Below are 53,388 nucleotides of genomic sequence, written 5' to 3'. Positions count from 1 at the left end.
TGCCCAGGCGAAAGCCAATGAAGCGGCGGCGGCTGTTCAGAGTGAGGTTCAAGCGCGAGCCGATGCCGATGGCGCTCTGTCCAAACGTGTCGACACGGCCCAGGCAACGGCAGGTAACGCCAATGCTGCTGTCCAGCAGGTCGCTACAGCGCAGTCCGACATGAAAGGGATGCTCAACGCGCAGTACACCATGCGTGTGCAGATCAACAACCAGATGGGCGTGCACCATTGGGGCGGGTTTGGCATCGGCATCAACGAGCAAAACGGGGTGGTGCAATCGGCCTTCGTGGTCTATTCGGACCAGTTCGTGCTGCTCAACGCCAACGGGGGAGGGCTTTCGTCGCCATTCTCCGTGGTTGGCGGGCAGACGTTCATCTCCGACGCCTACATCCGGAACGCGAGTATTGGCACCGCCAAGATCGCCAACGGTGCCATTGCCAACGCCCAGATCCAAGACGCGGCCATCACCAACTCGAAGATCGGCAACCTGCAGGTGGACACGCTCAAGATCGGTAACGAGGCAGTTACCATCCCCCGGTACGCTGGCTATGCCCCTCGCTTCAACTGCAACGGAAGTTGGCAAACGCCACTGACCATCACGTTCTACATGCCTCAGCCTGGCATGGTTTACATCAACTACTGCGCAACGTTCCTATCGAACGGCACCCAGTTCTACCAGTACCGCCTGGTCCTGGATGGAAACATGATCGCTGAATCCGTCGCGAACTGGTCGGACAGCTCCATCACCCTGGCCTCTGGTCAGTACGTGGGAGCAGGCCAGCACACGGTCGATTTCTCGATCCTCGGCGCGGTAGGCGTGGTGCTCTCTTATCAGAACCTTATGGTGCAAGGAATCATGAGATGACCCAGTCACCCCCTGCCGGTGAGGTAGTGCTCTACAACGAGCGCGGAGAAATCCGTATGCGGGGCTATATGTCCCAGCTCGAGGCGGAGCTCAACGCGAAGCGAACAGGATTTTCCTATCTGTTCGCCCGGGCCAGCGAGCTCGAGCAGTTCGTCAGCGCGGGCAAGATCGTGCCTCGACCCAAGATGGCACTGCAGCTGGTTGGCATGACCCTCAAAGGCGTGCCCGCCAAAGCCGTGCTCAACATTGAGGGCGTGGAGTACACCGCCGACGGCAGCGACATCGAGCTGGGCTTCAGCCTGCCTGGCGAATATGAGGTTGTGATCGACCTGTGGCCTTACCAGAGCGAGGTATTGAGCGTTGAAAATCGAGCACAAAAGTGACCATGCCAAAGCCCGGGCCGCGGATTACCCAGCCATTGAGGAGCAGCTGGACATGCTTTGGCACGCTATGGACCAAGGGACAATGCCCAAGGCCGAGCCGTTCTATTCCACGATTCAACGAGTAAAGCAACAGTACCCCAAAACCTGACAGTCAAATAACCCTCAAGCCCGCCACGCGCGGGCATTTTTTTCACCTGGAGATAACCATGCCCTACGTAGCCATCAACCTGACCAACGATTACGACCCTGACAACAAGACCCGCTTTACCACCCTGGAACAGGCCAGGGAGCGTATCCAAGCCGGCCTGCGCCAGTTCCCCAGCCACCGGTTTGTCACTGCCGAGCTCCTCGAGGAGTTCACCGCCGAAGTCGTGATCACTGGCAGTGAGCCAGCCAAGCCCGATCCGGTACCGGACGAGAGCGCCGAGGCCTGAGCCACACGCTTCACCATACAGCCCGCCCAGCGCGGGCTTTTTTTCGCCTGGAGAAAACCTATGACCACACCCCGCGGTGTCCGCAATAACAACCCAGGTAACATCGATTACAACCCTCGCAACGCCTGGCAGGGGCAGCTGGGCATTGAGGTAGGCGTGGCTAAACCGCGCTTCGCCCGCTTCGACCATCCAGAGAACGGTATCCGCGCCCTGGGCAAGCTGCTGCTCAACTACCGTGGCAAGGATGGGATGCCCGGCGTTGGCCGACCTGGTATCGACACGCCGCTGGAGTTCATCAATCGCTGGGCGCCGGCTAGCGAGAACGACACCAATGCCTACGCGCTGGCCATCGCCAAGCGCCTGGGCGTCGGCGTGCGCGGCCAGATCGACATCTCCAGGCCCCAGATCCTGCGCGAGCTAGTGGTTGGTATCATCGTGCACGAGAACGGCACCAACCCGTATCCGTCGACGCTGATCGATGAGGGCATCCGGCGGGCCCTGGCATGAGCCCCTGGGTCGGTCTGGCGGCTGGCTTGGTCCTAGTGGCCAGCCACTGGGCCGCCTACGAGCACGGCCGGAGTGTAGAGCAGGCGCAAGCCGGCCAAGCCACGGCCCAGCGCGACAGCGGCGACCGTCTTGCCGAGGTGCTTGGTGAGCGCGGCGCCCGTCAGCAGGAACATCAACGCGCCCAGGCGCAGGAGGAGGCGAGAGCCCATGCATATGAAAAACACCAGGCGGCTGATGCTGACGCTGCTGGCGCCGATGCTGCTGGCCAGCGGCTGCGCAACGAAGGCGCCAAGTTCGCCGCCGCCGTCAGTTGCCCCCGCACGGATACCGCCGCTGTCGCCCGAGGCCAGGCAGCCACCCGCGCTGCCATGGTGCTCTCCGACCTGCTCACACGGGCTGATGCTCGAGCGGGAGAGTTGGCGAAGGCTTATGACCAAGCCCGAATAGCGGGAGAGCAGTGCCAGAGTGAATATCAAGCACTTGAAGCGTACTAGCTAGATACGCCTAAACTGATCACTGGTCCGAAGAAAAGAATTGCACATCTTCATAGAAGCATGTGTAGCTAATCTCTAGCTTTAACCTTGTCATTATGTAGTCTCGAAAATCTCCTATTTGCTTATCGTCGAACTCTACCTTGAATAGCTGGACGGAGCCGCTAGTTGGTAATACATAAGGTGGATGGAAAAATTCTGTATAGAATAGCTCGCAATGTGGAATTGATTTGAAGGCTGATTCTATAAGCGCTGTTCCTTGGCCCGCCTGAGGGACGCCGTCTAAATATAAGGTTGACTTAGTGATTTTTGCCGGGCCAAACCCAGTGTTTTTTAAGACTGCAGAGAAGTTACTGCCGTCCTGGCTTACGTCGATAGCTAAGTTCGGCTTGACTGACAGTTTATTGTGGCTCCTGGTCATTCTCGTTTGCCATGCTGCAACTATAAGCGCGCCAATTGACACAGCGAGCGATGTGATCGCGACCCAAGTGGCTGTGCTATCCGAACCAGAATCTATTAGGAAGTAATTAATTTCTGTTAACATTTATACGTTCTCTTTTTGAGAATCCTATCCAAACTATTGAAAAAAGTGAAGATAGGTTAGGCGTCATGGCCTGTACACGGCGGCTCATCCCTGATTGACTTGGGGCTTGGTTAACGTGGGCATGTGCTCCAACGTCTGTTGGTGGCTCCCCTGCAGAAGCGTCACTGGACCTATACTTATGCATCAACAAGGGATTAGCTGATGGACGAAGATGATTTTGCCAAGGCCGTTGAGGCAGGCGAACCGCTCATTGCGCAGTCGATGGAAGCTCTCAAACGGTACTGGGAGGCTAGGGATTACGGTGCGCTAGCCGAGGAGGTAGAGCGTCTGCGGCTCCATTCCGAGTCCTTGGCCCAGGCGGTTTCCGACTACCAGCTTCGCACCGTCGCCAAGCTGATGGGCAGCAAACTGCCCCCTACGCACTAGCGCATCCCGCTTGTCGGCAGTTGCCGGCCCTATCGCAGGCCACTACCATACTGTTCATTTATACAGTATGGAGGCTCCGCCAATGAACACCGCTCTTGACTTCGAAATCGACGACATGCCTCAGCTCAGCCTGGACGATCTGATGCAGGTGCGTGCGCCCTGGACCTACCTGGTCAAGATCGAAGGCGAGAGCATGGAGGGTATCGGCATGTACTCCGGTGACCTGCTGGTCGTTGATCGAAGCGTCAAGGCCAAGCACGGCGATATCGTGATCGCGGCGGTGAACGGCGAACCGGTCTGCAAACGCATGTGCCATGAGCATGGTGTGCTGGTCCTGCGGTCGGAGAACCCCAAGTACCCGTCGCGGTACATCATGGAGGGCGATACGTTCGAGGTGTGGGGTGTGGTCCGGTTCAGCGTCCGGGATCACGACCGTGTAGCAGGATAGGGGTGGGATTCGGCAGAACGCCAGAGGAGGGGCATGCGCTTCGAACGGCCTAGATTATGCCGGATCGGCATCATAGTTGGATGAAAGCTATCGGACCAATTGGCGAACCAACTGATGTGTATCGGTGGGGGAGTGAGGGGAGTTAGGCCCAGCAAAACCTACACATCCCCACCCGCTAAACCCCATGGCATAGCGCATGGTGATGTTTGCTGTGGAGATCAAGTGCTTGTCCTGCGGGGGTTCCAGAGGTGTATTTAGGCCCTCTCGTCAGTTCTGGGCCAATTTTGGGCCATTTCGACTCGGGGCGGCAGCTTCTCCAGCTCCCTCCAGTCCAAGGAGGAGCTGATCCATTTCGCGTAGGTAGAGAGCTACATCTCGACGCTGTAGCCGAGCTGGCTCGCGATGAACGCGGGGTTCATCCCAGACATCAGGCACATGGTTGCGTAGGTGTGGCGGGTGTCGTACTGACGGCGTTCACGGATGTTCAGCGCCTTCAGCGCCGATTTGAAGTGGCGGATTGTAACACTTGGCTCGTTGATCCACAGCCCACCTTTGCTAGGTTGGAACACGAAGGGACTGGTTGGTGCTGACCAGCACTTGGGCTTCGTTTCACTTGAAGATCAGGATTCCCTCAGGTTCCAGTACACGGAAACGCTCGGCAAAGCCTTGGGGGATATCCTCCCGCCATTCACTGGTGAGCACTCTGTACATTGCCCGCATCCAGCGAGCCACGTCGGCCCGGGTCAGATGCGGCGGATCGAACACGACCAAGCGCAAAGCGGCGTCCCCAAGGGCAGACTCCGAAAGTCCATCAGCACATCTGGCTCAACCTTCAGTATCCGGCTGTCGCATCGCTGGTGTTCGTCGTCGCGGATGTCGCCGAACAGGGCGCGCTGGTCTTCCTTGTCGAACCACATCATGCGGCGGGCACTGCATGTGTCGAGCACTTCAACCGCTGCGCTCATCGCGGCCCCCGCAAATCAGGTAGGCCATGTACATCAGGGCTAGGGTCATAGAAGGTGTCCTCCGGCATACCGCAGGGCGTCACGATCTTGTCGAAGCTAATCGCGCGCTTTGATCAGGCCTTGATTGCGGTTGAAATGTTGCGGTGCTCCAACTCGAGGGTAATGGCAACGCATATAATGCGTCAGGATCACCTCGCCCGGCTTCTGGCCGAGCCAAACCCGCCTGGAACGGCATCACGCCGGCCGGGCTATGACTCAGGGAAATGAGACCAATGAAGACCGTTACCAAGGCCGGTATCGCTGGCGCGGTGCTGGCAGTAGTAGGCGCAGCCCACGCCGAGCTGCACGGGGAAGAAGCAGAGATTGCAGCACGGGATGCAGCGGTGCGTCAGTACGCGGCGAAGCTTGAGGCCGATTGGCAGCAGTGCTTGAGAAAGCCGGAGACCAAAACCACCCAGGATTCAGCTCATTGCGCATATGAAATGCGGGAGGCGGCCAAGGACGCGGTGGAAGAGAAGTACCAGAAGGCCCTGGCCACCGCAAAGGGGTATGTCGATGAAGGCTCGCTCCCGAAAAATGTACCGGCCATGATGCCCCAGGCGCAGGCAGCGTGGGAGAAGTTCGTAGAGGCAGATTGCGACGTGGTAGGTGCTCTCGTCACTGGGACCGCGAGTTCTACCTATCAGATAGTGTGCGAGTACAAGCACCAGATACAACGTCTCCACGACTTGGACGAATGGTGATTTTGATGGTGTTTGATAGGCGCAGGTCGTCGTAGTCGGGGCAGTCGCTCGATTTCGAAGCTTCGATGATTTCTCCCAAAGATCTCATGGCTTGACTCCAGCGGCCAGGGCCTCAGCCTCCAGTGGGGTGTACGCCACGCCATCCAACGCGCTGCCTCGTGGTATTTGGCGGGGTTCTGCCACTGGCCCACGTCCTTGACGATCTGCCTCAGCAGCCAGCCTTCTGCTTCGATCCGGTCGGTCATGTCTAGCCCCAGTAGCCAAGGTCTTCGTCAATAGCATCATGCGGATGCCAGGCGCCGAACGTCTTATGCAGAGAGTCGGCCATCTTCCAACTAGCCCACCCTATGACAGCCTTCAAGAAATCTCGAATTTTCCTCACAACTCATACCTCTCATCAATCCAGCGCCCAGGCGCCAGAGCAGGTGGAGGTTCGGGTTGGGTTTCGTGCTGGGAGAGCTGGCGCTGATTGCTGGCCTGCGGCTGGCTGTCGGAAATGCAGCTGATGCCGCCGTAGAATACGTAGCAGGTAACGCCGCGCTCCTCGTCGTGCACACAATTGCCGCCCCTGTCGATGTTCCCGAATGCCTCGACATGAAAGGTTTGCCCGGCGCTTGCGCCTGTGGCCAACAGCAGGAGGCAGAAGGCGAGGCGGGTCATTCGCTCACCTCATCAACGGGCACCACCGTGCCGCCGTTTGTGCGCTGGGCCTACGGATTTCTTGGCCGCCATATCTCGGCACTGATGCGTAAATACACCATTAAAAATGCGTCAGGCATATATACTAGCCGGACAAGTAATTAAGATAATTCAAATTTCAAGAGAGATAGCCACGTGCGCAAAACATACCTAAGCCTGATCGTAGGCGTTGCTGCCACACTTCTGATTCACGGCGCCCTAAAGAGGAAAGAGGAAAATTACGGGGGATCTTGCGATTCAATTGATGATGGAAGGTACGTGCCTGAGGTAACTGGCAAGGCAGCGGCATCATTGTTTGAGGTTAGGCGACGCCTATACGCAGCTGCAATCGCGGTGTTTATTTCATTCGCTTGGAGTATCGCGTGGTGGTTTGAGGGAGACGCTGCGCAATTTTCACGGTCGGGATCTGTTATAACTGTATTTGCCCTTCTTGGCGAATCGCTTTTGGGCGAGGGTGTGAGCAGACTCAACAGGCAGATGCGAAGATCGCATGGCAGTTACTACACGTTGTGGCGCGCTGTTTGCGCCATCGCGGCAGTCTTGGGAACGCTGGTCTGGGGTTACGGTGATCTGTTACATGCCAACCTGATGCCGGAGCCTGTGCCTCAGCCTCAAATTTGCATGCAAACCAATTGAAGCAGAGGCTTCTCTAAGCTGGCTGTTCGCTGGGCACGAGGGGGAACCGAGCCGCTAGTATGGTTTTATGTGGGGCGGGTCAGGCTTTATCGACATAGCGCAGCAGTGAATAGAGAGAAAGGGGGTATAGCGGAGTGTAGTACATTTGTACTCCTATTAGGCTTTCAGCGTATTACCTGCCTTCGCCAGCTCGGCTGTTACACGCTGACGCCAATCCGCGCCGTGCCTTAGGGTGTGCCCGAGAGGCCAGTGAATCACGACGGCCTGCTTGACTTCGGCATTGGGTGCGATCGTGAGCCCCATAATACGTAGAGCCTTGGCGATGTGGTGGCAAGTAAGGTTCGGGCGTCCGAGGATTTCGCGAAGGTCGCTGCTGAGCGCTGGAATGATTGTGGTGTTCCAGTCAGCTAGCTTGGTGTGCAGTTCCAAATTCTCGGCCTGAATACATCTATCCTGGATGTCAGCGTCATCGTGGATCGTCAATGCCAGCTGCAGCTCTGCGATTTCCAGCAGCTGATTGATGTCGGCGCTATCGACATAGGTCCAGCCCAACAATCGGCAGCCCAGCCTGCTCAAGGTTACCTATACCTAAAGGTGAGGTGTTTCCTAGCATGACTAGATCACAAAGTGTTGCGTACTTGGCTGAGCTGAAAAGACCACCGTTGCAGTCGATGATCTTTAGTGATGGTGAGGTCTATCGGTGATCTGCCTGGAAAAATGATACTGATAGTTTCCCCAGTTGCGTTTATATTTACGGTGTTACAATTAGGTCAGATATCTTGGGTCGAATTTGGTCGAAGACTTCGATCGGTGAAGCACTTTTGAGTACGCAGAAGCTTACGTAAAAGGAATGTGCCTGCAGCGAAGTAAAGAGGATATGGAGGCTAGTTATAATTAAACCCACATGGAGGCGTTTTCACCTCCTTCAAAGAATTCGGTTGGATATGGAAGCGTTCATGTTTTGAGTACGGCAGGTGGTGGCTACTGGCTCAGCGCCATGCTTTGCGGCGATTGGCGATTTTTGATGTAATGCCCGACCATTTCACAGGAAGGAACCTTATGAAGCACACCATGATTGGCGCAATTTTCGTCGCCGTTACTGCGCTGTTGCTGAGCGGCTGCTTTGGCTCAACAGAAGAGCAAAAAGCAAAGGCGCAGCAGGAATCCAGCGACAGGCTATGGGACATCCCACCTCCGAAGACACCAGATAAGGGTTTCAAGCCCTGATGGGGGATTTCTAACGCCGCCTATCTCTAGGCGGCGTTTTTCGTTTGGGTGCTGGCGGGCAGCGCCGCAGGGTTAGGCGGCAGCGCGAACTACGAAGCTCAGGATGGCAGTGGCGTCGTCGTTGAAACACTCGGCCAGGTTTTGATACGTCCGATACTTCGAGTTTTTCCAGCTTGCTCCAGTCGGAGCTTGGGTTGAGCCAACGGCATAGGTCGATATCAGCATGTAAACGCTGTGACCCAGCTGTTGGGCTATGAATGCGGGACTTAGAACAGAGGCAGTCGGCGTATGGCCTGGCGAACTGGATAGCACGCAAAGCCTGATCGTTCAGCAGCACACAAGTCCCTTTCTGTCTTCGTTCCTTCCTCTATCTTGCTTAGGGCGACTCTCCTTATGACTTGCTGCATCCTCTTCTGCAGATTGATCCCATCCCATCGGCTGGCATGACGTCTATCGGTACATTAGCTACGTCTTTAATCTTACTGCGCTGCGAGAGGGCGAGAGTCGCAAAGAATGCGCCATCTGACGGAAGTGCAGCGCACACGCCGACCTCGTGGGAATTCATTGCGCGTTGCTCGCTCAAGTTGATCCTCCTTGAGCATCCAAGCCCAAGTCCATGGGCTTTCCAGCAACGGACCGGGGCGGGTCGTTGGGAGACAACGCTACGACGGCATGAGGCCGTACGGTTACGGGTGATGCGTCCAGGGGGATAGGTGGTCATCCTTGGAAGTCTGTGCAGGATTGCCTTAGAGTTTGCGCTTTACTCAAGCCTTCAAAGGAATGACTCCATGGTCACCTGCCATGTTCGTTATGTGATTGATCCCTACCAGCTTCCCGCTTTTGAGGCGTATTCCCGTCACTGGATCGCTCTGGTCGAGCGCATGGGAGGCCAGCACCATGGCTATTTCCTGCCTTCTGAGGGGGCGAGCAATGTCGCCTATTGCCTGTTCAGCTTCGAGAGCCTTGCTGCCTATGAGCAGTATCGACAGCAGGCGGCAGGCGATTCGGCATGTATGGAATTGGTCAAGGAGGCCAGCGACAGGAAATTCATTCTGAGTTACGAGCGAAGCTTCTTGCGCCCAGTGTTCGAGTAGTAAGCAGATTTCCTTGTATCAGCCCAGCTCTGTTCTGGGCTTTTCGCATCTGGGCTGGGCCACGCCGCCTTGTGGTAGATTCCCGGCATCATCAAGGAGGGATCAAATTCGAATCTTGATCGGGGCAATGGGTTTGGCTTTGCTAGCGGGATGCATGGCTCCAACCATGAATGAAGCTCGTCAGGCTGGTCCCTATAAAGTTCTGAGATCGACCAAAACTGACGCCGCGCTGGCGAAGTGTGTCCAGTACGAATGGCAAAATCAGCCGATTTTTGGTGGAACACCTGGCGCCACTCTTCAAGCAGGCCGCGATGTCGGCTATACCGTCTTCACGCAAGTATCAGAGTATTTCGTAGACATCCAGCCAGCACCGAGTGGGTCTGAAGCAAAGTACTACGTGGTGCTGGGGAACTGGATCGCAAAAAAGCGCCTGTCAGCATTGCAAGGCTGTCTGTAGCGGTTCCGTCGAGCGCGCAGATGCCGGGCTGATACGGTCTCGACTTTCAGGAGATAGAAAATATGCGAAACATCATAGTCGGGTCGGGCTTGGCATTGCTGGCGGGGTGTGCGAGCGTTGGCGACACCCGAAGCAATCCGCCACTGCTGGACTTGAAGTCGTCAAGGCCACCCCAGCAGGTTGCCGAGTGCATCCGAGATGCCTGGCAGAACACCACGGTGCTGGGGGTAAGTGTCGGCGGTATCTTGCAGACATCTGGCGACCGCTACGCTGTCTTGGCGCCTGACGCGCAGACGCCTATCCATTTGGTCGATGTGGCATCAGCACCAAGTGGTTCGACTGTCCGTTATCACTTCTATCGCACCTGGCAGTCACCGCTGGAGCGCGTGACAGATGCGGTCAGGTCATGCGCCGGTTGACCTATCCGGGGTGGATAGCTTTTCAATGGTCGCTGACTGCTACCGAGCGCGTGGTGGCCACGCTCAAGGCCACGGTGCCCGCCACTGAGGAGTACAGCATCAATGAATGCTGTGGCGTGCTGCATTCCTTAACCTGAGAACACATAATGCAGCACAGAGGACGCACGACAGGGTGCGGCTCAAGGCACGAAAGGACGGCCAATGACCGAGAAGGAGGAGCTGGAGCTTGAGAAGCTCCAAGCTGAAATTCACAAGCTCACCGCCGAGGCGCGAAAATTGATCGCCGAGGCCAACAAAATGAAGCGCGAGACGCTGTTTTACCCCTTTGTCGCGGTGGGAGGGCTAGTCACCGTCATCGTTACCGCTGCGGCCTTCATTCAAAAGCTCTAGCCTCCCGTCCTGAGAAACAGGCTTGCGCCGAGTGGTCTTGAGCTTTACGCCAATTCGGCCGACACTATCGCCATAGGGTCTAGCAACAGGCGTGACCTGGCATCACAAGCGAGGGCGACCATGAGCCATGATCAAGTTATCAAGCAGATGAAAGAGAACCTGGCACAGCTGGGCAGTGAGGTCCGCGAGGGCACGCAGCACCAAGCGCGCAGCATCTTTCTGTCGGCTGCTGCGGGCGCAGTCTTCGCTTTGGCGACGAGCTGGGTAGCGTTCAAGCTCTTTTCCTGATCGGTCGGGGCCGTTACCGGCAAGCCCCAACCCGATAGCCTGCTTGGTTTTCTCGAGAGCACCCAGGCCTGTCTGGATCGCGCTTCATTCTGCTCCTGTAAACCCTGCTAGAGTCGCTCCGATATCTCTATCAAGTTGAGATCCGGGTCGCGCACATAAACGGATCGGATAGGTCCCGTGGCGCCGGTGCGTTGAACGGGGCCCTCGATAATTGGCCACTGCTGTGCTTCTAGATGGGCCACGACTTTCTCAAGGCTGATCGAGGCGATGAAGCAGAGGTCCAACGCGCCTGAGACTGGCAAGTGAGCCTTGGGTTCGAATTCGTGGCCACGCACGTGTACGTTGATCTTTTGCTCACCGAAGCGCAAAGCCAAGCGCCCGGCACCGAAAATTTCCAGGTTCATGCCCATGACGCGGGTATAGAAATCCTTGCATGCCTCGACATCGATGGTTGTCAAAACGAGGTGATCCAGATGGTTGATCATTTCACTGCCTCCCTGGGTGAGCAGTTGGTTTTCGATGAAGGTTTCGTAATGGTCAATGAGCGCACCAGTAGCACCCCACGGCTGCAGTGCTAGCCGGGCAAGCTCAGGTGCAGCAAGGGGAACGGGCGGCCCTCACCATCGAGAGGGGAGCGGCCTGTTTGGATAAAACCATAATGCAGATAGAACCCGACCGCTTTCGGATTCTGCTCATTCACATCAACGCTAATTTGGCCGCGTGAACTCCGGGCGTGATCCAGTAGCGCGCGGCCGATGCCTTCACCTCGCCGATTGGGTTCGATAAACAGCATTTCTACGTGGCTTACGTTAAGCCCGATGAACCCAAGCGGGCCGTTTACGGCATCCTCTGCCATCCATAATTCGACAGCCGGCAGGTAGCTATCGCGCAGTTGAGCAAACAACGCCTCGATATCGGCTTCCTGTAGGAAATGGTGAGTGGCACGAACGGCGCGCAGCCAAAGGTCGAGCAACTGCGGATGGTCGGTATTAGTAGCCTGGCGAATGATCATGGCATCATCCTTAACGGGTGATAGCGGAAAAAGAGGGGTGGCAGGGAAGATAGTGAGTCTAAGCGTGGCACATCGGTATGGTGGCCGAACGAGCAGCGCCTGGAGCGTGGTTTTGACGAGGCCAATTGTAAGGTATGGCTCATCCACTGTATTTGACCTGACGTGACCTGATGAAAAATTATCGATATCTGCTCATGGCCACTGTCGTGCTTTCGAGCTGCACTGCGCAACCTGTACGGCCGGTTATGGGTGAGGCTCAGTACAAGGGTTTTGCGCTGTCATCCATTACAGGTGAGCAGTGCGCGCTCACTGGGATGCTGGATGTCGACCTGGCCGCCGCCAATAGTGTGATGCTCGAGGCGCGAGCTGCGGCGTTCGAGTATGACCCAGCAAGGATGGAAATTGAGCGTCGGCAAGCCGCTATCGACCTGCAGCGTGGGCATGGCGTGACTGAGCCTGTCTGTCATGCGCTTGCTTATGAGGTATTGAGAGCGCTGGCGGTGCGCAGGATCGAAGATCAGTCAGCGCTGCAGCACAAGCGCATGACCTTGCAGGCAATGAAGCAGGCGCGCGGTGTTCTTCCCTGACCTACTGATAACCGGGACATAGTAGCTGATGGCCGCAATTTTCCGGCACACGTCAATTCATGCGGATACAAGGCGCGGTGAATCAGAACGACGACAGAGACTGCGATCGTTTGAGTGCAGCACAGGTGGTGATAAACGTGCAGGCCATGCTTAGGCGGTTTCAGAGATGGTTTACACCAGCGCGCAAACGATGGGCGGGGGGGGCATTGATCGTTATCGCGTTGGTGGGTATGGCAATGAATCCCGCGAGCAGGTGGCCTTGGGTGTTGGCGACAGGCGTGATATGGCTGCTCGCGGCCTGGTTACCCAGAAGATGACAGATCGTTAGTCGCAACTGCTGGTGCTCGATCCGCTGTCGCTAGCGTGGCTGTCCCCGATAGGGCGCTATTGCTGACGTGATGGCAGTCGTAGTGTAACCGTCCGGCAACCACATCTTCCCCGCACGACTGCTGAAGGCCATGGAGCCCCCTAAGTTTGAGTGGACACCATTTCTGGTCCATCAAGCGGATTTCCTATGCAGCCTCGTTTTCTGGGCTCGTGCAATCGCTAGTTGGTCTGCGATGACTTTGCAGGTTACAACGCCAGCTTCGTACAGGGCTTGTTCGACATTGGCTGTATGGTCCATGCCCGTCGCAAATTCTTTGACCTGTTCGCTTCGAATGTGCCCATCCATAACAATCAGGGGGGAAATCAGATTCGCCCATGGGCCCTCGGTCGTTCGAACTGGCTCCTTGCCAGGTCGTTACGCAGCGGTAAACGGGCAGCGGCGATCATGAGCCTGATCCAGTCAGCACGGCTGAATGGACATGATCCATACGCCTACCTGAAAGACGTCCTTAGTCGTCTGCCAACCCAAAGGGTAAGCGAGTTTCCTGATCTGCTTGCGCATACGTGGGCGCCTGAAGCGAGATGAGCCGCTTCCAATTGCGGCTACATATCTGTAAATTCGCATATGCGTAGAATCGAATATAAAGGTTGGTCATGCTCATTCAGCCGCCTATTTTCTTTAAATGCCTTGGTGACGAAACCCGCGCCCGGATCATGCTCATGCTCGCAGCTGAGGGTGAGCTGTGCGTCTGTGAACTGGTTTGGGCACTCGACGACAGCCAGCCGAAGATCTCACGCCACCTGGCTCAGCTTCGTACCTGCGGGCTGCTGGAGGACCGTCGGCAGGGCCAATGGGTTTACTACCGTCTTCATCCGGAACTGCCTCTATGGGCACTGGATGTACTTCAGGCGACGCTCGAGGCTAACCGCACTTGGCTCGGTGATGACCAAGGTCGCCTTGCTTCCATGGAAGGTCGCCCGGTACGCCAGGTTTCCTGTTGCTAAGTGTTATTGGAGACCCGAGATGTTGCTGGCAGTGTCTATTTTTCTGGTAACGCTGGTACTGGTGATCTGGCAACCCCGAGGGCTTGGCGTGGGTTGGAGTGCGTCTGCCGGAGCGGTGGTCGCGTTGCTAACTGGCGTTGTTGCGCTCAGTGATATCCCGGTGGTCTGGCACATTGTGTGGAACGCAACGGCGACGTTCATTGCGGTGATCATCATCAGCCTCCTGCTGGATGAGGCAGGCTTTTTCGAGTGGGTAGCGCTTCATGTGGCTCGTTGGGGGAGAGGCAGCGGGGCACGCCTGTTTGCACTAATGGTACTCTTGGGTGCAGCTGTCTCGGCCCTGTTTGCTAATGATGGCGCAGCATTGATTCTGACCCCCATTGTCATCGCAATGCTTACGGCGCTGCGCTTTAGCCCGGCAGCAACCTTGGCTTTCGTGATGGCTGCCGGCTTCATTGCCGACACTGCCAGCTTGCCGCTGGTTGTCTCGAACCTTGTGAACATCGTCTCTGCCGATTTTTTCGACATCGGATTTGGTCAGTACGCCTCGATTATGTGGCCGGTGAATCTGGCCAGTGTCGGGGCGACGCTAGGCATGCTTTGGTTGTTTTATCGAAAAGAGGTACCGCTGGCGTACTCACCCGAAGAACTACCGCGACCAGAAGAGGCCATCAAGGATCGCCATACGTTCATTGCTGGCTGGTGGGTGTTGCTGCATCTGCTAGTCGGTTTGTTCGCCCTTGAGCCCCTAGGCATACCGATCAGTGCTGTCGCCGCTGTATGCGCACTGGTGTTGCTGATAATTGCCGCGAAAGGGCATGTGATCTCGACCCGCAAAGTCATGCTCAACGCACCCTGGCAGGTCGTATTGTTTTCACTTGGCATGTATCTGGTGATCTACGGCCTGAAGAATGCAGGGCTGACAGAAGGACTCGGCTCATTGTTCGGCACCTTCGCCGATCATGGTCTGTGGGTTGCGACACTCGGCACCGGTTTCACGGCTGCGCTGCTGTCATCTGTCATGAACAACATGCCCAGCGTGCTGATTGGTGCCTTGTCGATTCAGGACAGTGGCGCGACGGGGCTCGCCCACGAAGCCATGGTGTACGCCAACATCATCGGCTGCGACCTTGGCCCCAAGATAACCCCCATCGGTAGTCTGGCGACGCTGCTGTGGCTGCATGTCCTGGCTCAGAAAAACATCCGCATCACTTGGGGTTACTACTTCAAGGTTGGCTGCGTAATCACTTTCCCCATTCTGCTGCTGACACTGGCAGCCCTTACCGTGCGCTTGAGCATCAGCACGTAGGAGTAACTTATGAAGATGCTGTTCATGTGTACGGCCAATAGCTGTCGCAGCGTCCTGTCCGAAGGACTGTTCAACCATGTTGCGCCGGACGGCTTCACGGCCATCAGTTCGGGCAGCCTCCCCAGCGGCAAACTCAATCCCCGTGCGGTGAGCACGCTGCAAGGACTGGGTGTCGAAACGTCCGCCCTTTATAGCAAGGGATCAGAAGCGTTCGCGGACTCGCCACCCGATATCGTGATCACTGTGTGCGACAAGGCAAGTGGCGAAGCCTGTCCGGTGTATTTTGGCCCGGCCATCAAGAGCCACTGGGGGCTGCCTGACCCATCGGAAGTGGATGGCAGCGACGAGGCTATTCAGGTCGCATTCGACGCAACGGTTGAACACATCAAAAGGCGGTTCGCAGCGTTATTCGCGTTGGATCTGAAGACACTTCAAGGCGACGACCTGAGGCAGGCTTTGGATCGGATTGGAGCATTGTGATGAACGAGTTCGATATCGACTCTGCCGAGGCCTTTCCTGCCCTCGATCTGTTGCTGATGGATCTGCCCACTGCCGATAAGCTTAACCTGGCTGATGCGTCGAACGTCAAACCACGCATCCTTCTGCTCTATGGATCGACCAGAGAGCGTTCGTTCAGTCGTCTCTTGACGCAAGAGGCCGCTAGACTGCTCCAGTATATGGGCGCCGAGACGGTGATTTTCGATCCGTCAGGTTTGCCCTTGCCGGATGACGCGCCAGTCGAACACCCGAAGGTACAAGAGCTGCGTAATCTGGTGCTGTGGTCAGACGGACAGGTATGGTGTTCCCCCGAGCGTCATGGCGCTATGTCCGGGGTATTCAAAGCGCAGATCGATTGGATTCCTTTGACCCTGGGTGCCGTGCGGCCCACCCAAGGCAAAACACTCGCGGTGATGCAGGTGTGCGGCGGGTCTCAGTCATTCAACGCTGTGAACCAGATGCGTGTGTTAGGTCGATGGATGCGCATGCTGACCATCCCGAATCAGTCGTCCGTGCCGAAGGCGTATCTGGAGTTCGACGATGCTGGCCGAATGAAACCTTCGCCGTATTATGACCGCGTGGTCGATGTGATGGAGGAACTGGTGAAGTTCACGCTGCTGGTTCGTGGCCGTGAGGGCTATTTGGTAGATCGATATTCGGAGCGAAAAGAAAGCGCTGAAGCTCTATCGGCCAGGATAAATCAACGCTCCATCTAGGAATCGCTTGGATGGGATGTCAGCCATTACGCAACTTCAATTGCAACGTGTAATGGCTGGTGCGCTTACGTCGTAGCTTCGTATCGAGCAGGTTGTGGCCAGGCGCGTGGTCTCGTCGTTGTCCATGAAGGGCACGGAGGAGGGAGGGCTGATCTGGCTGGAGTCGGTTGAACGGTTGAGTTCAGCGTGCCCTGGCTTATCTGTGCGCTTGAACAAGCGGGTCAAGAAAGCAGGCATGACTAGTCCTTTCTTAAAAGCCTGTTGAGCAGCCCCTCTTGGTGCACATTGTCGTAGCACCCAGGTTGATTAGGTGGCGTGGCGTCACAGGGGATATTTCGTTGATCCCAGCGACTTCCATAGGGGCTGTTGAAATAATGATTGCACCCCGTAAGCAGGGTCACCACCAGCCCGATCAGTAGACCTTTATTCATTGCACATTCAGCCCTCAAATGTCCCACGTAGTACGGTACTGGCAACTGGCAGGGCAGATTAAAGTCGAATCGGATAGGTCCGTTGACTCAGCGGTAAGTTTCGCCCCTTTACGCAGCCAGCGCGCGTCATCTCCCATCGTTCAACGTTCAACGTTCAACGTTCAACGTTCAACGTTCAACGTTCAACGTTCAACGTTCAACGTTCATAATGCCGCTGATAAACACGCTTTCTACAAGAAGCCGACCAAGCGCATGCTCTCGAATTCTGACACCTAGTGAGATGCCTGATCGGCCACCGCCAAAGCATATTAGCCATTGACCCGCACCGCCAGCAAAGCCCGTTCCTTGCGCAACGGCTTGAGCAGGCCTGGCTGCTCTCCGATTTTCATGAACAGATAGTAGTCTCCGCGCTCGCCAAGGAGAATGCGATAGACCTGGGCAGTTCTGTCGGTGCTGGGCGAAGTCAATTTGTCCACGAGCAGTGTGTAAGTGGTGACACCCAAGGTGCTCAAGGCCTGTGCAACTTCGGTATCGATTTTCGCCCGCCATTTCTGCATGACGTGCCGGTGCGCCATGACCGTCAGGGCGATCGCCAACAGTGGCAACACCGCAGCTGCGAAGAAGGTCAGTAACGAATTCATGATTGATGCTCGCGGTAGATGAGCAGTGCGTCCAGGCATCGCTAATGGCGCCCTATTGCGACAGCCCAGCATTATGGCACCGACGTTCCCGCTCGTCTGATCGATGAGGTTCGATGCCATATTTCGCTAGTAGCCCAAGCGGCAGGCGGCTAATGTCCCTCGTAGCGGCCATTAGACTAAAGTATTAGGAGGCGCGATGCGGATACGCGGCAGTGTGTTCTGGTCCTGGGCTGACCCTACGTTGCACCATCGCGCGCACGAAGAGACATTAAGCGACAAGACGTCGATTAATGTACAGGTTCGTCTGTCCCGAAAAGGCCTCGTTCAGCTGTTCATAGGTGTCTATGCCCCTGGCGGCGTGCCTGTCTATGAGGAGGCGTTCGACGACCGCCCAAAGGAGTCCATGTCCCGGGCATTGGCCTGGGGCGTCATGAGGGCCCGCGAAGTGGCTTCTTTCAATTCCCAGAGCATCCCCAAGAGCGGTCATGGAACATGATGGCTGCCGATACGTCTGAACTGCTGAGCGCAACAAATGCCCAACGTTTCACACGTTGAGGAGTTTGAACATGACTGAACAGCAACCTGAACCCAAAAAAGATCAGGTACCGGCTCACGCCACCGAGGAGGAAAAAGCGCGACTCAAGGACAAGAACAAGGATGGCATTCCGCCTGGAGTCGCCTGACAGTTTTTACCGGGCATGAACTTCTGAATGCCACCGCTTATCTGATTCAGGCGCCGGGTCATTCGGCTCAGGTCAGTCGTTATTCAAGCGGAAAGTTGCGTATGTTTTCAGAGGACTTCTACGGTATCTACCTTGTTGTGGAGGCGGTGGTGGCTTTCGTCGTGCTGGCGATCGCTGCTCATTGGAGTCAGGGTACTTGAGGGTGCGAGACGGCACGGGTCAATCCTGTGCCGTCTGCAGCTGCATCTCTGGGGATTTATTTGAGCCAACTACCCGCTCAACCCCTGATCATCTCCAGCCGTTCGCGGCCTGCTTCGGTAATCGCGTTCTCGCCCTCGTCACTGATGCGGTACCGTCCCGATGGCAGCTTGTGAATCGAGAACCGCACCAGCCCGCTGCGGGCAAGCGCTTGTCCGGCTTCATAACTCATTGCATTTTCCAGATCGTAAACCTTGATCTCACCAATCTTGAAACGTGAAAACGCAATGAGTGCTGAATCGATGACGTCTTGGCTGACGGAATGAACGTGTTCCATTTGACTTCCCAGTTCGTGAGTGGCCCGGTCCATGGACATAAGCAACGGACCTTGGCAGTTCGTCGAAAGGCGAACGCTACTACGCTTGGTACGAGACGTGTACTGGGTTTGCATCCACGCTGGATGCAAACCCAGCGACATGACCGCGGCACTGGGAGTGCCCGATGCTTTTCCCCACGACAGCTAACTGAATACTGTAGTAGCAGCCAAGCGCGTAGAGGCGTCATGAGCACTTTGCTTTTGACGCACTCAACCGCAATACTTCGCGTATTCAATCGGAGGAAAGTGCGTGGAAACAAGAAGTGCTGTAGCTGAAATGTTCATTGGCATCCCAACACATTTCTGGGTATTGCCCGTGGCAGGCCTGATCGCGTATTACGGCGTCAAATGGTCAGCCAGGCCTACACCACGCGCGCACTGGATCAAAGGGGCAGCCTACTTGCTGCTGATCGCCCTGGCCTTGATCCCGAACGCACTTTACGCGCTCATGCCGCCTGCCCCCGGTCCTGAGCAGCTCATCGACAACCACCCTATGCCCAACTATGCCGGCCGCTTCTACCTGGACCTGTTCTACGTATTCGGCGGCTGGGCGCTGAGCAAGGTGGTCAAGCTCAGGTTTCATTGAGACGATCTTCGGGGGATGGGATTGTACTCAATGCGTCACTTGTTACGCACGGCAGGGCTAAGTGAGCTCTGCATCTTGGTTGCCACCTCCCGCAGGGCTTCGGTTACCTGTGCAAGGGCTTCAATGTGTGCGTTCACGTCGATCTGATCCGGATGAGCACCCCGCGCCTGCATGAAACGCGCATGGCCGTTCATGGCTTTGCCAAGTTCTTCTAGATGATCTGCGGTTTTGACCAAGTCCGATTTGATGCAGTCAAGTGATTCCATGAACATGTTGACTCGATGGGCGATGCGTTCAACGTTAGCATGTTTGTCAGCCGCTGCGCTTGGCCCGGCTTCCAGCAACGGAAGGGAACGCCTGTGCCCACGCTCTTTCTCCACCTGCCTACGACCCCAATCAGGAGGGTGCTTGATCTTCGGATTGCACCATTAGAACCGATCCCTGAGCGTCAATACCCAGCAAGGCCGGGCCACTATCAACACGCGTTTCGGCAAGCGCTGTATCAGGGGAGCGAAAGATCTGCTGACGCTGCTCGGGGCTCACGAGGGTTATCAGCTTACCGTTCTGGTAAAACAACCGCGTTTGTTTAGACGACTCGTTCATGGGCTCGGCATCCTTGGCTGAAGGGTTCGCGTGCCGGGATTGGCCTGATGACATTGCCACCCTATACCTGCCCTTGCTACTGGCAGAACTGTCAGGCGACAACCTGCACAGCGCCGCCTACTCTATCAAGCGTTCCGGGTTGAAGAAAAAAGAGGCGATCAGAACTGCGGCGATAACCCCGCTGGCGTCAGCCAGGAACAACGACAATGAGTGACTGTTGCCTACTGTTGCGCCCAGGCCTGTAGCAAAATTCACCCCATGCGGGAATGCAGCGACCATCAGCAGCACGCTGGCCAGCAGGCAAGCGAGCAGCTTCATGTACAACCTGCCGAACGCCAGCCCGTAGGTCCAGAACACCAGGATGCACACCACGGCCAGACCGGTCGATGTTGCAAATTGTGCAAGCACTTCTAGCCACCACACCATGTAGGACTCCAGCGAATCGCCCAATTAAATCAGTCAAGCAGTGCCCACATTTGTGTGGCTGTGCATGATTGCTCATCAGAAACAAGACAGGCTGCATTCGTTCCGCACGCCGGTAAAAAAGGGCAACCGTGATGTTTCCGGAATTCGACGATGGTCCATTCCTCCTTGGCCCTTTCACTTGCTAAAATGCCCGCGACTGATCGAGGCCAAAGAAATGCCTAACTTCCTGTATGTCGTGGCGGCGCTGTGTGTAGCACTCGTGGGCTGCGCCTCACCCGGAAAGCCCACTGCAAGCAAGCTCACATCCAAAACGCCCCAGCAATATGCCGCCTGCGTTATGCCGCAATGGCAGGCCTTGGCACCCAATTCAACGCAGAAATCCATCCCCCATGGCGTACGCATGACGGCGCCTAGTGCGGTGACGACCGATGATGTGCTGGAGGTGATCGAGTCGGGGGAGGGTAGCCGCGCGACATTCTATAAAGGCAGCTTTCTGTCGGGCGACAAGCTGAGGGTGGCGGCACGCGAATGCCTTGAGTGACAGGTGCGTCAGGCGGGTTTGCAGGCGGGCGTGATCGCAGGAAAAAGGGCGGTCCTTCGCCTATTCAAGAGCGTGGTAGTTGCGGCGCGCCGTTCATTGAAGCAGTGCAGGCTTGCGTGCGGTTTTGCGGCGTACTACATTGCATACCCAGCGCTTGCCACACCGGTAAGGCGCGCGGATGAACGTCAGGTCAGCGATCAACCTGGCCCCTTGTGCCTTCAGGGCTTGTGCGAGTTGTGCGAGCGTCTCAGCTTCGATAGTCATGATTCACCTCGTCAGTTTCTTGCAGCGTTCACAAGTGTTGACCGGTGCCGATTCGCAGTAATTCAGTTCCATTACGGTTAGTCGCTTTGTCATAAGCACCCCCCGCACGCTGCCTTTTCATTTCCGAGTAGCGGTATGCCCAGCCTGTACACCCTCATGCCATCGCTGGTTGGCACGCTGACCCTTGTCTCTCGGGATCAAAGGCTGATCGCCGTGCTGTGGGAGCAGGAGCGGGAAAACAGAGTGCGTCTTGGTCCGTTGCAGCGTGACGATCACTGCCCCGTTCTGATCGAAACCGCACGTCAACTGACCGAATACTTCGCCGGCTCACGTCAGTGTTTCGATCTGGCCCTGGAATTCTCTGGGACGGCGTTTCAGCGTCGAGTGTGGGACGCATTGCTCTGCATACCCTTTGGTGAAACCCGCACGTATGGTCAGATCGCCCAGCAGATCGGCAACCCCAGTGCCGTGCGGGCGGTAGGCGCTGCCAATGGCCGCAATCCGATTTCGATCATTGCGCCCTGTCATCGTGTGATAGGGACTGGCGGTGGGCTCACCGGCTTTGCCGGTGGCCTGGCCGCCAAACAACTGCTATTGGCCCTCGAAGGCCGGCAAACGTTGCCACTGGACTTGCGGCTTCAGCCCAGCCAGTAGGCGCCAACGCACGACAGTGCAGTCAGAAATGTACCTACCATGAGTGAATACTCCCAGCGCACACGGCGCAATCGTGCCTGAACAGCCCGCAGGTATTGACCTGGGGCAGGCGCATCACGGCGATGGCGCATGCCCTCGGCAATGTCAGCCACCTGGCCATCGATTAGCAATCCGATCACGTAGTAGCTTAGCCCGTAGCTCGCCAGTGCCAGTACCAGGTAAATCACGCGGGCGCATCCAGCGGCATCACGCTGGCAGTGCCAGCCTCGGTGTCCAGCAGCAGCAGGCCTTCGCTGTGGGAGTCCAGGCAAGCCAGCAGGCGACCCTCACTGTCCCACGCCGCAGAACCACCGGCCGCCAGGAACTCGCCGGCGGGTCCAACGCAGTTGGCCATCAGCACGGTCAGGCCCAGTTCGCGCGCCACCTGCGGATAATGCATGTGTCCTTCGCTTACGCCTTTTGCCGTCTTGGCCACACTCACCAGATAGATGTCTGCCCCTCGTTCTTGTGCCGATGCAGCATGTGCCATGAACATCGATTCATAGCAGATGGCGGGCGCAATTCGGTGATGCGCCGCCTGAATCAGCGAGGTGCTCACCCCTGCGTTGAAGTAGGGCAGTTCATCTTCGTGCAGACGCTGTTTTGCATAGGCTTGGCGCGGGGCGCCCGGGGTGAAGATCGGCATGCCGATCTGGATGCCGTTCGGGGTTGGCAACGGCAATCCCGCCGCAACGAGGATGCCCAGGCGGTCACTTGCCGCCTGCAGCGGGTCCAGGCGTGGGGAGCCCAAAGGCAGCGCAGCCTGACGGGCAATGGTAGGTTCGTAACCGGTCAACGACAACTCGGGAAAGACGATCACGGCAGCGCCCAGCCTCGCAGCCTGTTCGATGCAGGCCAGATGACGCCCGACGTTGGCCGCCACATCGCCCTTGAATGAACCCAGTTGTGCAGCGCACAGATTCATGACACTTCCTTCCCTGGCACGTGATCGCCGAGCATACTCCCGACCAGCCGCTTGTGCCATGCTGCCCAGGCAAAGGCCTAGAAAGTCTTTGTCTACTTGCAAAGGAATAAGGTCATGCAGCGTTTCCAGCTTGTCGGTGCCAATGTTCAAGGTCGGGATCTGGCCGTTGGAGACATACACGGCCATTTCGACCGGTTGCAGCAAAGCCTGGACGCCGTCGGTTTCAACAAGGAAAAGGATCGGCTATTCAGCGTCGGCGACCTGGTCGATCGCGGGCCCTTTAGCCGGGCAGCCCTGCATTGGCTGGAGCAGCCATGGTTTTATGCGGTCCAGGGCAACCACGAGTCGCTGGCGATCAACCTGGTCCGTGGCGGCCGGCTGGACCTGGCCATTTACCGTGCAGCAGGGGGTGGGTGGTTCATCGATTCGACGGCCGCTGAGCAGCTGCGCTTCGTCGAGCATTTCGAACAGATGCCGATCGCCTTGCAGGTCGAGTCGGCAAGCGGCCCCATTGGCCTGTTGCATGCCGACAGCCCGTTCGACGACTGGTCCACCCTGCGTACCTGGCTCGAACTGGACGATGACCCAGACGTGCTTGAAACCTGCCTGTGGTCAAGGCGACGTTTGAAGCAGGCCGATACCACGCCCGTAAAAGGGTTGCGCGCCCTGCTGGTCGGTCATACCACTGTCCAGTCTGTCAGGCAGCTGGGCAATGTGTGGCACCTGGATACCGGGGGATGGACCAGTGGGCATTTCAGCCTGATGGACCTGCGTACACTGATGCTGGTCAACGCCAGCCCAGCGTGATCAGCAAACCGATGCCGAGCAGTAGCAACACGAGGCCTGACAGCCGTTCGAGTAAGGGCAGGGCACTGCTGAATCGCCGCAGTACCCGCGGGTGGCCTATGCTGACAGCGACCAGCAGGTCCCAGGCAAGCACCGCGCAGAACATCCAGATGCCGTACGAAAACAGCCACATAGTAGAGCTGCCCGCTACCAGGCTGGCCAGGCTTGCGTAAAACAACCCATTTTTTGGATTGAGCAGGCCGGACAGCAGGCCCATCTGCAGGTTGCGCCACCAGGTGGGTGCGCTGCTGGCCGAAGTCGGGGACACGCTGGTACTGCCGGCATGACGCAGAAACGCAATACCCAGATAGACCAGGTAAACCGCACCGGCCAGTTGCAACAGCTCGAACAGCGCGCTGCCCTCGTGCAGTATGGACACCCCGGTGAAGGCCAGCACGATGAATACCCCGTTGCCCAGGGCAATGCCCACGCATGCGCCGCTGGCCACGCGCCAGCCACTGGCAATTGCGGTTCGGGCAATCAGGAAGAAATCCGGCCCGGGCGACAACAGCGCCAGGAAGTGGGCAAGGGCAATCAGGATAAATGCTTGCATGGTCGCAGGTGGCTCGGCGCTTGAGATCAGTTGCCTGAGTGTGCGAGTGCAGGCACGCTGCGTATTGAACAATATTGCAGGTGGTGACCGCGCAGCCTTACTTCATGGTCTGAGCCTTGAGGTAATGCCCCGGTGTGATCCCGACATGCGCCTTGAATACCCGCTGAAAATGGCTTTGATCGGCGAACCCCAGGTCGTGGGCGACCTCAACCAGTCGGTGACCCTGCCGGAGCAGTTGACGGCCCCGGTTGATCCTGGCGTTGAGCAAGTAGGCGTGCGGCGTCAGGCCTGTGGCAGCCCGAAACGCGCGAATCAGTTGATAACGACCAAGGCCTGCTTCCCGGGCCAATGACTTCACGGTCAGGCGAGCCGGATCCTGGTCGTGCAGGGTCGTCAGCAAATCCTGCAGCGCTGGGGCTTGAAGGACGGGTGCTGCGGCCAAGGGCGAGAAGGTGTCGAAATCCATGTCGCACAGAAAAGCGATCAGCTCGGCCTCCTTTTGCATCGGGGCCGCCTCGGAAAACAGCACGTCGTTGAGTTGGCAGAATCGGTGGTACGCTTCGGCATCCCGGCTGACACGCGCCGGTTGTTCAGGCGCGCCGCAGGGCAGGCCGGACTCAGTGCGCAGCTCAGCCAGCCAGCGCGCATCCACATGCAGCATCTGGTAGCTCCAGGACTGGTCTGCCTCGGGGTTGCAGGCATGGACCCGGTGCGCGGGGACCGCCACCAGCGTACCGGGGGTGAGCCGCTCGGTCCCGCAACCTGCACCTGTGAACAGGCTGGAACCCGCGTCCACGGCACCGATGGAGAAGGTCGGATGGCTATGGGCTTTGTAGCAGGCCCGGCTGTTGCAGGCCCGGCGGCTCTCGACCTGCGGCAAGCGCGGATCTCGCCACAGGCGGGTATTGGAACGCGGCATCGGAAGGTCCTCGTGATGGCTGACAGCTTAAACAGACGCTGCTGGCCCGTACAGTTGTCGCGCGTGACTGTACCTTGACGCTGCGGCCTGGTACCTGCGATACAGCCCTAAATTCAGAGGATAGAGGGATGGACCTTGCCAGCCTGATGCTTTTCATACCGGCCTGCTTTGCCCTGAACATGGCTCCAGGTCCCAACAACCTGTTGTCGCTGCACAATGCCAGTCGCTATGGGTTGCGCGCCGCTTGCCTTGCAGGGGTAGGGCGCCTGTTTGCTTTCAGCGGCATGATAGGCCTTGCGGCCATGGGCCTGGCCGTGGTCCTGCATACCAGCGAAACCCTGTTTCTGGCGATAAAAGTGGTGGGGGCGGTGTATCTGTTCTATCTGGCGTGGCAACTGTGGCGTGCGCCAGTGGCCGCGGCCGTCGATGCTGGGTACTCGGCGCGCAGTGGGTGGCGCCTGGCGCGTCAGGAGTTCATGGTTGCAGCAGGCAACCCGAAAGCCATCCTGATATTTACAGCCTTTCTGCCACAGTTCGTATCGGTCGCCAGCCCCGTGCCGGTAGGCCAACAGTTCCTGTTACTAGGGGTTTTGTTTCTACTGCTGGAATGGGCAGCCATCGCGCTCTACGCTGCAGTGGGCGCTTATTTGCAGCGATGGTTCTCGCGGCCGCGGCCTCGTAGGTTGTTCAATCGCACCAGTGCCGCGCTGCTGGCAAGCGCAGGGGCAGGGCTGTTGGTCGTTCGGCGTTAGTCAAGGGCAGGGCGCGCGATGGTCGCGCGCCCTGCTTACTTGTCAGAACTGCCAGCGTACGCCCAGGTTGACGCCGCTGGCCTCTTGTTCACGGCTATCCAGATGCGTCGTGTACTGAATCCCGCCGTGCACGCTCAACGAAGTATTGAGTTGCGCTGCAACGCCTGCTTCGGCTTGCAGGGCGGTGTAGCGGTAATCAGTCTTGACCTTGTCCGTCTTGTCGAAGACCAGCGCATCCCTGCCGCCGTCCCCATGCCACAGGTTCACTTGCGCGTAGGGCTGCAGCAGCCGGGCACCGTCGGGCTGGAATCGTCCCTCCAGGCGCAGCCCGATGCGGCCAGTGAGTTCAACCTGCGCGTCATGGTCGATACGCGAGACGCGATCATTTGCGGTATCGAACTTGGTCTTCTGGGCGATGACCTGTGCCTGCGGCTCGATTGCCCAGTGCGATGACAAGGTTACGGGCACGCCGGCTTCCAGCGAAGCGGCCCAGGCGTCCCCGTCCAAGTCCAACTTGTCGCCTCGGTCCGAGCGCGCCCGCCCATCCAAACGGGTGTATTGCAACACGCCATCCAGATAGCCACCTTGCGCACCCACCCAGCTCCAGTACGCACCTGCGCTTTTTCCATCCAGGCGCAAGTCACCGACGCTACGGTTCTCCTGGGCCAACGCGAAGCCCTTGACACCGGCCGTCAGGCGAGACTGGCTGAGGTATACCCCAGCGTGTTGACGGGCACCGCTATCACTCACATGAGCGTACACGTCCTGACCAACCTTGAAGCCATACAGGTCGCCATCGAGGCTGGGGCTGACCGTACCACTCCACTGTTGACGGAGTGCGCCGCCGTAGGCCTGACCCCAGGCAGCGGGCAGTGCGCCCTGGCCCTCCAGCAACTGCTGGTCGCCCTGACGCTGATGGAAGGTGCCCAGCCCCTGACGCACCACGATGGCTGCCCCCCTGGGGGCGGCGGCGTAGACCGCGACCTCGGGACGATACAGCGGCAGGCTCTGGTTGCCGGCGATCGGGGCGGGCAAGTCCAGTTGCCCTGGGGCTGGAGCGGCAACCGGCGGGGTAACCGCCGGCTGTTCGGGGGCCGGCTCGGCAGGGACCTCGGGTTCGGGCTCAGCCGGCGGCGTCACCACAGGTGGCGCCACCAGCGTCGAGCGCAGGTACCAGTTGTTCTCGCTGCCAGCGGTAACACCACCTTTGAACAATCGATAGTCGTAGGCACCCGCCGAAAGGGTTTGCGTTTGCACGAAGGCGGTAGCCGTACTGGTGGCACCGTCGCGTGCCTCCACGACCTGAATGCCGTTCTGGGGTGTCGACGCGCCGGCTCCCCCCAGATTGTTGACGATCAGGCCGGTCGTCCCCGTTATGGACCCGGCGCTGACCACCAGGCGATCGGAGGGCGCATTGTCACCGGCCAGCACACTGTTCACGCGCAACAGGCCGTTTTCGCCGACATAGTCGCCTTGGATGGTAAGACGGCCCAGGGCATCGCCACCCTCGGTAAGGTTGAGCGTTCCGGCGTTACTCACCGATGCGCGTTGCCCTGGGCCAAACGCTGTGATCACGCCCACGCTTGAGGCAAGGACGCTGTTGCTGTCGAGGGTGAGCCTGCCGGTTCCGGTGCCGGCGTCTCCAAGGACCAGGGTGTCGTTGAGCGCCAGCTGACTAAGATTGGTCAACGCCACCGTCTCCCAGTTGAGGTAGCGAGCACCGCCCACCGCGCGGCTATTGTCGAACGTGAGGATATCGTTGCCTTCGCCGCCATCGATTGTGATGATCAGCGTTTCCGGATTAAGCCCGGAGAGCAGCGCAGTGTCGTCGCCCGGCCCGGCATCGACTTTCCCGCCGATCGTCCCGCCGTTCCAGACGAAGCGATCGTTGCCCGTGCTGAGCAGCACGTCCCCTGCGACGCTGCCGCCATGGATCAGGACGCTGTCGTCGCCGCCGCTGACGCTGATATTGCCGCCAATAGTGCCATCGAAGACCTCGATGTAATCGGTGTCGAACGCGGCAATGACGTTCCTGTCAACGCTGCCACCGCGCATGATGAAGGTATTCTTGTCCAGGCGCAGGTTGACGTTTCCGATCATGCCGCCGTCCATTTCGGCGTAGTCGCCGCTGTCGAAGGTGCCCTTGATCCAGCCGCCGGACATGTAGAAGGTGTCCAGCCCGTCACCCTGGTTGACGTTACCCTCGATCACGCCGCCGCTCATGACGAAGTCATCGATGCCGCCACCCTGATTGACGTTGCCGGCGATCGTGCCGGAGGCCATGTCGATACTGTCCCGGCCTGGGCCAAAGGTGACATCGCCCTCGATGGCGCCGGTGCCACCTGCCGGAAACACCAGACGGTTGTCACCCTCGGTATCCACCAGCGAAGGCGCTGACCCGCTGTCGCAGACATACGTGTCGTTACCGGCCCCAGGGGAAAATGTACAAGCTGCCTGAGCGGATGGCAGGGCCGCGCCCAGCAAACTCAGTGAGCCCACAATCAGTCGTACACGCATAGCAAAGCCTCCATTCAAAGCCAGCGCGCAACATCAATTGCGCGGGGTCAGGCACTTTTTACAGAGGAAGGCTTGGGAGCGACAACTGGCAGAACTGCTAGTTGCTGGGTATTTAGACGGCAGTGTTGAGACTCAGTCGCGGTAGAACGTCTGCACCAGGTGATAGCCGAATTTGCTCTTCACGGGCCCATGCACAACGCGCAGGGGCTTCTTGAAGATGACCTGGTCGATCGCACCGACCATCTGCCCAGGGCGAATCTCCCCAAGATCACCGCCACGCTTGCCCGAGGGGCAGAGGGAGAACTTCCTGGCGAGCACATCGAACGCCTCACCCTTGGCGATGCGCTGCTTGAGCTTTTCGGCTTCGTCAGCAGTCTTGACCAGGATGTGGCGGGCTTGGGCTTTCATGATCTACCTGTGCATGCAGCGAGAGAAAGCAGCCATTATGCCCGACGCACCGCTACCACCGCGAATCGGCATGGCTTATTGCGCCAGCCATCCACCGTCCATGTTCCAGGCCGCACCGCGCACCTGGCTGCCAGCCTCGCTGCATAGAAACAGCACAAGCTCGCCCAGGTGCTCGGGCGCTACGAACGCTTGTGAAGGCTGTTTTTCCGCGAGCAATTCCCGTTCTGCCTGCTGCGGATCGACGCCGGTTGCAGCACGTGCGTCGATCTGCTGCTGCACCAGCGGCGTCAACACCCAGCCTGGGCACAGGGCATTGCAGGTCACGCCGCTCATGGCGGTTTCCAGCCCTACGACCTTGGTCAGGCCAATCACCCCATGCTTGGCGGCGACATATGCGGCCTTGCCGGTGGAGCCGACGAGCCCATGGACCGAGGCGATGTTGATGATGCGGCCCCAGTTGCGGGCGCGCATACCTGGCAGCACCAGGCGAGTGCCGTGGAAGACCGCAGACAGGTTCAAGGCAATGATCTTGTCCCAGCTGTCCACCGGGAAGTGCTCGACAGGTGCCACATGCTGGATCCCGGCATTGTTGACCAGGATATCCACGGCACCGAATGCCTGTTCGGCAAAGTCCAGCATGGCCTCGATCTGCGCGGCATCGGCAAGATCAGCGGGGTGATGGCGCACCTGCACCCCTAATTGCTCAAGGCTGGCGATGGCAGGTGAAGGGTCACCAAAACCGTTGAGCACGATGTTGGCCCCCGCTCGCGCCAGCACATGGGCAATGCCCAGGCCAATGCCGCTGGTGGAACCTGTGATCACTGCTGTCTTGCCTTTGAGGGTCATGCAAAGCTCCCTAACAGCGCGCCGGCGCCGACTGGAACGAAGAAAGCCGTTGGGCATCGCCCGGGATGGGCTGAGCGTAGGAGCGGAGCGGCTGATCAAAGGTTCCGCAGGGGCCTTCGCGTGAGGCCAAAGCAGCGGCTTTGCGCCACTCCCTCCTACCGGGCTTGCTTCGCAGGACTTAGTCCTGGCGGCTGGTCACTTCCAGCAGGTGGTAGCCGAACTGAGTCTTGACCGGACCCTGCACGGTGTTGACCGGGGCGCTGAAGACCACGGTATCGAATTCCTTGACCATCTGGCCAGGACCGAACGAGCCCAGGTCACCACCCTGACGGCTGGACGGGCAGGTGGAGTTGGCCTTGGCGATTTCAGCGAAGTCGGCACCCGCTTCGATCTGGGCCTTGAGTTCGTTGCACTTGTCTTCGCTGTTGACCAGGATGTGACGGGCGGTTGCACGTGCCATGGGGTAATGCTCCTTGGGAGGGTAAAGAGGCAAAGCCTAACGCACTTCAACCGGTCGTGTCTCGCAGGGTTCGGCCTGCCGCTCACCCAAAAGGCGTGCCGCACCCTGCAACAAGGTCTCAGTGGTGGTCCAGCCAAGACAGCCATCGGTGATGGACACGCCGTATTTCAGCGCCCCGTTGCTCAGGGCCTGACAGCCCTCGAACAAGTGCCCCTCGATCATCATGCCGACGATCGAGGTGTCGCCGCTCAATCGCTGTTGCAACACCTCGTTGAAAACAGCCGGTTGCCGGGCGGGGTCCTTGCCACTGTTGGCATGGCTGCAATCGACCATGATGCGCGCAGGCAGGCCTGCTTTGGCGAGCCCCTGACGGGCCAGGGCAAGGCTGTGGGCGTCGTAGTTCGGACCTTGATGGCCACCTCGCAGCACCAGGTGAGTATGCGCGTTACCCAGGGTTTCGACGATCGCAGGGTAGCCCTGTGCATCCATGCCGAAATGCCGGTGGGCATGGGCAGCACTGCGCATGGCGTCCGTCGCGATGGCAACGCCGCCATCGGTGCCGTTCTTGAAGCCTACCGGCAGCGCCAGCCCGCTGACCATTTCTCGATGAATCTGTGATTCGGTGGTGCGGGCGCCGATGGCGGCCCAGGCCAGCACATCGTCGAAGTAGCCAGCGGCCATGGGCTGCAGCAATTCGGTCGCAACCGGCAGGCCCCGTTCGATCATGCCCAGCATCAGCCCCCGCGACAGTGCCAGACCTGCATGCATGTCGTCGCTGCCATCGAGGTGAGGGTCGTAAGCCAGGCCCTTCCAGCCCACCGTCGTGCGCGGTTTTTCCACGTACGCACGCATCACCAGCAGCATGCGTTCGCCGACCTGTCGGCTCAACGCGGCCAGGCGATCGGCATATTCCAGCGCCGCGCGCGGATCATGCAGCGAGCATGGCCCTACGATGACCAGCAGGCGAGGGTCGCGCCCTTCGAGAATGTCGCAAATGGCTTGGCGGTGCGCATGGACTTGGTGTGCGAGCGAGGCAGACAACGGCATCTGTTGTTTGAGCAGGTGCGGGCTGGGAAGGCGGCGGCTGACAGCGGTATTGGCAGCTTGGGCTTGGGTCAGGGGCAGGGCGAGGCTGGAGGCTTGCATGAGGGTTTTCCTTGGGCGGACGGCAGGCACTATGGCTGCGCAGTCGGCCCTATCGAGGTGTTCGACAGATCGGTGTTTGGCTATTGGTTGAATCAGTGCCACCTGTGCAGAACCGGTCGGAGGCGGCAGGCTGGCCCGAGCGGACGTGGCTAAATCGCCAGGTGGAGGTGCTGGTTACGTAATAGGTGTCGTATTTCATGAATCTGTCCTCTGGATCGTTTGGGTGTAGGCCTGAAAAACAAAACCCCCGGTCGGGAGGCCGACCGGGGGTTTGAGTATTCTCATGTTCGGCGGCCCCTCGAAGGTGGACGCCGTGTGGGTATCGGCGCCTAGTGGCTAAACCAATACCCGAAGTAATAGGAGGCAGGTGCGTTCACGCACACGGTCACGACCGCTGCCGGGCGCGGGGCGCGGCCAGTGGTAGTAGCGAGTGTGTGGATGGTTGCTTGCATGCTGCTCTCCAGTGAATGAGCCCGAGCTTACTGCACATTGCGCGGGCCATTCAATGGAAAATTGCTATGAGCGTAATCGATCGGATGATTACGCCGGGTGGTCACTGGACCGTGGTCTTAGTGACTGTCTTGATCTTCAGCTTGACCACCAGTGGCGCCTGCGCCTGAGCCAGTGGCTTCGCCGGTGCTGTTGGAGCCGCCCGCAGCACCGTCATGGGCACCTGCGGCCCCGGCGTTGCTGCTGTCATTGTCACGGCTGCTGCCTGGGGTATTCACGCTGCTGCCTTCACCTGCAGTCTTGCCGCCCATCTGGTCGGTTTTCGGGTGCATGTCGGTGTTGGTGGTGTCAGTGGCGGCCTGACTGGTACCGGCCAGGGTGGCCAAGGCGAAAGCAACGGACAGCGAAAGGCTACGGATGCGAATCATGGCGAAGCTCCTGTGCATGGATTCTGTCATTGCTTTGGCATAGTCCTGCACAGGAGGTGCCCAGAGGGCGACGGATGGTCGGTTAGGGCACGCTTGCCTCAACAGGCCTCGCCGTGGTGCGAAGGCTTGGGTTCGGCCGTTTCCATCGGAGGATGCTCCTGCGCGGCATGCATCAAGTCCTCGGTGACCCGCAGTTCAGCGCCAGTAGGCGAGAAGGTGGTGGAGGCCGTGAACGGGGCAGGGTGTTCCGCGGCCGGGCGCTTGCCGCGCCGCCACAGGAAAAAGCCCACCATCAACAGGTTGACCACGGCAAACGCCCAGAAAAGCCCGGCTTCGCCAAACTCGGTCATCACGGGTGATATCGCCATCGGCGCCATCGCCGAGCCCAGCGAGTTGATTAGCAGCAGCCCTTGGATCATGGGCACCAAGGCATCGGATGGGGCACGGTCGGCTGCATGGCTGACCGCCACCGGATACAAGGTGAACACCCCGCCGCCCAGCAGAAACAGCATCGCCGGCAGCAGGAATGCATCCGAAGGCAGGAACACGGTGACCAATGCCAGCGCAGCGCACACTGCCGCCAGGGCAATCAGCACGTCCTGACGGTCCTTGCGGTCCGACCACCGCCCCACCGGGTATTGCAACAGCATGGCCCCGAGGATGACCAAGGCCATCATGTTGCCTACTTCGCCGACGTCCAGCCCGATACGTTGGAGATACAGCGGCAGCAACGTATAGATCCCGGCAATGGCCACGCCCGAACCAAAGCATCCCACCAGTCCCGAGGGTGCCACGCCCAGCAGTTGCCGTGGCTTGAGCGGCTCTACCTGGTCCAGCAGTGGCGAAACCCGTGGCAGGATCACGATCGGCAACACCGACAGGGCGGTCAGCACACCTGCCAGCATGAAAGGCGCGGTCTCGCCCAGGCGGGTGATCTCGCCAAGCCCTGCCTGAGCCAGCACCCCGGCGCCATAGAAGGCGATCATGTACAAGGCCAGCAAGCGACCGCGGATCTTGGCGTCTCCGGCAAGCAACAACCAGCTCTCGATGACCAGGAACACCCCCACGGCCGCCCAGCCATTGATCAGGCGCAGCACCGACCACCAGGTCACGTCATAGAACAGGCCTTGCAGCAGGATGGTGACGCCGATCAGCGAGGCAAAGCTGGTGTAGGCGCGGATATGGCCGATGCGCAGGATGAGCCGATCATTGAAGATGGCCCCCAGGGTCAGACCGATGAAGTAGGTGGACGAGACGATGCCGATGGTGGTGGCAGACTCGCCAGCCTCGCCGAGTCGCAGGGTGGTCAGAGAAGACATGAAGCCGTTGCCCAGGGCAATGATGAACAGCCCGAGCAGCGGCGCCAGCGCCATGGCCAGCAAACGCGCAGACATAGGTACCTCAAGTTGGATAGGCGAAGGTTGGCCTTTTCGAGCGCGCACGCTGGTCGACCCGGGTAGGGTAGAGGCTGCACGGATGCGACCTGGGCAAGACTCAACCGCTTGGCCATGCAGGAAGACGGCCGGGCGGGGAGGGTTGAGCCTATTTCACATGAGCGTTCATGGGGTCAGGCGCGGACTCGGTCTTGGTTGCCGGTTGCCACCGTTCAAGGCGACGGGCGAAAAGGAAGCGCGATTCTACGGGCTTGCAGGGTTTTGCCAAGGGTTGACTGCCTGCGGCGCAATGCCGCAGTCTCGAAAAGACATGCCAATGTCTTTCCCAGGCAAATCGCTCGCAGTCGCAGTCGCGGCTGCGACTGCTGTGGCTTTTGCTGTTGCTGTGGCTTTTGCTTCTAAGCGCGCGGTAGCCCAGGCGGCGCAGATCGCGACTTCAGGAGGCCGAGCGCAGGGCTTGCGGAGGGAGGTGACAGGCATGGATGCCTGTCAAGCGCTGGGCCCCAGGATGGGGCCTGCAGCGCGGTCCTCCCGGGAGCAAGCCCGGAGCGAGGGGACCCCGGAGCGTAGCGTAGGGGCCGGATGATAGGAGCAGGCGGTTTTTGCTTACTTTTTGACAAGACAAAAAGTGAGCCGCCGTAAGGGCGGAAGGGTGACTGTGCGCCACCCGCGCCAATGAATACCAACTCGATATATGCGCCCACGCTTTGAGGTTTGAGGTTTGAGGTTTGAGGTTTGAGGTTTGAAGTTTGAAGTTCGAAGTTCGATGGGTTGGTGTGGGTATTGATAGAGCGAATAGTCCATTTGCGATGGCGACGCTTAATCACCTTTTCGCCCTTACGGCGAGTTACTTTTTGTCAAACGCCACAAAAAGTAACCAAAAAAGGCTGCGCTCCGTTCATACGGCCCCTACGCTGCGCTTCGGGGTTCCCTCACTCCGGTCTTGCTCCCGGGAGGGCCGCGCTGTAGGCCCCATCCTGGGGCCCAGCGCTTGACAGGCATCCATGCCTGTCACCTCCCTCCGCAAGACCTGCGTTCGGCCTTCTGAAGTCGCGAAGATCAAGGTCAAGATCAAGATCAAGATCAAGATCAAGATCAAGATCAAGATCAAGATCAAGATCAAGATCAAGATCAAGATCAAGATCAACAGCGTCTGTGGTGGGGATGATAACGTCTAAACTTGCCGCGACATATATCCCGTGTAGGAGCTATCCCGTGTAGGAGCGACCTTATGCCGCGATGGCCGCGAAGCGGCCCTAGTGTTTGAATCACAGCAAATAAACTGGGGCCGCTGCACGGCCATCGTGGCACATGGTCGCTCCTACAAGAAGTGGTGGCTCGCAAAGGTGTTCGAATGCAGCCACACCCTGATTAAAGAGACTGATCTATGGGGCGTAGAGTAATACCCATTGTCCACTCTCGCCAACACGTGACCCATCCAAGGGCACACCCCCCATCAATCCGCTAGCAACCCGTTCTGCCACAGGACGGCTGCTCCCCCGTATCGATACTGACCACCACCGACATACCCGGCCGCAGCCGCGCAGCCTCTGGCTGGCCGGCATCCACTGTGATACGCACCGGAATGCGCTGGGCGATCTTGACGAAGTTGCCGGTCGCATTGTCCGCCTGAAGCAACGCGAACTCCGAGCCAGTGGCAGGGGAAATCTGTTCGATGTGCCCGTACAGTTTGAGATGGTTCAAGGCATCCACCGTGAAACTGGCCGGCTGGCCGATGCGCACGTCGGCCATCTGCGTTTCCTTCATATTGGCGATGATCCACAAGGTATCGGGTACCAGCGCCATCAGCTGGGCACCGGAGTTGACATAGGCGCCCAGGCGCGTCCCGATCTGCCCCAACTGCCCGTCCCTTGGCGCGGTCACGCGGGTGTTGTCCAGGTCGATGCGGGCCAGGGCCACGGCGGCCTTGGCATTCTCGACCGCAGCCAGCAGCGCCGCGCGGTTGACGATCACCGACTCGCGATCCTGCCGGGCAATCTCCAGCGCAGCCTTGGCCTGCGCAAGGCTCGCCGCCGCCGCCGCCTCGCTGGCGCGGGTGACATCCAGTTCACGTCGTGACACCGATCCATCGGTGACCAGCGCCTGGTTGCGCGACAGATCGGCCTTCGCCTTGGTCAACTGCGCGGCAGCGTCATTGATGGCAGCCTGGCGCTGGGCGATGGTCGCCTCAGCGCTCTTGCGCTGCTGCGCATTGTTGGCCAGCGCCGCCTCTTGTTGCTGCTGCTGAGCGATGGCCTGAGCAAGGCGCTGGGTGTAGATCCGGTCATCGAGCTTGACCAGCAACTGGCCCGCCTTGACGTACTGGAAGTCCTGCACTGGCACCTCGACGATATAGCCGCTCAACTGCGGTCCGATGATCGTGACCTGCCCGCGCACCATGGCGTTTTCGGTACTTTCGATGGCGCTGCTGAAAGGGGGCAGGCGCCACGCATAAAGCACCACCAGTACGCCGACCAGGGCGACACAGCCGAAGGTGATGGCTGACAGTATGCGCACCTTGCGAGTGCGTCCGGGTGAAGTTGGCTCACTTGGTGGCGTAGTGCCCTCCGGCGCTTCGGCGATGGCAGTCGTGGTGGTGGTGCGGGATTGTTCGGTCATCGTGTCGGTGCGCCAAGGGATGAGTCGGTCAGGCGAGCCTGACGTTTGCTGTACCAGAGCCAGGTGCCGCGTATGCAGATCCAGATCATGGTGAGAATAGCGATAGCGCCAATGAGCATGAACACATCGTTGTAGGCCAGCACATTGGCTTCTCGGGTGGCCGCGCTAGCCAGTTGGCGCATGCCCACTTCAGTACGCAGGGCAGGGTCGGCGATCAGGCGCCCGACGCTTGCACCCCCACTTTGAACCCGGGCGGTGACCAGCGGTTCCACGCTGCTCAGGTGGTCCATCAGGTGACTTGAGTGAAATTTTTCCCGCCAGATCTGGAACGTGCCCAGCAGCGCTGCACCGATCAGACCACCGAGGTTGTTGCAGATGCCGAACAGCACCGAGAAGCTCACCAGGTTCTGCGGGTTGGCCCGCACATGGCCAATGCCCAGGGCCATGGAGGGGCCCAGGAAGAACGTACTGCCGAAGGCCAACAAAAACTGGCTCAGGTACATTTGCGCAGGCCGGGTCAGGTTGCTCGACGTGCTGTCCATGAAGGCGCCTACTGCCATGGCCAGCAGGGAGATCAGCAGCGGTAGGATCAAGTGGTTAGGGTTGATGGTCAAGGCGCTGGTCGCCAACCCGGCGACCGCACCGAGCAGCATGATCCAGTACAGCGAACGCATCTGTTCACTGGACATGTTGAGCATCTGCAGAAAGCCGACTGCGCCGGTGGATTGCTCGGAGGTGACCATACGGATGAGGATCACGCACAGCCCCAGGCGGATGATGGCGCCGCTGCCCAGCCACCGCGTCATCAGCAGGGGGTTCTCCCGGTTGTGCTCGATCGCCAGCCCGCTCAGGATCAGGACGATCGAGCCTGCCAGCGCCATGCCGATCCACGGCGCATCCAGCCACCAGTCGATGCGCCCAAGCGACAAGGCCGCGCAGAGCAGCGCCGTGCCGCTGGCCATCAGGGCGAAGGTGAGAAAATCCAGAGGCTCGAAGGTCTTGAAGCGGTCACCGGGCGGTAGTTTGAGCAGAAGTACGCAGCCCAGGGCTGTCAGCGCCAGCCCCAGTTCGAACAAGTAAAGCCCCCGCCACTCGGCGATCAACAGCAGGTCTTCAGAAAATATCCGTGCCAGCGGCAAGGCCAGCTGGGAAGCGCCAAGGCCCAGAACCATTGCCTTGAGCCGCCACTGTGCCGGGAAGGCCTGGATCATGTAGTACAGGCCAAGCGAGGTCAACGCGGCGCCCACCATGCCGTGGGCGGCCCGCACGGCAATGGCCGAATTCAGGTCGTTGACCAGCAGGTGGGCGAAGGTCACCAGGGCATAGAGCACCAGAAACACTTCGGTAAAGGCACGCAGTCCGAATTGCTGGCGAAACTTGACCAGCAACAGGTTCATGGACACGTTGGTCATCACGTAGGCAGCCGGCAACCAGGCCATTTCCGCAGTGGTCGCGCCCAGTGCACCTTGCAGGAACACAAGGTTTGCGGTCACCAGCGCGTTGCCCAGCCCGCCGGTGATGGCGACCAGCAAACCAACCAGACCATAGGCCAGGCGCTTGGCTGGGCTGTGCAGGGGCGTGGACGGCGAACCTGGCAGGGTCGGTTTCTCGTGAGGTAACCACTGGCGGGGTGCGTACTTGTCCATGAAACAGCCTGTCTAAGGTGTTGGATGCAGCCGTTGTGTGGCCGCTTGCGCCTGCGTCGATGTTATCCAGCGCTGCTACAAGGCCCGTGCCAGGAAGGCGGCTGTGCGGCTGTGCTTGGCCTTGGCCACCTGACCGGGGTTGCCGCTGGCGACCACCTTGCCGCCGGCATCGCCAGCCCCAGGGCCGATGTCGATCACCCAATCGCACTGGGCGACTACGCGCATGTCATGTTCGACCACCACCACGCTGTGGCCGTTATCCACCAGGCGGTTGAGCTGCACCAGCAACCGGTCGACATCTTGTGGGTGCAGGCCGTTGGTGGGCTCATCGAGCACATACAAGGTGGCGCCGCGGGCCTGGCGTTGCAGTTCGGTGGCCAACTTGATCCGTTGTGCTTCGCCCCCTGACAGCTCCGTTGCCGGCTGGCCCAGACGCAGATAGCCCAAGCCTATGTCTTGCAGCACCTGAAGCGAACGCCGCGCCGAGGGCTGATCCTCAAACACCCTCAGCGCTTGCTCCACGGTCAGTTGCAGCACCTGGGCGATATTCATGCCTTGCCAGCTCACCGAAAGGGTCTCTGGATTGTAGCGGGCCCCGTGACAGGTCGGGCAAGGAGCGAACACGCTTGGCATGAACAGCAACTCGACACTGACGAATCCTTCGCCTTCGCACGTAGGGCATCGACCTTTCGCGACGTTGAATGAGAAACGCCCGGCATCGAAGCCCTGGGCCTTGGCCTGTTCGGTACTGGCGAATAATTTGCGCACATGATCGAACAAGCCGGTGTAGGTGGCCAGGTTGGACCGAGGCGTTCGGCCGATCGGTTTCTGGTCTACCTGCACCAGCCGCTTGATGTGCTCAAGGCCTGCGCTGACGCGGCCCGTGCTCACCTGCTCTGGCTCGTCTTCCAGGTCAGGCACCTGGGCATCCTGTGAAGCCTCGGCGTGACCCAGGTGTGTGCCTACCAAGTCCAGCAGGGCCTGGCTGACCAGGCTCGACTTGCCGGAGCCCGAAATGCCGGTCACCGCCGTGAAGCAGCCCAGCGGGAACGCTGCACTGAGGTTGTCGAGGTTGTTGCGGGTTATGCCCTCCAGGCGTAGCCAGGCCTGGGGCTCGCGATGTTGGCGGTGTGTCTTGTCCTGTGCCTGGAATAGATAGCGGGCCGTACACGATTGCTCGACCTGGGCCAGGCCGGCCGGAGGGCCACTGTAGAGAACCTTGCCCCCGTGCTCTCCGGCGGCCGGCCCCACGTCCACCAGCCAGTCCGCACGGCGCATGGTGTCCAGGTCGTGTTCGACCACGTACACCGAATTGCCCGCCTGCTTGAGGCGCTGCAGGGCATCGAACAAGGCTTCGCTGTCGGCCGGGTGCAGGCCGGCGGAGGGTTCGTCCAGCACATAGACCACGCCAAACAGCTGCGAATTGAGCTGCGTAGCCAGGCGCAGGCGCTGCAGCTCGCCCGAAGACAGGGTAGGGGTGCTGCGTTCGAGTGCCAGGTAACCCAGGCCGAGCTCAAGCAGCGTGTCGATGCGCACCAGCAGCTCACTGGCAATGCGTTGCGCGGCCAGGCGTTTTTCAACTGTCAGGTCATCGTCCTGAATCAGGTACTCGGCTGCCGCCACCTTGCGCAATACCTCAGCCAAGGCCTGCAGGGGCAGTTGCGAAAGCGCTGCGATATCCAGGCCTGCGAAGGTGACACTCAATGCCTCGCGCTTGAGACGTTTGCCTTGGCACGTGGGGCAGGGGCTCGGGCGCATGTAACGGGAAACGCGCTTGCGCATCTGTGCACTTTGCGAGTGCATGAACGTATGCAGCACATAGCGCCGAGCGCCGGTGAACGTGCCTTGGTAGCTAGGTTCTGCCTTGCGTTTGAGGGCGGCACGTGCCTGGGCCGGCGTAAGGCCCGCGTAGACTGGCACGGTGGGTGTTTCTTCGGTGTAGAGAATCCAGTCACGCTGCTTCTGGGGCAGATCGCGCCAAGGCACATCCACGTCGTAGCCCAGGGTGACCAGAATGTCCCGCAGGTTTTGCCCTTGCCACGCCATGGGCCAGGCAGCCACTGCGCGCTCCCGGATGCTCAACGAGGGGTCGGGGACCATGGTCGCCTCGGTGACCTCGTAGACCCGGCCGAGCCCATGGCACGCGGGGCAGGCGCCTTGCGGCGTGTTGGCCGAGAAATCCTCGGCATACAGCATTGGCTGGTCCGCGGGGTAATGGCCTGCACGCGAGTACAGCATGCGGATGGAGCTCGATAGCGTGGTGACGCTGCCTACCGAAGACCGCGCACTGGGGCTGCCACGCTGCTGCTGCAGCGCCACCGCGGGAGGCAAGCCTTCGATGGCGTCCACGTCCGGTACACCCACTTGGTCGATCAGCCGCCGAGCGTAGGGCGCAACCGATTCGAAGTAGCGGCGCTGGGCCTCGGCGTACAGTGTCGAAAAAGCCAAGGAAGACTTGCCGGAACCCGACACTCCGGTAAACACCACCAATGCGTCGCGCGGTACCTCTACATTGACATTCTTGAGGTTGTGCTCGCGCGCACCCCGTACACGAATGAAACCGCTGAAGGCGGGTTTGTCGCTTGGCATGTTGCTGTCCTTGCTTGGCAGTCGGGTCGAGGAGACATAGCAGGCCAGCGATCACGTATGGCCTGCGGTAGAATAGGAATAGCTGTAGGACGCTCCAAGCGGCCAGGAGGTTCTACCGGGCAGCCTGCGAGCCGAGTGGAGCGTGGCCATCCACCTGGACGCACACCGTCCGGTCACCCACCGTTTTGCAGGGCCAATGATCATTGATGTAAGCATCCGGGGTAAAACACACCCGGTCATCATTGACCCAGAACATGTGCCCGCGCGATCCGGAAATGCGCAGTTTGGTGCAGGGCCGATAGTCCTTGATCAGGAGCGTGGCCGTGCTCACTGCAATCATCACGGGGGCCACGATGCATATCGCCACGAGTGTGACCTGGAAAGAGCGAAGCTGGAATCGAGCAAGCCAGGATGCCCGCGGCGGGTCGAACTTGCGGCCGGTAAAAAGGCCGATCATGGCGGCGGCGACCACAATGGGCGTCAAAGGAATCACCCCTATCACGAAAAAGGCTCCGAACGAAGTCTCGACCACCGGAGCACCGCGGTACAGGCGCCCGAAGACTGGTAGCACATCCACCCAGATGGCATACAACGCCAGGCTGCACACGGCGACCATGCCCAGCCCAATACCCAACGCTACGAAGCGAAACAGCAAGGGGCTGCGCAGGTGAAGCTCAGCGTGCTGTGTCATCGCTTCCCGCCGGTGCCCTGTCCGCGCCCAATAACGCCCACAGGCGCGCATCTTCGAAGTTGTCGATGACCAGGCGCGCACCTGCCTCGATCAAACGTTGTGGCGTCTGGGTAGTGCCAAGGCCGACCGTGAAGATCCCGGCAGCGCTGGCTGCCCGAACGCCCGGTAGCGAGTCTTCGAAAGCCAACGCCTGGTCAGCATGGGCATCCAGTCGCTGCAGGCCGGTCAGGTAGGGAAGCGGGTCGGGCTTGGGCTTGGCCAGTTCATCGGCAATCACCACGTGGTCGAACCTGTCGCTCAGCTTCAGGCCTGCGAGCATGTGTTCGGCATTGAGCCGCGGGGCGTTGGTCACTACGCACATGCCAAAGCCGTGGGTGCTGGCGTGATCGAGCAAACGGATCAGCCCAGGCAGGGGCTCGAGCTTTGGTGACATTTCACGAAAAAGCGCTTCCTTGCGTTCGGCAAGTGCCTGGCACTGCAAGGCAGTGGCACCCTCGAACAACTCGGCGAACAGTTCGCCATTGGCCCGGCCGCTGATCTGAGCATCGAACTGGTCCTGGCTCAATGCTCGGCCGTCGTATTCACGCAAGAGCTGGCGAAACGCCTGTAAATGGAGGGTATCGGTGTCGGTGAGGGTGCCATCTAGGTCGAACAGCAATGCATTGAGCATGGGGATTTCCAAAGCAGGTACAGGGTGGCCATAGGATCATAACCAATGACGACGACGAAGGGGGCTGGTCAGCGTGCTCCGGAAAGAGTACAAATGTGCTCCATGGATAATCTAACCCCCAAGCGCCGCGCCATTTTCGATTTCATTCGCGAGCGCATCACCGAACAAGGCCAGCCTCCCAGCCTGGCCGATATCGCCACGCGCTTTGGCTTTGCCTCACGCAGCGTGGCCCGCAAGCACATCACCGCGCTGTGCCAGGCAGGCTACATCGACGTCACCCCCAATCAGGCCCGCAGTATTCGCCTGGCAAGGCCGCTACGCCGGCCTGAAATGCTCGAACTGCCGGTGCTCGGACAGGTGGCCGCGGGTGCGCCGATCGGGCCGGACCTCGACATCCACGAGCAATTGATGCTCGACCCCAGCCTGTTTCGTCGTACCCCCGATTACCTGCTCAAGGTGCGCGGGGACTCGATGATAGGTGACGGCATCCTCGACGGTGACCTGGTCGGCATCCGCCAGCAGGGCGATGTACGGGAAGGGCAGATCGTGGTCGCTCGGCTGGACGGCGAGGTGACCATCAAGCGCCTCCAGCGCCACGGCGAGGGCTATCGGCTGGTGCCGCGCAATCCGGCGTACGCACCAATTGACGTAGGGCCGGATCAGGAGCTGTTCATCGAAGGCATCTTCTGTGGCCTGGTGCGGCGCGACTGATGGGCGCGGTCATCGATCTGGACAGGCTGCTCGACCAGCGTCGGGTATGGCGTGGCCGTCAAGCCCAGGCCCGGCCACAGGGTCTGCAACCGACCGGGCATGCCAGCCTGGACGAACGCCTGCCCGAAGGCGGCTGGCCGGCGGCGGCGCTCAGCGAATTGTTGCTCGTGCGCCCTGGTAGCGGCGAACTGCAATTGCTTTGGCCCACGCTGGCGCGCCTGAGCGGCGAGGGCGGACGCGTGGTGTTGGTATCACCTCCCTTCATTCCTTTTGCGCCAGCCTGGCAGGCGGCGGGTATCGACCTGCGCTGGCTGTTCCAGGTCGACGCGGGCACTACCGACACCCTGTGGGCCGCCGAACAGTGCCTGCGTTCGGGCAGTTGTGCCGCGGTGGTGTGTTGGCCAGAACGCGCCGACGACCGCGCCTTGCGCCGCTTGCAGGTCGCGGCGGAAACCGGGCAGGCCCTGGCGTTCGCCTGCCGTGGGCAAGCGGCCATGCATAACCCGTCGCCTGCGGCATTGCGCATCGCCATCGACGCACGCCCACCCCAGTGGCGGGTACTCAAATGCCGTGGCGGCATGCCGCCGGCCTTACCGATCGCGTGTTCAAGGCAGGGATGATGGAACATGTTGTGGGCCTGCATTCTATTTCCCCAGTTGGCGCTGGACAGCCTGCTGCGCGAGCGCGACGACCGTGACGCACCGCTGGTGCTGCTGGGTGGTCCCAGCCAGCGCCGGGTCCTGCAATCGGTCAACCCTGCGGCAGCCGCTCTGGGGCTTAGCGCCGGCCAAACCCTGACGGCCGCCCGTGCGCTGGCCGATGGCTTCTCCTGCCTCGAAGTCGATCCCAAGCGCATCGATGCCTTGCAGCAGTTGCTGGCCGCCTGGGCATATCGCTTCAGTGCCCAGGTCAGCTTGCACTACCCGCGAACCTTGTTGCTGGAAGTAGGGTCGAGCCTGCAGCTGTTCGGGCCATGGCCGGTACTGGAGGCGCGCTTGCGCCAGGAACTGTCTGCGCTGGGCTTGCGTCAACGCATCGTCCTGGCCAGCAATCCGGTGGCTGCGCGCATGCTGGCCAATACTCACGACGGGTTGGCGTTGGAGGATGCCGCTTCGACCCGTGCGGCACTGGCCGAAATGCCCATCGATCGGATCGGCCTGCGCCCGGAAGATGCCCAGGCCTTCGGCCGCATGGGGTTGCGCCAGCTGAAACAGGTACTGGCGCTACCGCGCGACGCATTGGCAAGGCGCTTTGCTGCCCAGGTGCAGTTGCACCTGGACCAGTTACTGGGCATGCGCAACCTGGGCCTTGCATTCTTCGAACCGCCGGACCGTTTCGAGGCGCGGTTGGAGCTGAACTTCGATGTGGAGTCGCACCAGGCGCTATTGTTCCCATTACGTCGCATGCTGACAGACCTGGCCGCTTTCCTGGCTGGGCGCGACTGTGGCGTCCAGCGATTCAAGGTGTACATGGAGCACGCGCAGGGCCATGACACCCAGCTTGACGTTGGATTGCTGGCCGCAGAACGCGACCCGGCCATGTTGCTTGAACTGGCCCGTGGCAGGCTGGAATTGGTGCGTCTGAAGGCGCCGGTGCGCAACCTGCGCCTGGTGGCCGAGGACTTGCCGCCATTCGTGCCTCAGCACAAGGCGTTGTTCGATCCACGCGCCCAGCAGGCCCAACCGTGGGAACAACTGCGCGAACGCTTGCGTGCACGTCTGGGTGACCAGGCCGTGACGGGGCTCAGCGCCGTGGCCGATCACCGTCCTGAACAGGCATGGCAGGCCAATGAAGTCGGCCAGTGGTCCAGCCTGTGCGTCACACCGGGCAGCCGTCCTGGCTGGCTGCTGGCCACCCCCACGGTGCTCGACGAACAGGCCTATCAGGTTCACGGGCAGGCCGAGCGCATCGAGTCCGGTTGGTGGGACGGCGCGGACGTACGCCGTGATTACTACCGCATCGAAACCCGTGAGGGCCTGCGTGGGTGGGCCTACCGTGACCTCGGCCAAGGCGGGCCGCTATGGTTGCAGGGCTGGTTTTCATGAGCGGCTTTGGCTACGCGGAGTTGCATTGCCTGAGCAATTTCAGCTTCCAGCGCGGAGCGTCAAGCGCGGATGAGTTGTTCCGCCGGGCTCGCGAGCAAGGCTACCAAGCCCTGGCCATTACCGACGAATGCACCTTGGCTGGCATTGTGCGCGCCTGGCAAGCGGCGAAAGAGCAGGGTGTACGGCTGATCGTCGGCAGCGAAGTGCAACTGCAGGATGGGCCCAAGCTGGTGCTGCTGGTGCAAGACCTGCAGGGCTACCAGAACCTTTGCGCCCTGATCACCCGTGCGCGGCGTCGGGCGCCCAAAGGGGACTACCAGCTGTTGCGCGAGGACCTGCCTGCGCACAGCAAGGGCCTGTTGGCATTATGGGTGCCTGATGATGTTGCCGATCAAGCTGTGGGCGACTGGTTGAGGGAGGTCTTCGCGGCCCGCCTCTGGCTGGCCGTGCATTTGCACCGCGGTGTCGATGACGACCAGCGTCTGGCGCGTCTGCGCGCATTGGCGGCAACCTTGGGTGTGAATGCGGTGGCGTGCGGGGATGTTCACATGCACGTGCGCGGTCGGCGTGCCCTGCAAGACTGCATGACGGCAATTGGCCGGCGCTGCCAAGTGGCTGAGGCAGGGCGCTTTCTGTACGCCAACGGCGAGCGTCATTTGCGTACCCCTGCCCAATTGGCCGAGTTGTATCCCGCCGACCTGCTGGCCCAGACCTTGGTGATTGCCGAGCATTGCCGTTTCGACCTTGGTGAGCTGCGCTATCGCTACCCCGAAGAACTGGTACCCGCTGGGCATACCGCTGCCAGTTGGTTGCGTGAGCTGTGCGAACAAGGGTTGCCGCTGCGCTGGCCCCAAGGCCCGAGCGATCAAGTTCGCCAAGCCCTTGATCGGGAGCTGGCGCTGATCAGCGAGCTGAGCTACGAGAGTTACTTCCTCACCGTTCACGACATCGTGGCCTTTGCCCGCGAGCAGCACATCCTGTGCCAGGGGCGCGGCTCTGCCGCCAACTCGGTGGTGTGCTTCGTGCTGGGGATCACCGAGCTGGACCCCATGAAACATCGGTTGCTGTTCGAGCGCTTTCTGTCACGCGAGCGCAACGAGCCGCCGGATATCGATGTGGACTTCGAGCACGACCGGCGCGAGGAAGTCATCCAGTACGTGTTCAGGCGCTATGGTCGACACCGCGCGGCGTTGACGGCGGTCGTCAACACCTATCACGCCAGCGGGGCGGTACGCGATGTCGCTCGCGCATTGGGCCTGCCGGCCGACCAGGTGGACGCCCTGGCCAAATGCTGCGGCCGTTGGAGCGACCGCATCCCCGATGCACAGCGTTTGGCCGAGGCGGGGTTTGATGCAGGCAACCTGATGTTGCGGCGTATCCTGGTGCTGGCCGGTGAGCTGATCGGTTTTCCCCGGCACCTGTCACAACACCCAGGTGGCTTCGTCATCTCGCAACAACCCCTCGACCAGCTGGTGCCCGTGGAAAACGCGGCCATGGCCGAACGCACCGTGATCCAATGGGACAAGGATGACCTGGACATGGTCGGCCTGCTCAAGGTCGATGTGCTGGCGCTGGGCATGCTTAGTGCACTGCGTCGCTGCTTCGCGCTGGTGCAGCAGCACCGTGGGCGACATTTGACGCTGGCCACCGTCCCTGCCGAAGACCCGGCCACCTATGCCATGATCAGCCGCGCCGAGACCATGGGCGTATTCCAGATCGAGTCCAGGGCGCAAATGGCCATGTTGCCGCGCCTGCAGCCCAGAACCTTCTACGACCTGGTCATCGAGGTCGCCATCGTGCGCCCTGGCCCCATCCAGGGCGACATGGTCCATCCCTATTTGCGCAGGCGGCTCAAGCAGGAACCGGTGACCTACCCATCGCCCAAGCTGAAAGCGGTGTTCGAGCGTACCCTTGGCGTTCCGCTGTTCCAGGAGCAGGTGATGGAGTTGGCCATGGTAGCGGCTGACTACAGCCCCGGTGAGGCCGACCAACTGCGTCGCAGCATGGCCGCCTGGAAACGCCACGGCGGGCTGGAGCCGCACCGCAAGCGCTTGCTCGAAGGGATGCAGCGCAATGGCTACGAACTGGCGTTCGCCGAACGCATCTTCGAACAGATCAAGGGCTTTGGCAGCTACGGATTCCCCGAGTCCCACGCCGCCAGTTTCGCACTGCTGTGTTATGCCAGCAGTTGGTTGAAATGCCACGAGCCGGCCATCTTCACCTGCGCGCTGGTCAATAGCTGGCCGATGGGGTTCTACAGCCCCGACCAACTGCTCCAGGAGGCCCGCCGCCAGGGTATCGAGGTAAGGCCGGTGGACGTGTGTCACAGCCAGTGGGACTGCACGCTCGAGCCTGGGCCCGGGGGAGAACTGGCCATTCGCATGGGCTTGCGCTTGGTCCGCGGCCTGGCCGAAGCCGATGTGCGCCGGCTCGAACAGGCAAGGGCGGTGCAGCCGTGGCGGGACGTCGAGGACCTGTGCCTGCGCTCGGCCCTGGATGAGCGCGCCCGGGCTCGTCTGGCGGACGCAGGGGCCCTGGTCGCGCTGGCCAGGCACCGGCACCAGGCGCGCTGGGAGGTGGCGGCGGTGCAGGCGCAATTGCCTTTGTTCGCCGACGTGCAGGCGCCCCCGGAGGAACGCGTCGACCTGCCGGCACCCACCGTCGGCGAAGACTTGGTGGCCGACTATCATGCCATGGGCACGACCTTGGGGCCCCACCCATTGACCTTGCTCCGATCCCGTCTGCGTGCCCTGGGCTGTCGCAGTTCCGGTGAACTGCACGGCGTCGAACATGGCGACGCCATTGCCATGGCAGGGCTGGTGGTGGGCAGGCAGCGGCCACAGACCGCCAGTGGCGTGACCTTCGTAACGCTCGAGGACGAGTTCGGCATGGTCAACGTGGTCGTATGGCGGGACCTCGCCGAACGGCAGCGGCGCGCGTTGGTCGGCGCTCGGCTGATGAAGGTCAGTGGCCGCCTGGAACAGGAAAATGGCGTACGCCATTTGGTGGCCAGGCGGCTGGAGGATGTCAGCGTGCTGCTGCAGGGGCTGGACGTACGCAGCCGGGATTTCCACTGAACCCCTGCAGCACGGCTTTGCTTACACCATCGCTAGGCGCTGCTTGCGGGTGGGTACTTCGAATGCCTGGTCGATGGCGTTCAGGTCATCGGCGGTCAAGTTCAAACGCGCTGCCTCGGCATTGAGCCTGACATGCTCGGGTGTCACGGCTTTTGGAATCGCGATCATGCCATTGTGCCGCGTGACCCAAGCCAGGCAGACCTGGGCCGGGGTAGCACCATGGTCGTGGGCGATCTGCTTGAGCACTGGGTGTTGCAGCAAACGCCCTGCCTGAGCAAGGGGGCAGTAGGCCATGATGGGCAGTCCCTGCTGTATCGACCAGGGCAGCAGGTCGAATTCGATACCTCGTTGCGCAGGGTTGTAGAGCACCTGGTTGGTTGCACAATCGGGGTTGTCCAGTTCTTGAAGGTCATCCACGTCGAAGTTGGACACGCCCCAACGCTTGATCTTGCCTGCCTCGCGCAGGCGCTCGAAAGCGTCCACGGTTTCCTGCAATGGGTACTGACCGCGCCAGTGCAGCAGGTACAGATCAATGCAGTCGGTACCCAGGCGCTTGAGGCTGCGCTCGCAGGCGGCCTGCGTGCCGCGCTGGCTGGCGTTGTGCGGGTAGACCTTGCTCACCAAAAATACCTCGTCCCGACGCCCGGCGATGGCCTGGCCCACCACCTGTTCCGCACCGCCCTCGGCATACATCTCGGCGGTGTCGATCAGGCGCATGCCCAGGTCGATGCCTTGTTGCAAGGCGGCGACTTCGGCCGCCCGACGGCTCGGGTCTTCGCCCATGTACCATGTGCCCTGGCCGATGATCGGCACGTTGGCGCCTGCCAATTTCACGTCACGCATGTCACCTCCGGTGGATGGGTATTATTCAGTAGAACATCCAGCAGCGCCTGGGCTGCCGTTGACAACGTATGCTCGCGCAGGGCCATTACGCCAATGCGCCGCTCGACGGCAGGTTCGACCAGGGGGATGCAGCGGGCCCCCAGCTCCTGCATTTGCGTGATACACAGCGCCGGCACCGCGCTGACGCCCAGACCACTGGCGACCATGCGGCCTACGGTTGCAAGCTGATGGCTTTCGAAAGCCACCGCCAGCTTGCCGTGCTGCACCGCCACGTTCTGCTCGAGCAACAGGCGCACGGCAGAAGGACGCTGCAGTGCCACGAAATCCTCGGCCAGAAGCTGCGCCCAACTGATTTGCGCGAGCTGGGCCAAGGGCGAGTCAACCGGCACGACCGCAACGAACCGGTCAAGGTACAGCGGGTGAAAGTGCAAGCCCTCGACATTGTCTGGCTCAAAGCCGATGCCCAGTTCGACGCGCCTGTGCCTGACCAGTTCCTGCACCTGTTCATTGATGACGTCGTGCACGGTCACGTTGACCTTGGGGTAGCACTGGCGAAAAAGCTTGAGAGCCCCTGGCAACAGGTTGCCAGCAAAAGAGGGCATGGCCGCAATGGCCACCCGGCCCAGTTGCAGGGTGAAGCGCTGGCGCAGCATTTCTTCGGTGTCGTCCCAGTCAGCCAACAGGCGACGTGCCAAGGGCAGCAGTACCTCACCTTCGGCAGTCAGGCTGACGCTGCGCGTGGTACGGCTGAGCAGTGCGCCGCCCAAGTTCTCCTCCAGCGCCTTGATGGTCAGGCTCAGGGCGGGCTGCGAGATGTGCAGGTGCTCACCGGCCTGGGCAAAGCTCTGAAACTTGGCCACGGCGACGAAGGCGCGCAGTTGCTTCACATTCATGGGACTCGCCTATGCTTTGATTTGGAGTGCTTATCAATCGATCATAAAAACAAAATTAACAAATCAGTGAGCAAGCGAGAAGATACCCCCACACGCTCACCGACGCCCCGTCGGCTCAACAACTACAAAAGGCGAACCAGCATGGCCGGATTGGACAAACGCGTAGCTACGTACGAACAGGCCCTGGAAGGGCTGACCGACGGCATGACCGTACTGGCCGGAGGGTTCGGCCTGTGCGGCATACCTGAAAACCTGATCGCCGAGATCAAGCGTCGCGGCGTCAAGGGCCTGACCGTGGTCTCCAATAACTGCGGCGTCGATGGCTTCGGCCTTGGCGTACTGCTCGAGGACCATCAGATTCGCAAGATGGTCGCGTCCTACGTGGGGGAAAACGCTGAATTCGAACGCCAGCTGCTCAGCGGTGAGCTTGAGGTCGAACTCACGCCCCAGGGTACCCTGGCCGAAAAGATGCGCGCTGGCGGAGCGGGCATTCCCGCCTTCTTCACTGCCACCGGCTATGGCACCCCGGTGGCCGAGGGAAAGGAAGTGCGTGAATTCAAGGGTCGCAAGTACATCCTCGAAGAGGCCATTACCGGCGACTTTGCCATCGTCAAGGGCTGGAAGGCTGATCATTACGGCAATGTGATCTACCGCAACACTGCCCAGAACTTCAATCCGCTGGCCGCCACCGCCGGCAAGATCACCGTGGTCGAAGTCGAGGAAATCGTCGAACCTGGCGTGCTGCTGCCCAGCGAAATCCATACCCCTGGCATCTTCGTGGACCGCGTCATCGTCGGCACCTTCGAAAAGCGCATCGAAAAACGCACCGTCAAGGCCTGAGCGCCCCCACAGAACAACAAAGAGACTCTCACCATGGCACTGACCCGCGAACAGATGGCCCAACGCGTTGCACGTGAACTCAAGGACGGCTACTACGTCAACTTGGGTATCGGTATTCCCACCCTGGTGGCCAACTATGTGCCGGCCGACATGGACGTGATGCTCCAGTCGGAAAACGGCCTGTTGGGCATGGGGGAATTCCCCACCGAAGCGACCCTTGACGCTGACATGATCAACGCAGGCAAACAGACCGTTACCGCCCGCATCGGCGCATCGATCTTCGACTCGGCACAGTCGTTCGCCATGATCCGTGGCGGTCACGTCGACCTGACCGTGCTCGGTGCCTTCGAAGTGGACGTGCAGGGCAACATCGCCTCCTGGATGATCCCTGGCAAGCTGGTCAAGGGCATGGGGGGCGCCATGGACCTGGTGGCCGGTGCGGAAAACATCATCGTCACCATGACCCACGCCTCCAAGGACGGGGAGTCCAAGCTGCTGCCCCAGTGCAGCCTTCCTTTGACCGGCGCGGGCTGCATCCGCAAGGTACTAACCGACCTGGCTTATCTTGAGATCGAGGATGGCGCGTTCATCCTGCGCGAAACCGCCCCCGGTGTGAGCGTCGAAGAAATCATCGCCAAGACAGCCGGCAAGCTCATCGTGGCCGACGATGTGAAGGAAATGACCTTCTAACCCACATGCACTTTCGCCCTGCTGCGGCGAACCCGCCCGTTCAGGTAGCCGTTTTCACCACGGCATCTGGGCGGGCGGGTTCGTTGGCGCAGGGTTCGCGCATTTCTGCGCAGCCTTTCATCTACCTATAAAACCAATAAAAGGACGCTTCCGTGGCCGCTGAACTACAAGACAGCCGCTCTGCACGCTTTGCCCTGCGCTGCTCCAACTGGGCAGAGCGCTGGTTCCCCGATTCCTGGGTATTCGCCGCCTTGGCGGTGCTGCTGGTGTGCTTGGGCGCGTTGGCCATGGGCGCCAAGCCCCTGGACACCGCAAAGGCCTTCGGGGATGGATTCTGGAGCTTGATCCCCTTCACCATGCAGATGGCGTTCGTGGTCATCGGCGGCTATGTGGTCGCCAGTTCGCCGCCTGCCGCGCGGCTGATCGATCGCCTGGCCCGCATTCCCCGCAACGGTCGCTCGGCCGTTGCATGGGTAGCCCTGATCTCGATGCTGGCGTCATTGCTCAACTGGGGCTTGTCCCTGGTCTTTGGTGGCCTGCTGGTGCGTGCATTGGCGCGTCGTACCGACCTCAAGATGGACTACAGGGCTGCCGGTGCGGCGGCCTACCTGGGCCTGGGCGCAGTGTGGGCGCTGGGGCTGTCCTCATCGGCGGCTCAGTTGCAGGCCAATCCGGCCAGCCTTCCACCCTCGATTCTGTCGATCACTGGCGTGATTCCTTTCACCGAAACCATCTTTCTCTGGCAGTCAGGCGTGATGTTGGCAGCCTTGGTCGTGGTATCGCTGGTCATCGCCTATGCTACAGCCCCCGGCCCCAACAGTGCGCGCAGCGCTCAAGCGTGTGGCGTGGACCCAAGCTTCAGCGCTCCGCCGGCACCTGCGCGTACACGCCCGGGGGAGTGGCTCGAGCACAGCCCTGTGCTGATCCTGCTGCTCGTTGCGCTGGCCGCAGGCTGGCTGTATCAGGAGTTCGCGAGTAAACCCGCCATCACGGCCATCTCTGGCCTGAACACCTACAACCTGCTGTTCATCATGCTCGGCGCGCTGCTGCACTGGCGGCCGCGCAGCTTCCTCGACGCTGTGGCCCGGGCCGTGCCCACTACCACTGGCGTGCTGATCCAGTTCCCGTTGTACGGCTCCATCGCCGCAATCCTCACCCAGGTCAAAGGGGTCGACGAACAGACGCTTGCCCATCACATCTCGCTGTTCTTCACCCAAATTGCCACCCACGATACCTATGCCCTGTTGATGGGTGTGTATTCGGCGGTACTGGGCTTCTTCATTCCGTCAGGTGGCGGCAAGTGGATCATCGAGGCGCCCTATGTGATGCTGGTGGCCAATGACCTGCAATACCACCTCGGCTGGGCTGTGCAGATCTACAACGCAGCCGAAGCGTTGCCCAACCTGATCAACCCGTTCTACATGTTGCCGCTGCTGGGCGTGCTGGGCCTGAAGGCGCGGGACCTGATCGGGTTTTCCTTCGTGCAGTTGCTCGTGCACGTTCCTCTGGTGCTGTTCCTGTTGTGGGCCTTGGGCACCACGTTGCAATACACGCCACCGGTCATGCCGTAGCGGCTGCTCCTGGCTACAGAACTGTGCCTTGCCTTGGGGTGAGGTGCAGGTCTGTGAGTCAGTGTGCTTTCTGCGCCAATCTCAGGGTGAAGAAGGCAACTTGCTCGTGACATCCAGACTCGCCCAGCCACGTAAATTTCCCTTCCGCATAATTTATGCGACGGTATTTTGACTTATTACGGCTAAGCCCATTGAGATTTATTATGGTGTCGGTTCATTGACGTAGTGTCAGAGTGCCCATAAGCTCAAGTCAATACCGCAACACACCCCGCATCATCGCGCCACTTACTCATTGATTATCCTGGTTGAAAGGACGGCGTATGCGCTCGACTCTGATTGTGAAATCGATCTTTTTGTTGGTGCTGTTGAGCGGTGCTGCCCGTGCGGCTGACTCGTATATCAATCAGACCAGTATCATTCCCGTTGCAACCGCGGGTTGGTTCTTCGCATTTGCGGTCGTGGGTTTTGTCGCCGTGGCCAATCGCAGAAAGATTTGAAATACCGCAGTTACAGTCACTCAGGCTAGACCGCTTGAGTTGGCTTGTGAATTCGTCAACCGTTGCTATATTGCCATTACCCTCTCGAAGCCTGGTCAGCAGGGTTCGACGTGCCGCTCAGGCGGCCGGCAGAGCATGGCGCTCGCGGTGGTGACAGCGAAGTGGAGCGAGAGTTGGTGTGTTGTTCTCTTCAGTGCTCTAGTCGGGCCATTTGGCCGGAGGGACCCTCATGGTGCGTTCATTGTTCGCCGTCGTTGGCCTGGTTGCAATGTGGTCGGGTCATTGCGCTGCCGCGCCCTCGGAACCGGCCTACCGCCTCAATCCCGGCGATGTGGTGATGGTCTCGGTGTGGCAGGAAGACAGCCTCAAGCAGGAGGCCACCGTGCTCCCCGATGGCAGCATCACGTTCCCTCTGGCCGGTCGCATAGACGTGGCAGGGCTGGATGTTGC

General features: G+C 60.1%; 64 protein-coding genes and 3 pseudogenes (2 of these 67 only partly in view). 36 read left to right on the top strand and 31 right to left on the bottom strand.

Translation table 11 applies throughout. The features are described from left to right. From CRP40_RS22335 to CRP40_RS08075, 5 genes are all read left to right on the top strand, one after another. Window positions 1-865, top strand: the final stretch of a protein-coding gene (locus CRP40_RS22335; RefSeq protein ID WP_033695186.1) for a DUF1983 domain-containing protein. Its footprint begins 6,650 nt before the window's first position; only the last 865 of its 7,515 coding nucleotides appear in the window; the start codon falls outside the window, past its left edge; its stop codon occupies window positions 863-865. After that, window positions 862-1,248 (top strand): hypothetical protein, encoded by a 387-nt coding sequence (locus tag CRP40_RS08090; protein ID WP_050587370.1) that lies wholly within the window; start codon window positions 862-864, stop codon window positions 1,246-1,248. The genes CRP40_RS22335 and CRP40_RS08090 overlap by 4 nt, the downstream gene beginning before the upstream one ends. Window positions 1,249-1,454: 206 nt before the next feature. After that, the gene (locus tag CRP40_RS08085; protein WP_027916401.1) at window positions 1,455-1,682 is read left to right on the top strand and encodes a hypothetical protein; all 228 of its coding nucleotides are present in this window, start codon (window positions 1,455-1,457) and stop codon (window positions 1,680-1,682) included. Window positions 1,683-1,742: 60 nt separating this feature from the next. After that, the gene (locus CRP40_RS08080; RefSeq protein ID WP_027916400.1) at window positions 1,743-2,189 is read left to right on the top strand and encodes a structural protein P5; all 447 of its coding nucleotides are present in this window, start codon (window positions 1,743-1,745) and stop codon (window positions 2,187-2,189) included. Continuing rightward, entirely contained in the window at window positions 2,186-2,683 is a 498-nt protein-coding gene (locus tag CRP40_RS08075; RefSeq protein ID WP_081728236.1) for a DUF2514 domain-containing protein, read from the top strand. Before CRP40_RS08080 ends, CRP40_RS08075 begins: the two co-directional genes overlap by 4 nt. Before the next feature lie 19 nt (window positions 2,684-2,702). Here the strand turns inward: CRP40_RS08075 and CRP40_RS08070 are convergent, their stop codons facing one another. Beyond that, window positions 2,703-3,224, bottom strand: a complete 522-nt coding sequence (locus tag CRP40_RS08070) for a hypothetical protein (RefSeq protein ID WP_027916399.1) — start codon at window positions 3,222-3,224, stop codon at window positions 2,703-2,705. Between the two features lie 201 nt (window positions 3,225-3,425). On the opposite strand from CRP40_RS08070, the gene CRP40_RS08065 reads away from it, so the two are divergent. Beyond that, window positions 3,426-3,650, top strand: a complete 225-nt coding sequence (locus CRP40_RS08065; RefSeq protein ID WP_027916398.1) for a hypothetical protein — start codon at window positions 3,426-3,428, stop codon at window positions 3,648-3,650. An 82-nt stretch (window positions 3,651-3,732) separates the two neighbouring features. Next, a complete protein-coding gene (locus CRP40_RS08060; protein WP_027916397.1) occupies window positions 3,733-4,098 on the top strand; it encodes a S24 family peptidase in 366 nt (121 codons plus the stop codon). 254 nt (window positions 4,099-4,352) lie between these two features. On the opposite strand, the pseudogene CRP40_RS22330 reads toward CRP40_RS08060, so the two are convergent. Both CRP40_RS22330 and CRP40_RS08050 read right to left on the bottom strand, forming a co-directional pair. Further along, window positions 4,353-4,667, bottom strand: a pseudogene (locus CRP40_RS22330) (integrase). Window positions 4,668-4,710: 43 nt separating this feature from the next. Next, a pseudogene (locus CRP40_RS08050) lies at window positions 4,711-5,063 on the bottom strand (SAM-dependent methyltransferase); the annotation flags it as partial. A gap of 272 nt (window positions 5,064-5,335) precedes the next feature. Here CRP40_RS08050 and CRP40_RS08045 point away from each other — a divergent pair. Beyond that, window positions 5,336-5,806: a lysozyme inhibitor LprI family protein gene (locus CRP40_RS08045; RefSeq protein WP_027916396.1), complete on the top strand. Its 471-nt coding sequence runs from the start codon at window positions 5,336-5,338 to the stop codon at window positions 5,804-5,806. 378 nt (window positions 5,807-6,184) lie between these two features. Here the strand turns inward: CRP40_RS08045 and CRP40_RS22170 are convergent, their stop codons facing one another. Together CRP40_RS22170 and CRP40_RS08035 are read right to left on the bottom strand one after the other, a co-directional pair. Continuing rightward, window positions 6,185-6,466 (bottom strand): hypothetical protein, encoded by a 282-nt coding sequence (locus CRP40_RS22170; protein ID WP_027916395.1) that lies wholly within the window; start codon window positions 6,464-6,466, stop codon window positions 6,185-6,187. An 831-nt stretch (window positions 6,467-7,297) separates the two neighbouring features. Next, window positions 7,298-7,717, bottom strand: coding sequence for a hypothetical protein (locus CRP40_RS08035; RefSeq protein WP_141400902.1), 420 nt, complete (start codon window positions 7,715-7,717; stop codon window positions 7,298-7,300). Between the two features lie 483 nt (window positions 7,718-8,200). Between CRP40_RS08035 and CRP40_RS21940 the strand changes: the two genes are divergently transcribed. The 6 genes from CRP40_RS21940 to CRP40_RS21935 all read left to right on the top strand — a co-directional run bounded on the left by CRP40_RS21940 (window position 8,201) and on the right by CRP40_RS21935 (window position 11,016). After that, entirely contained in the window at window positions 8,201-8,368 is a 168-nt protein-coding gene (locus CRP40_RS21940) for a hypothetical protein (protein WP_155952745.1), read from the top strand. 788 nt (window positions 8,369-9,156) lie between these two features. Next, the gene (locus CRP40_RS08025; RefSeq protein ID WP_027916394.1) at window positions 9,157-9,462 is read left to right on the top strand and encodes an NIPSNAP family protein; all 306 of its coding nucleotides are present in this window, start codon (window positions 9,157-9,159) and stop codon (window positions 9,460-9,462) included. A gap of 166 nt (window positions 9,463-9,628) precedes the next feature. Then, window positions 9,629-9,919: a hypothetical protein gene (locus CRP40_RS08020; RefSeq protein ID WP_225806690.1), complete on the top strand. Its 291-nt coding sequence runs from the start codon at window positions 9,629-9,631 to the stop codon at window positions 9,917-9,919. A gap of 62 nt (window positions 9,920-9,981) precedes the next feature. After that, window positions 9,982-10,338, top strand: a complete 357-nt coding sequence (locus CRP40_RS08015; RefSeq protein ID WP_027916392.1) for a hypothetical protein — start codon at window positions 9,982-9,984, stop codon at window positions 10,336-10,338. A 201-nt stretch (window positions 10,339-10,539) separates the two neighbouring features. After that, window positions 10,540-10,728 (top strand): hypothetical protein, encoded by a 189-nt coding sequence (locus tag CRP40_RS08010; protein ID WP_027916391.1) that lies wholly within the window; start codon window positions 10,540-10,542, stop codon window positions 10,726-10,728. Window positions 10,729-10,848: 120 nt separating this feature from the next. After that, a complete protein-coding gene (locus tag CRP40_RS21935; protein ID WP_165919287.1) occupies window positions 10,849-11,016 on the top strand; it encodes a hypothetical protein in 168 nt (55 codons plus the stop codon). Window positions 11,017-11,123: 107 nt separating this feature from the next. Here CRP40_RS21935 and CRP40_RS08005 read toward each other — a convergent pair whose 3' ends face one another. Together CRP40_RS08005 and CRP40_RS08000 are read right to left on the bottom strand one after the other, a co-directional pair. Then, a complete protein-coding gene (locus tag CRP40_RS08005; protein ID WP_027916390.1) occupies window positions 11,124-11,501 on the bottom strand; it encodes a VOC family protein in 378 nt (125 codons plus the stop codon). Between the two features lie 89 nt (window positions 11,502-11,590). After that, window positions 11,591-12,028 carry an acetyltransferase gene (locus tag CRP40_RS08000; RefSeq protein ID WP_027916389.1) on the bottom strand — a complete coding sequence of 146 codons (438 nt, stop codon included), beginning with the start codon at window positions 12,026-12,028 and terminating at the stop codon, window positions 11,591-11,593. 170 nt (window positions 12,029-12,198) lie between these two features. On the opposite strand from CRP40_RS08000, the gene CRP40_RS07995 reads away from it, so the two are divergent. The 6 genes and pseudogenes from CRP40_RS07995 to arsH all read left to right on the top strand — a co-directional run bounded on the left by CRP40_RS07995 (window position 12,199) and on the right by arsH (window position 16,470). Then, complete coding sequence (locus tag CRP40_RS07995) at window positions 12,199-12,615, top strand: hypothetical protein (protein ID WP_028687865.1); 417 nt, start codon at window positions 12,199-12,201, stop codon at window positions 12,613-12,615. A gap of 526 nt (window positions 12,616-13,141) precedes the next feature. After that, a pseudogene (locus CRP40_RS07985) lies at window positions 13,142-13,528 on the top strand (transposase); the annotation flags it as partial. 68 nt (window positions 13,529-13,596) lie between these two features. After that, window positions 13,597-13,947 (top strand): metalloregulator ArsR/SmtB family transcription factor, encoded by a 351-nt coding sequence (locus CRP40_RS07980; protein ID WP_027916387.1) that lies wholly within the window; start codon window positions 13,597-13,599, stop codon window positions 13,945-13,947. 19 nt (window positions 13,948-13,966) lie between these two features. Continuing rightward, a complete protein-coding gene (locus CRP40_RS07975; protein WP_027916386.1) occupies window positions 13,967-15,256 on the top strand; it encodes an arsenic transporter in 1,290 nt (429 codons plus the stop codon). 9 nt (window positions 15,257-15,265) lie between these two features. Further along, entirely contained in the window at window positions 15,266-15,736 is a 471-nt protein-coding gene (locus CRP40_RS07970) for an arsenate reductase ArsC (RefSeq protein ID WP_027916385.1), read from the top strand. After that, the gene (gene arsH, locus CRP40_RS07965; RefSeq protein WP_027916384.1) at window positions 15,736-16,470 is read left to right on the top strand and encodes an arsenical resistance protein ArsH; all 735 of its coding nucleotides are present in this window, start codon (window positions 15,736-15,738) and stop codon (window positions 16,468-16,470) included. Before CRP40_RS07970 ends, arsH begins: the two co-directional genes overlap by 1 nt. A gap of 739 nt (window positions 16,471-17,209) precedes the next feature. On the opposite strand, the gene CRP40_RS07950 is transcribed toward arsH, so the two are convergent. After that, on the bottom strand, window positions 17,210-17,542 hold the full coding sequence (locus tag CRP40_RS07950) for a hypothetical protein (RefSeq protein ID WP_027916382.1): 333 nt from the start codon (window positions 17,540-17,542) through the stop codon (window positions 17,210-17,212). 196 nt (window positions 17,543-17,738) lie between these two features. Here CRP40_RS07950 and CRP40_RS22165 point away from each other — a divergent pair, with 196 nt between their 5' ends. Next, window positions 17,739-18,038, top strand: a complete 300-nt coding sequence (locus CRP40_RS22165) for a hypothetical protein (protein ID WP_027916381.1) — start codon at window positions 17,739-17,741, stop codon at window positions 18,036-18,038. Between the two features lie 464 nt (window positions 18,039-18,502). Here CRP40_RS22165 and CRP40_RS07940 read toward each other — a convergent pair whose 3' ends face one another. Next, window positions 18,503-18,760, bottom strand: a complete 258-nt coding sequence (locus tag CRP40_RS07940; protein WP_027916380.1) for a hypothetical protein — start codon at window positions 18,758-18,760, stop codon at window positions 18,503-18,505. 316 nt (window positions 18,761-19,076) lie between these two features. On the opposite strand from CRP40_RS07940, the gene CRP40_RS07935 reads away from it, so the two are divergent. Beyond that, window positions 19,077-19,385: a hypothetical protein gene (locus tag CRP40_RS07935; RefSeq protein ID WP_027916379.1), complete on the top strand. Its 309-nt coding sequence runs from the start codon at window positions 19,077-19,079 to the stop codon at window positions 19,383-19,385. Between the two features lie 35 nt (window positions 19,386-19,420). Here CRP40_RS07935 and CRP40_RS07930 read toward each other — a convergent pair whose 3' ends face one another. The 3 genes from CRP40_RS07930 to CRP40_RS07920 form a co-directional block, all read right to left on the bottom strand. Further along, window positions 19,421-19,657 (bottom strand): hypothetical protein, encoded by a 237-nt coding sequence (locus tag CRP40_RS07930; RefSeq protein WP_305955242.1) that lies wholly within the window; start codon window positions 19,655-19,657, stop codon window positions 19,421-19,423. A 124-nt stretch (window positions 19,658-19,781) separates the two neighbouring features. After that, entirely contained in the window at window positions 19,782-19,988 is a 207-nt protein-coding gene (locus tag CRP40_RS07925) for a hypothetical protein (RefSeq protein ID WP_027916378.1), read from the bottom strand. A 117-nt stretch (window positions 19,989-20,105) separates the two neighbouring features. Further along, window positions 20,106-20,414, bottom strand: a complete 309-nt coding sequence (locus CRP40_RS07920; RefSeq protein WP_023533881.1) for a hypothetical protein — start codon at window positions 20,412-20,414, stop codon at window positions 20,106-20,108. Between the two features lie 214 nt (window positions 20,415-20,628). Between CRP40_RS07920 and CRP40_RS07915 the strand changes: the two genes are divergently transcribed. Beyond that, window positions 20,629-20,955, top strand: coding sequence for a hypothetical protein (locus tag CRP40_RS07915; protein ID WP_027916377.1), 327 nt, complete (start codon window positions 20,629-20,631; stop codon window positions 20,953-20,955). 93 nt (window positions 20,956-21,048) lie between these two features. Here CRP40_RS07915 and CRP40_RS21930 read toward each other — a convergent pair whose 3' ends face one another. Continuing rightward, window positions 21,049-21,219 (bottom strand): hypothetical protein, encoded by a 171-nt coding sequence (locus tag CRP40_RS21930; RefSeq protein ID WP_023533860.1) that lies wholly within the window; start codon window positions 21,217-21,219, stop codon window positions 21,049-21,051. A gap of 135 nt (window positions 21,220-21,354) precedes the next feature. On the opposite strand from CRP40_RS21930, the gene CRP40_RS07910 reads away from it, so the two are divergent. Continuing rightward, window positions 21,355-21,873, top strand: a complete 519-nt coding sequence (locus tag CRP40_RS07910; protein ID WP_027916376.1) for a methylated-DNA--[protein]-cysteine S-methyltransferase — start codon at window positions 21,355-21,357, stop codon at window positions 21,871-21,873. Here the strand turns inward: CRP40_RS07910 and CRP40_RS07905 are convergent. Both CRP40_RS07905 and CRP40_RS07900 read right to left on the bottom strand, forming a co-directional pair. Continuing rightward, the gene (locus CRP40_RS07905) at window positions 21,858-22,100 is read right to left on the bottom strand and encodes a hypothetical protein (protein ID WP_027916375.1); all 243 of its coding nucleotides are present in this window, start codon (window positions 22,098-22,100) and stop codon (window positions 21,858-21,860) included. The two genes, CRP40_RS07910 and CRP40_RS07905, sit on opposite strands and share 16 nt — an antisense overlap. Beyond that, window positions 22,097-22,837 (bottom strand): carbon-nitrogen hydrolase family protein, encoded by a 741-nt coding sequence (locus CRP40_RS07900; protein ID WP_027916374.1) that lies wholly within the window; start codon window positions 22,835-22,837, stop codon window positions 22,097-22,099. Before CRP40_RS07900 ends, CRP40_RS07905 begins: the two co-directional genes overlap by 4 nt. A 114-nt stretch (window positions 22,838-22,951) precedes the next feature. On the opposite strand from CRP40_RS07900, the gene CRP40_RS07895 reads away from it, so the two are divergent. Next, on the top strand, window positions 22,952-23,644 hold the full coding sequence (locus tag CRP40_RS07895; RefSeq protein WP_027916373.1) for a metallophosphoesterase: 693 nt from the start codon (window positions 22,952-22,954) through the stop codon (window positions 23,642-23,644). Here the strand turns inward: CRP40_RS07895 and CRP40_RS07890 are convergent. Both CRP40_RS07890 and CRP40_RS07885 read right to left on the bottom strand, forming a co-directional pair. Continuing rightward, window positions 23,625-24,236 (bottom strand): LysE family translocator, encoded by a 612-nt coding sequence (locus tag CRP40_RS07890; RefSeq protein ID WP_027916372.1) that lies wholly within the window; start codon window positions 24,234-24,236, stop codon window positions 23,625-23,627. The two genes, CRP40_RS07895 and CRP40_RS07890, sit on opposite strands and share 20 nt — an antisense overlap. 97 nt (window positions 24,237-24,333) lie before the next feature. Further along, window positions 24,334-25,155 (bottom strand): AraC family transcriptional regulator, encoded by an 822-nt coding sequence (locus CRP40_RS07885; RefSeq protein WP_027916371.1) that lies wholly within the window; start codon window positions 25,153-25,155, stop codon window positions 24,334-24,336. A gap of 128 nt (window positions 25,156-25,283) precedes the next feature. Between CRP40_RS07885 and CRP40_RS07880 the strand changes: the two genes are divergently transcribed. After that, the gene (locus CRP40_RS07880; RefSeq protein ID WP_027916370.1) at window positions 25,284-25,907 is read left to right on the top strand and encodes a LysE family translocator; all 624 of its coding nucleotides are present in this window, start codon (window positions 25,284-25,286) and stop codon (window positions 25,905-25,907) included. Between the two features lie 42 nt (window positions 25,908-25,949). On the opposite strand, the gene CRP40_RS07875 is transcribed toward CRP40_RS07880, so the two are convergent. The 7 genes from CRP40_RS07875 to CRP40_RS07845 form a co-directional block, all read right to left on the bottom strand. Beyond that, window positions 25,950-28,424, bottom strand: coding sequence for an autotransporter outer membrane beta-barrel domain-containing protein (locus CRP40_RS07875; protein WP_033695183.1), 2,475 nt, complete (start codon window positions 28,422-28,424; stop codon window positions 25,950-25,952). A gap of 132 nt (window positions 28,425-28,556) precedes the next feature. Further along, window positions 28,557-28,832 carry a peptidylprolyl isomerase gene (locus tag CRP40_RS07870; RefSeq protein ID WP_027916368.1) on the bottom strand — a complete coding sequence of 92 codons (276 nt, stop codon included), beginning with the start codon at window positions 28,830-28,832 and terminating at the stop codon, window positions 28,557-28,559. A 75-nt stretch (window positions 28,833-28,907) separates the two neighbouring features. After that, on the bottom strand, window positions 28,908-29,678 hold the full coding sequence (gene hbdH / locus CRP40_RS07865) for a 3-hydroxybutyrate dehydrogenase (RefSeq protein WP_027916367.1): 771 nt from the start codon (window positions 29,676-29,678) through the stop codon (window positions 28,908-28,910). A gap of 178 nt (window positions 29,679-29,856) precedes the next feature. Next, window positions 29,857-30,138, bottom strand: a complete 282-nt coding sequence (locus tag CRP40_RS07860; RefSeq protein ID WP_027916366.1) for a peptidylprolyl isomerase — start codon at window positions 30,136-30,138, stop codon at window positions 29,857-29,859. Between the two features lie 36 nt (window positions 30,139-30,174). Continuing rightward, a complete protein-coding gene (locus CRP40_RS07855; protein ID WP_050587368.1) occupies window positions 30,175-31,284 on the bottom strand; it encodes a 3-deoxy-7-phosphoheptulonate synthase in 1,110 nt (369 codons plus the stop codon). Between the two features lie 569 nt (window positions 31,285-31,853). Then, window positions 31,854-32,162: a hypothetical protein gene (locus CRP40_RS07850; RefSeq protein ID WP_027916365.1), complete on the bottom strand. Its 309-nt coding sequence runs from the start codon at window positions 32,160-32,162 to the stop codon at window positions 31,854-31,856. Window positions 32,163-32,260: 98 nt separating this feature from the next. Further along, on the bottom strand, window positions 32,261-33,556 hold the full coding sequence (locus tag CRP40_RS07845) for an MFS transporter (protein WP_027916364.1): 1,296 nt from the start codon (window positions 33,554-33,556) through the stop codon (window positions 32,261-32,263). A 1,004-nt stretch (window positions 33,557-34,560) separates the two neighbouring features. Here CRP40_RS07845 and CRP40_RS21925 point away from each other — a divergent pair. Further along, window positions 34,561-34,734 carry a hypothetical protein gene (locus CRP40_RS21925; protein WP_176505837.1) on the top strand — a complete coding sequence of 58 codons (174 nt, stop codon included), beginning with the start codon at window positions 34,561-34,563 and terminating at the stop codon, window positions 34,732-34,734. A gap of 286 nt (window positions 34,735-35,020) precedes the next feature. Here CRP40_RS21925 and CRP40_RS07835 read toward each other — a convergent pair whose 3' ends face one another. From CRP40_RS07835 to CRP40_RS07815, 5 genes are all read right to left on the bottom strand, one after another. Further along, window positions 35,021-36,175, bottom strand: a complete 1,155-nt coding sequence (locus CRP40_RS07835; RefSeq protein WP_027916363.1) for an HlyD family secretion protein — start codon at window positions 36,173-36,175, stop codon at window positions 35,021-35,023. Further along, the gene (locus tag CRP40_RS07830) at window positions 36,172-37,821 is read right to left on the bottom strand and encodes an MFS transporter (RefSeq protein ID WP_027916362.1); all 1,650 of its coding nucleotides are present in this window, start codon (window positions 37,819-37,821) and stop codon (window positions 36,172-36,174) included. The genes CRP40_RS07835 and CRP40_RS07830 overlap by 4 nt, the downstream gene beginning before the upstream one ends. Window positions 37,822-37,896: 75 nt before the next feature. Further along, entirely contained in the window at window positions 37,897-40,410 is a 2,514-nt protein-coding gene (gene uvrA / locus CRP40_RS07825) for an excinuclease ABC subunit UvrA (protein WP_027916361.1), read from the bottom strand. A 112-nt stretch (window positions 40,411-40,522) separates the two neighbouring features. Continuing rightward, entirely contained in the window at window positions 40,523-41,065 is a 543-nt protein-coding gene (locus CRP40_RS07820) for a hypothetical protein (protein ID WP_239930199.1), read from the bottom strand. A gap of 19 nt (window positions 41,066-41,084) precedes the next feature. Further along, window positions 41,085-41,771, bottom strand: a complete 687-nt coding sequence (locus tag CRP40_RS07815; protein ID WP_027916359.1) for an HAD-IA family hydrolase — start codon at window positions 41,769-41,771, stop codon at window positions 41,085-41,087. Between the two features lie 93 nt (window positions 41,772-41,864). On the opposite strand from CRP40_RS07815, the gene lexA reads away from it, so the two are divergent. The 4 genes from lexA to CRP40_RS07795 are packed head-to-tail and all read left to right on the top strand — an operon-like array spanning window position 41,865 to window position 47,604. Next, window positions 41,865-42,482, top strand: a complete 618-nt coding sequence (gene lexA / locus CRP40_RS07810; protein WP_027916358.1) for a transcriptional repressor LexA — start codon at window positions 41,865-41,867, stop codon at window positions 42,480-42,482. Beyond that, the gene (gene imuA / locus CRP40_RS07805) at window positions 42,482-43,102 is read left to right on the top strand and encodes a translesion DNA synthesis-associated protein ImuA (protein WP_027916357.1); all 621 of its coding nucleotides are present in this window, start codon (window positions 42,482-42,484) and stop codon (window positions 43,100-43,102) included. The genes lexA and imuA overlap by 1 nt, the downstream gene beginning before the upstream one ends. 6 nt (window positions 43,103-43,108) lie before the next feature. After that, window positions 43,109-44,527, top strand: coding sequence for a DNA polymerase Y family protein (locus tag CRP40_RS07800; RefSeq protein WP_027916356.1), 1,419 nt, complete (start codon window positions 43,109-43,111; stop codon window positions 44,525-44,527). Beyond that, window positions 44,524-47,604, top strand: coding sequence for an error-prone DNA polymerase (locus CRP40_RS07795; RefSeq protein WP_027916355.1), 3,081 nt, complete (start codon window positions 44,524-44,526; stop codon window positions 47,602-47,604). Before CRP40_RS07800 ends, CRP40_RS07795 begins: the two co-directional genes overlap by 4 nt. 21 nt (window positions 47,605-47,625) lie before the next feature. On the opposite strand, the gene CRP40_RS07790 is transcribed toward CRP40_RS07795, so the two are convergent. Beyond that, window positions 47,626-48,447: an aldo/keto reductase gene (locus CRP40_RS07790; protein WP_027916354.1), complete on the bottom strand. Its 822-nt coding sequence runs from the start codon at window positions 48,445-48,447 to the stop codon at window positions 47,626-47,628. Then, complete coding sequence (locus CRP40_RS07785; RefSeq protein ID WP_027916353.1) at window positions 48,435-49,340, bottom strand: LysR family transcriptional regulator; 906 nt, start codon at window positions 49,338-49,340, stop codon at window positions 48,435-48,437. The genes CRP40_RS07790 and CRP40_RS07785 overlap by 13 nt, the downstream gene beginning before the upstream one ends. A gap of 141 nt (window positions 49,341-49,481) precedes the next feature. Between CRP40_RS07785 and CRP40_RS07780 the strand changes: the two genes are divergently transcribed. The 5 genes from CRP40_RS07780 to CRP40_RS07765 form a co-directional block, all read left to right on the top strand. Continuing rightward, window positions 49,482-50,180, top strand: a complete 699-nt coding sequence (locus CRP40_RS07780; RefSeq protein ID WP_023535422.1) for a CoA transferase subunit A — start codon at window positions 49,482-49,484, stop codon at window positions 50,178-50,180. A 33-nt stretch (window positions 50,181-50,213) separates the two neighbouring features. Then, window positions 50,214-50,870 carry a CoA transferase subunit B gene (locus CRP40_RS07775; protein ID WP_027916352.1) on the top strand — a complete coding sequence of 219 codons (657 nt, stop codon included), beginning with the start codon at window positions 50,214-50,216 and terminating at the stop codon, window positions 50,868-50,870. Between the two features lie 152 nt (window positions 50,871-51,022). Next, entirely contained in the window at window positions 51,023-52,441 is a 1,419-nt protein-coding gene (locus CRP40_RS07770) for a TIGR00366 family protein (RefSeq protein WP_023535446.1), read from the top strand. 320 nt (window positions 52,442-52,761) lie between these two features. Further along, complete coding sequence (locus CRP40_RS21920) at window positions 52,762-52,938, top strand: hypothetical protein (RefSeq protein WP_165919238.1); 177 nt, start codon at window positions 52,762-52,764, stop codon at window positions 52,936-52,938. A gap of 229 nt (window positions 52,939-53,167) precedes the next feature. Next, on the top strand, window positions 53,168-53,388 hold the 5' portion of the coding sequence (locus CRP40_RS07765) for a polysaccharide biosynthesis/export family protein (protein ID WP_027916351.1). It continues 337 nt past the right edge of the window; only the first 221 of its 558 coding nucleotides appear in the window; the start codon lies at window positions 53,168-53,170; its stop codon lies off the right edge, out of view.

Source organism: Pseudomonas sp. URMO17WK12:I9 (genome assembly GCF_900230165.1).
In the GTDB taxonomy this organism is placed as follows: domain Bacteria; phylum Pseudomonadota; class Gammaproteobacteria; order Pseudomonadales; family Pseudomonadaceae; genus Aquipseudomonas; species Aquipseudomonas fulva.
The sequence above is the reverse complement of the archived record's forward strand: the minus strand, read 5'-3'. Positions and strand labels throughout refer to the sequence as shown.

Bases quoted from the DNA above. Each gene is read 5' to 3' on its own strand.
- CRP40_RS08020 (WP_225806690.1), top strand. From the start codon at position 9,629: ATGAATGAAGCTCGTCAGGCTGGTCCCTATAAAGTTCTGAGATCGACC.
- CRP40_RS07935 (WP_027916379.1), top strand. From the start codon at position 19,077: ATGTTCATTGGCATCCCAACACATTTCTGGGTATTGCCCGTGGCAGGC.
- CRP40_RS07830 (WP_027916362.1), bottom strand. From the start codon at position 37,821: ATGGACAAGTACGCACCCCGCCAGTGGTTACCTCACGAGAAACCGACC.
- CRP40_RS08080 (WP_027916400.1), top strand. From the start codon at position 1,743: ATGACCACACCCCGCGGTGTCCGCAATAACAACCCAGGTAACATCGAT.
- hbdH (WP_027916367.1), bottom strand. From the start codon at position 29,678: ATGACCCTCAAAGGCAAGACAGCAGTGATCACAGGTTCCACCAGCGGC.
- imuA (WP_027916357.1), top strand. From the start codon at position 42,482: ATGGGCGCGGTCATCGATCTGGACAGGCTGCTCGACCAGCGTCGGGTA.
- CRP40_RS07870 (WP_027916368.1), bottom strand. From the start codon at position 28,832: ATGAAAGCCCAAGCCCGCCACATCCTGGTCAAGACTGCTGACGAAGCC.
- CRP40_RS07910 (WP_027916376.1), top strand. From the start codon at position 21,355: ATGCCCAGCCTGTACACCCTCATGCCATCGCTGGTTGGCACGCTGACC.
- CRP40_RS07970 (WP_027916385.1), top strand. From the start codon at position 15,266: ATGAAGATGCTGTTCATGTGTACGGCCAATAGCTGTCGCAGCGTCCTG.
- CRP40_RS07815 (WP_027916359.1), bottom strand. From the start codon at position 41,771: ATGCTCAATGCATTGCTGTTCGACCTAGATGGCACCCTCACCGACACC.
- CRP40_RS07875 (WP_033695183.1), bottom strand. From the start codon at position 28,424: ATGCGTGTACGACTGATTGTGGGCTCACTGAGTTTGCTGGGCGCGGCC.
- CRP40_RS08025 (WP_027916394.1), top strand. From the start codon at position 9,157: ATGGTCACCTGCCATGTTCGTTATGTGATTGATCCCTACCAGCTTCCC.
- CRP40_RS07895 (WP_027916373.1), top strand. From the start codon at position 22,952: ATGCAGCGTTTCCAGCTTGTCGGTGCCAATGTTCAAGGTCGGGATCTG.
- arsH (WP_027916384.1), top strand. From the start codon at position 15,736: ATGAACGAGTTCGATATCGACTCTGCCGAGGCCTTTCCTGCCCTCGAT.
- CRP40_RS07885 (WP_027916371.1), bottom strand. From the start codon at position 25,155: ATGCCGCGTTCCAATACCCGCCTGTGGCGAGATCCGCGCTTGCCGCAG.
- CRP40_RS08090 (WP_050587370.1), top strand. From the start codon at position 862: ATGACCCAGTCACCCCCTGCCGGTGAGGTAGTGCTCTACAACGAGCGC.
- CRP40_RS07880 (WP_027916370.1), top strand. From the start codon at position 25,284: ATGGACCTTGCCAGCCTGATGCTTTTCATACCGGCCTGCTTTGCCCTG.
- CRP40_RS08005 (WP_027916390.1), bottom strand. From the start codon at position 11,501: ATGATCAACCATCTGGATCACCTCGTTTTGACAACCATCGATGTCGAG.
- CRP40_RS21930 (WP_023533860.1), bottom strand. From the start codon at position 21,219: ATGACTATCGAAGCTGAGACGCTCGCACAACTCGCACAAGCCCTGAAG.
- uvrA (WP_027916361.1), bottom strand. From the start codon at position 40,410: ATGCCAAGCGACAAACCCGCCTTCAGCGGTTTCATTCGTGTACGGGGT.
- CRP40_RS07950 (WP_027916382.1), bottom strand. From the start codon at position 17,542: ATGAATTCGTTACTGACCTTCTTCGCAGCTGCGGTGTTGCCACTGTTG.
- CRP40_RS07785 (WP_027916353.1), bottom strand. From the start codon at position 49,340: ATGAATGTGAAGCAACTGCGCGCCTTCGTCGCCGTGGCCAAGTTTCAG.
- CRP40_RS08075 (WP_081728236.1), top strand. From the start codon at position 2,186: ATGAGCCCCTGGGTCGGTCTGGCGGCTGGCTTGGTCCTAGTGGCCAGC.
- CRP40_RS07930 (WP_305955242.1), bottom strand. From the start codon at position 19,657: ATGTTCATGGAATCACTTGACTGCATCAAATCGGACTTGGTCAAAACC.
- CRP40_RS08070 (WP_027916399.1), bottom strand. From the start codon at position 3,224: ATGTTAACAGAAATTAATTACTTCCTAATAGATTCTGGTTCGGATAGC.
- CRP40_RS07975 (WP_027916386.1), top strand. From the start codon at position 13,967: ATGTTGCTGGCAGTGTCTATTTTTCTGGTAACGCTGGTACTGGTGATC.
- CRP40_RS07780 (WP_023535422.1), top strand. From the start codon at position 49,482: ATGGCCGGATTGGACAAACGCGTAGCTACGTACGAACAGGCCCTGGAA.
- CRP40_RS07900 (WP_027916374.1), bottom strand. From the start codon at position 22,837: ATGAATCTGTGCGCTGCACAACTGGGTTCATTCAAGGGCGATGTGGCG.
- CRP40_RS07890 (WP_027916372.1), bottom strand. From the start codon at position 24,236: ATGCAAGCATTTATCCTGATTGCCCTTGCCCACTTCCTGGCGCTGTTG.
- lexA (WP_027916358.1), top strand. From the start codon at position 41,865: ATGTGCTCCATGGATAATCTAACCCCCAAGCGCCGCGCCATTTTCGAT.
- CRP40_RS07775 (WP_027916352.1), top strand. From the start codon at position 50,214: ATGGCACTGACCCGCGAACAGATGGCCCAACGCGTTGCACGTGAACTC.
- CRP40_RS07835 (WP_027916363.1), bottom strand. From the start codon at position 36,175: ATGACCGAACAATCCCGCACCACCACCACGACTGCCATCGCCGAAGCG.
- CRP40_RS07995 (WP_028687865.1), top strand. From the start codon at position 12,199: ATGAAAAATTATCGATATCTGCTCATGGCCACTGTCGTGCTTTCGAGC.
- CRP40_RS08000 (WP_027916389.1), bottom strand. From the start codon at position 12,028: ATGATCATTCGCCAGGCTACTAATACCGACCATCCGCAGTTGCTCGAC.
- CRP40_RS07915 (WP_027916377.1), top strand. From the start codon at position 20,629: ATGCCTAACTTCCTGTATGTCGTGGCGGCGCTGTGTGTAGCACTCGTG.
- CRP40_RS22165 (WP_027916381.1), top strand. From the start codon at position 17,739: ATGCGGATACGCGGCAGTGTGTTCTGGTCCTGGGCTGACCCTACGTTG.
- CRP40_RS07920 (WP_023533881.1), bottom strand. From the start codon at position 20,414: ATGGTGTGGTGGCTAGAAGTGCTTGCACAATTTGCAACATCGACCGGT.
- CRP40_RS07855 (WP_050587368.1), bottom strand. From the start codon at position 31,284: ATGCAAGCCTCCAGCCTCGCCCTGCCCCTGACCCAAGCCCAAGCTGCC.
- CRP40_RS07845 (WP_027916364.1), bottom strand. From the start codon at position 33,556: ATGTCTGCGCGTTTGCTGGCCATGGCGCTGGCGCCGCTGCTCGGGCTG.
- CRP40_RS22170 (WP_027916395.1), bottom strand. From the start codon at position 6,466: ATGACCCGCCTCGCCTTCTGCCTCCTGCTGTTGGCCACAGGCGCAAGC.
- CRP40_RS07800 (WP_027916356.1), top strand. From the start codon at position 43,109: ATGTTGTGGGCCTGCATTCTATTTCCCCAGTTGGCGCTGGACAGCCTG.
- CRP40_RS08045 (WP_027916396.1), top strand. From the start codon at position 5,336: ATGAAGACCGTTACCAAGGCCGGTATCGCTGGCGCGGTGCTGGCAGTA.
- CRP40_RS07790 (WP_027916354.1), bottom strand. From the start codon at position 48,447: ATGCGTGACGTGAAATTGGCAGGCGCCAACGTGCCGATCATCGGCCAG.
- CRP40_RS21935 (WP_165919287.1), top strand. From the start codon at position 10,849: ATGAGCCATGATCAAGTTATCAAGCAGATGAAAGAGAACCTGGCACAG.
- CRP40_RS07860 (WP_027916366.1), bottom strand. From the start codon at position 30,138: ATGGCACGTGCAACCGCCCGTCACATCCTGGTCAACAGCGAAGACAAG.
- CRP40_RS21920 (WP_165919238.1), top strand. From the start codon at position 52,762: ATGCGCTCGACTCTGATTGTGAAATCGATCTTTTTGTTGGTGCTGTTG.
- CRP40_RS08015 (WP_027916392.1), top strand. From the start codon at position 9,982: ATGCGAAACATCATAGTCGGGTCGGGCTTGGCATTGCTGGCGGGGTGT.
- CRP40_RS07850 (WP_027916365.1), bottom strand. From the start codon at position 32,162: ATGATTCGCATCCGTAGCCTTTCGCTGTCCGTTGCTTTCGCCTTGGCC.
- CRP40_RS07940 (WP_027916380.1), bottom strand. From the start codon at position 18,760: ATGGAACACGTTCATTCCGTCAGCCAAGACGTCATCGATTCAGCACTC.
- CRP40_RS21925 (WP_176505837.1), top strand. From the start codon at position 34,561: ATGCCTGTCACCTCCCTCCGCAAGACCTGCGTTCGGCCTTCTGAAGTC.
- CRP40_RS07795 (WP_027916355.1), top strand. From the start codon at position 44,524: ATGAGCGGCTTTGGCTACGCGGAGTTGCATTGCCTGAGCAATTTCAGC.
- CRP40_RS07925 (WP_027916378.1), bottom strand. From the start codon at position 19,988: ATGAACGAGTCGTCTAAACAAACGCGGTTGTTTTACCAGAACGGTAAG.
- CRP40_RS07980 (WP_027916387.1), top strand. From the start codon at position 13,597: ATGCTCATTCAGCCGCCTATTTTCTTTAAATGCCTTGGTGACGAAACC.
- CRP40_RS08060 (WP_027916397.1), top strand. From the start codon at position 3,733: ATGAACACCGCTCTTGACTTCGAAATCGACGACATGCCTCAGCTCAGC.
- CRP40_RS08085 (WP_027916401.1), top strand. From the start codon at position 1,455: ATGCCCTACGTAGCCATCAACCTGACCAACGATTACGACCCTGACAAC.
- CRP40_RS21940 (WP_155952745.1), top strand. From the start codon at position 8,201: ATGAAGCACACCATGATTGGCGCAATTTTCGTCGCCGTTACTGCGCTG.
- CRP40_RS08010 (WP_027916391.1), top strand. From the start codon at position 10,540: ATGACCGAGAAGGAGGAGCTGGAGCTTGAGAAGCTCCAAGCTGAAATT.
- CRP40_RS08065 (WP_027916398.1), top strand. From the start codon at position 3,426: ATGGACGAAGATGATTTTGCCAAGGCCGTTGAGGCAGGCGAACCGCTC.